This is a genomic window from Ruegeria sp. YTSC230, from assembly GCF_059609665.1.
On the sequence record NZ_JBXWMC010000004.1, the window covers coordinates 226042 to 279890 of the forward strand.

A 53849-nucleotide genomic window follows, 5' to 3' on the forward strand; every position below is an offset into this window, starting at 1 on the left:
AATCCATGCCGTTCTGAACGGCCTCGATTTCAAAATGCTCTTTCGGTGCAAAATCCAACTCACGCGGAGTGCCCCAGCGGTTGACCTCGACATTGTCGTTCTCGTCCGCACCTTCTGGCGCGTCCTCGGCTGGCAGATTCGGGATGCGGATCAGCTGATCAGTCAGCAGCGCATCCAGATCCTTGGCCTCGGTCTGCATCCGGGCGATTTCGGCCTTTTTCTCGGCGACCAACGCGCGCAGGCGTTGGAATTCATCCTCGTCGCCGCGTGCCTTGGCGGCACCGACCTCTTTGCTGGCTTTGTTCTGTTCGGCTTGTGCCGTTTCTGCGGACTGAATCTTGGCCCGGCGGCTTTCGTCCAGTCTCAGCAAATCTGACGACACCGGCGCGTCCCCACGGCGCGCAAGTGCGGCGTCGAAGGCGGCGGGGTTTTCGCGAATGGCGCGGATGTCGTGCATGGTTCAGATCCTTAAATGCGTGAATCACTGAAACCGCTTATGCACCATCTGAAAGGCGGGGTGTAGCGCCGGTTACGACTTATCGGCATCCTCGTGTGTTTCATGCGCCAGATGGCCATCCCAATGTTCGGTTGGGATCTTGGGATCTGGCGGATCAGCCATGTAAGAGGGCGTCATGATCTGCACACTGTTTTCATTGAACACGGCCACGATGTTGCGATGCAGGTCCGATTTTATCTTTGGAATAATACTGCCGCGTGTCGAATACCCGTTGATCTGATAATTGATCGCGTAATCGGCCAATGCTGTCCACAAAACAAACGGTTCCGGCTTGGACTTGATCCCCTTGGTGCGGTTGGCGGCCTCGATCAGCATCGCCTCGACCTTCTCGGGCGGCTCTTCGTAACCGATGCCAACCGTTGTGTGTAGCAGCAGTCCGCTGCCGTCTGTTTTCTTCGAGAAATTCACCACATCCGAATTCATCAGTTGCGCATTGGGGATCGAGATCAGTTCGTTCTTGATGGATTTCAGATGTGTCTCCATCAGTTTGATCTGAACGACATCGCCGATGTGATCCCCGATCTGAATGCGGTCCCCGATCGAGGTCGAGCGACGATAGATCACAAACAGTCCGGCCAGCATGTTTGAGACGACAGAATTTGCACCCAGCGACAGCATGGCACCCACCAGGATCGTCAACCCCTGGAACGCCGCCGAATCCGATCCGGGGATGTAGGGAACGGCAAAGACCAATGCGATCATGATCACCACAACACGGGCAATGTTAAAGGTTGGGCTGACCCAGTGCTTTTCGAAATCGCCCATGTCGAAGGAACCCGCTTCGACCGCGTCGAAGAACACCCGCATCCCCTTGATGATGTACAGCGCCACCCAAGAAATCAGGCCCAGCATGATCAAATTGGGGATGTAACTGATAATGCCTTTGAAGATCAGCAGTACCGGCTCGGTCAGATAGGTCAGCAATAGCTGCGCAAAATAGCGGGTTTCGGCGAAAGCCAGCAGAACAAACGAGAGGTAGTAATAAAAGCCGAGAAAGAAGATGATAAGCAGAACGAAGTTCAGCCCATATCGTACCAGCGCAGCAATCGCTTCGGCCTGAACGCTTTTGGCTGTGGCAGTTTCCACGTCCTTGAGGTGGAGTGAGACAAACTTTAATGTCTTCCGTCGAATCCGACGGTGCACCCACAGGATTGCCACCACAAACGCCACAAAACCAATGGTCCAAGCCACTGCCTCAATTGCACCGGACACGCGCGCCCGATCGGTGCGGTTGGCGCGGTAGTCTTCGATGGATTGTTTGATCGCGTTTCCGTGCAAAACGCTTAGAACGCTAAGCTCCATCTGATCCAACTCGGCATCGGCTTCGGTGACGATCGAGACTCTCTCGCCGTCGGCCAGAGTCCAAATGCCGAACTCGGTCTCTTCGTATGTCAGCTCAACCGTCGACGCGTCCGAGGCTTCGGCGATTTCGATGATCTTGTCCTGAACGTCTTCCGCCCGCTCTGGCGCGGGCAGGGCACTGGATCCCCGGACCTGGAACAATACGTCCCCGTCCACGATAACCGGAGCCACGAAACTGTCCGAATCCGCCCCGTCAGAAGCAGGGGACTCTGTCGGTGTTTCCTGTGCTAGTACGACATCGGAAAACCACAGGCTGGACACCAGGGCTGTCAGAAAATAAACCAGCAAAAGGAAGGGCTTGAATTGCCTTGCCATATGTCCCCCTTAATCCGAACTATACCCGGTTTCAGCGAGGTGCCTAGGACATATCTGCAACGCCTGGCTTGTTCTTTGTGCACTGTGGCCGGGTCAGGGCGGTGTACAGCGTTGCCTTCGCTTGCAAAGGCGCAATTCAGAGCATAGGTTCCCGCCAAATTTGCGGAGCATTTCCGCAGCACCAAAACAAAGGAATATCCCATGGAAGGTGGCGCAATCGCCCAGTTTCTCCCGCTGATCCTGATCTTCGCGATCATGTATTTTCTGCTGATCCGTCCGCAGCAAAAAAAGATGAAGCAACATCAGGCCATGGTCGAAGCCGTGCGTCGCGGCGATCAGGTTGTCACCCAGGGTGGAATGATCGGCAAGGTGTCCAAGGTCAAGGAAGGCGACAACGAGATCGAAGTTGAAATCGCCGAGGGTGTGAAGGTTCGTGTGGTCAAGTCGACCATTGCGCAGGTTCTGAACAAGACTGAGCCCGCGAAGTAACTTCGCGTCACAATTCCTTGAAAAGGCAGGGTAATGCTGCAAATTGATACCTGGAAGCGGGTTCTGATCTGGCTGGTCTGCGTGATCGGTCTGATCCTTGCCCTGCCGAATGCGTTTTATACGCGCGTCGAGCAATCCAACGATGCTAAGGCCGCAATTGAGCTTGGCATCGACACCCCCGAAATGCAGGCCGAGGCGGCGCAATGGCCGAACTGGCTGCCGTCGTCGCTGGTCAATCTGGGCCTCGATCTGCGCGGTGGTGCGCATCTGTTGGCCGAAGTTCAGGTCGGCGATGTGTACGAATCCCGGATGGAGGCCATGTGGCCCGAAATTCGCGATGCGCTGCGGGATGAGCGCGCCACTGTAGGCACCATCCGCAAGCAAGAGTCGGCCCCGGACGAGATTCGGGTGCGCATCAGCCAGCCCGAGGGCACGGCCCGCGCGCTTGAAGTTGTGCGCGGCCTGGCCCGTCAGGTGCAAACCCTGACCGGTGTAGGTGCAACCGATATCGAGGCGCGGGCTGAGGGCGACACAATCGTCGTTCAACTGTCCGAGGCGGAAAAACTTGCCACAGACGACCGCACTGTGCGCCAGTCGCTTGAGATTGTGCGCCGTCGTATTGACGAGGTCGGAACGCGTGAACCCACGATCCAACGGCAGGGTGCGGATCGTATCCTGATACAGGTGCCGGGTATCGGCAGTGCTGGTGAACTGAAAGAGATCATCGGCACCACCGCTCAGCTGACATTCAATCCCGTTGTGGGGCGGGGCACCAACCCGGACGCGGTCCCGGGGATTGGCGAACAGGTCCTCCCCTCCATCGACGAAACCGGTTTGTTTTACACAGTCGAGTCGGCCCCAGTCGTCACCGGCGAAGAGCTGGTGGACGCGCAGCCAGCCTTCGACCAGAACGGTCGCCCTGCGGTCAGCTTCCGGTTCAACACTTCGGGGGCACGCAAGTTCGGCGACTATACGCTGGAAAATATCGGCCAGCCGTTCGCCATCATTCTTGATGATGAGGTCATCTCGGCCCCTGTCATTCAAAGCCACATTCCTGGCGGTTCGGGCATCATCACCGGTAACTTCACCGTTGAGGAAAGCACCAACTTGGCCGTTCTGTTGCGCGCAGGCGCGTTGCCAGCCGGGCTGGAATTCCTCGAAGAGCGTACCATCGGCCCCGAACTGGGGCAGGACAGCATCGACGCCGGTAAGGTCGCAACCATCGTGGCCTTCGTCGCGGTGCTTGCCTTTATGGCGCTCAGCTATGGATTGTTTGGTCTCTTTGCCAACATCGCCCTGATCATCAACGTCGGCCTGCTGTTTGGTCTGTTGTCCCTGATCGGAGCCACCCTGACGCTGCCCGGTATCGCCGGTATCGTGCTGACGGTTGGTATGGCGGTGGATGCCAACGTGCTGATCTTTGAGCGTATCCGCGAAGAACTGAAATCCGCCAGAGGCCCGGCGCGCGCGATCGAACTGGGTTATGAAAAGGCGTTGTCGGCCATTCTGGACGCAAACGTGACCACGTTCATCACCGCTGTTATCCTGTTTGCCATGGGCAGCGGTCCGGTCCGCGGTTTTGCCATCACGCTGGGTCTGGGCATTCTGACCTCGGTCTTCACCGCGATCTTCGTGACGCGCCTGATGATCGTCATCTGGTTTGAACGCCGCCGCCCGAAAACGATCGAGGTTTGACATGAGACTGAAACTCGTACCCCAGAATACCTCGTTCGATTTCTTCAGCCGATGGAAAATCTGGCTGGGTATCTCGGCCTTGATGATGATCGTGGCGTTCACGTCCTTCATGCTTCAGGGGCTGAACTTCGGCATCGATTTCCGCGGTGGCACAACGATCAGGACGCAAAGCACCCAAGAGATTGATGTCGGAGTCTATCGTGACGCCCTTGCCCCGTTGGAATTGGGGGATGTGACAATCACAGAGATCTTCGATCCAAACTTTGGGCCGGATGAGAATGTTGCGATGATCCGCATCCAGGCGCAAGAAGACGCCGAGGCAGTTACATCGGACGTGATCACTCAGGTCGGCGAGGTGCTTGCCGCTGCTGATCCCGGCCTCAAATTGCCATTTGAAAGCGTTGAATCCGTCGGCCCCAAAGTCTCGGGTGAGCTGATCCAAACTGCGGTTATCGCGGTGGTGTTGGCGATCGGAGCGGTGCTGGTATATATTTGGCTGCGTTTCGAATGGCAGTTCGCCTTGGGCGCGGTGGCCGCATTGGTTCACGACGTAATCCTCACGATCGGCATCTTCTCGGAACTGCAAATCCGGTTCGATCTGGCCATCATCGCCGCATTGCTGACCATAGTGGGGTATTCGCTGAACGACACCGTGGTCGTCTTTGACCGCGTCCGCGAGAACCTGCGGAAGTACAAGAAGAAGGACCTCAAAGAGGTTCTGAACATCTCGATCAACGAAACGCTTAGCCGGACGGTGATGACCTCGGTTACCACCCTATTGGCTCTGATCTCGCTTTATGTGCTGGGCGGGGACGTGATCCGCGGCTTTGTTTTCGCGATGATCTGGGGCGTGATCGTAGGGACGTATTCCTCGGTCTTTGTGGCCTCGACCATCCTGCTGTGGCTGGGCGTCAAGCGCGACTGGTCGAAGCCGTCCAACAACGCGGGCAACCAGTTCGCAAATGTGGATGCCTGATATTCTCGGCCAGTCCCCCACGGGGCTGGCCGTTATCTTTTTTGCAGCGACGCTAGGCGGCATCGTACGCGGGTTTTCCGGCTTTGGCACCGCGCTGATTTTTCTGCCTCTGGCCACTCCGTTCCTCGGCCCGTTTGGGGCGCTGATCGGACTGACGATCATGGATATCTTCGGGCCCCTGCCTAACCTGCGACGGGCGTGGCGCGCCGTAGACCGCGGAGACCTGGCACGGCTGCTGCTTGGCTGCGCTTTGATCCTGCCTGTTGGCTTGTGGGTCCTCACGCAGGTCGAGCCCGAGGTGTTCCGATACGCGGTCAGCTTCCTGGCCTTGTTCATGCTCGCTATCCTGATCCTTGGATTACGCTACCAAGGCCGCGTGCGACGCGCGATGGTGACAGCCATCGGTGGCGCTGCGGGTTTTCTCGGCGGCGTCGCTGGGTTGCCTGGACCGGCGGTGATCCTGTTTTACATGTCCCGTCCGCTGCCGGTAGAAGTCATTCGGGCCACGATCCTGCTGTTCCTTTTCGGCTTCGACTTTCTTATTTTCGGCTCTCTGTCTGTCATGGGGCGTGTGACCTTCGACAGTGTTGTTCTGGGGCTGGCTCTGTCGGTCCCGAACCTTTTGGGCAATTGGCTGGGCGGCTGGCTATTCAACCCCGAAAAGGAAAAGCTCTACCGCACCGCCGCCTACGTGGTCATCGCGCTGGCCGCCTTGTCGGGCCTGCCGCTTTGGGGCATAGAAGATATCCATGCGGTTGAATGAGATAACATATAACAACGCAACACCGGTCGATGGCTATGGGCCCGGCTTTTTCCGTATTGGTGGCCAGGTCCACGAAGGGGCGGTTCTGACCGGTCCATCGGGCACCACCGGTTGGGGCGGATACGACGATCAATCCTCTTTGCTTGCACTGGCTGGGCATGTGGATGTCCTGTTGATCGGAACGGGCGCAGATCTGGCCCACATCCCCTCTGACCTTCGAGCGGCGCTCGAGCAGGCCGGTATAGGCGTTGAGATCATGAACTCTCCTGCAGCCTGCCGTACCTACAATGTACTACTCTCCGAAGGTCGCCGCATCGCGCTGGCTTTGCTTCCCACCTGACGGGATCCGTTTCATCTGGCCAAAAATATCCCAGGAGCGCGAGGGGCTGGCCCCTCATTTTCATGCTTACCCGAAAGCGGCTCGGGCATTGCCCTGCGGCAAATCCCGCCTTTTGCCCCTATGCGCAATAAGATAAGCGGGACCGTATGACACTGACCGTAACCGATCTTGCCATCACCCGCGGGGGTATCCCCGTGCTCGAGGGGCTCAACTTCTCGCTTCAATCCGGGCAAGCACTGATCCTGCGTGGGCCAAACGGGATCGGCAAAACAACTTTGTTGCGTACACTTGCGGGGTTGCAGCCGGCGTTGAGCGGAACCATTGTCGGGGCCGAGGATCAAATTGCCTACGCCTCGCATTCCGACGGGTTGAAGCCAACGTTGACGGTTGTGGAAAACCTGACCTTCTGGGCCTCGGTCTTTGGGACAGATGACATCCAACCGGCATTGGATGCCTTTGCTTTGAACGAGCTGTCGGACCGCCATGCGGGAAACCTGTCCGCCGGGCAGAAACGTCGCCTTGGACTGGCCCGGATGCTGGTCACCGGGCGGCCGATCTGGATGCTGGACGAACCGACGGTGTCACTGGACAAAAGCGCCGTCCAGATGTTCGCCGATACCGTTCGTGCCCATCTGGGGCAGGGCGGTTCCGCCCTGATCGCAACCCATATCGACCTTGGTCTGGACGGCGCGGTTCTGGATGTGGGTCCCAACAAAGCCAAACCAAAACCCATCGACGACTTTGACGGAGGCTTCCTGTGATCGCCCTGCTGCTGCGCGACCTGAAACTGGCCTTCCGCGCGGGCGGGGGGTTTGGCCTTGGTCTGGCGTTCTTTTTGATTGTGACCGTTCTGGTGCCGTTCTCAGTCGGCCCGCAATCTTCGCTGCTGTCGACCATTGCCCCGGGTGTGCTTTGGCTGGGCGCGCTTTTGGCCTGCCTGTTATCGCTTGATCGTCTGCTTGCGCTGGATTGGGAAGACGGGTCGCTTGACCTGTTGGCCACCGCGCCCTTGCCGCTTGAGGCGGTTGTGTCGATCAAGGCGCTGGCCCACTGGATAACAACGGGTTTGCCACTGGTTCTAGCCGCGCCGTTTCTGGGTGTGCTACTGAACTTGCCGGTGCCAGGCTTTTTCTGGCTGGTGATCTCACTTTTGGTCGGCACCCCGGCCATGAGTGTGATCGGGACCTTTGGCGCAGCTCTGACTGTCGGCCTGAAACGCGGGGGGCTATTGTTGTCATTGCTTGTCCTGCCGCTGTATGTTCCCACGCTGATCTTCGGGGCCGAAGTCGCACGCCGCGGCGCCACGGGGATGGAAACGCAGACACCGTTGTTGATGCTGGCAGGGATCACGGCGGCCACGATTGCTCTGTTGCCTTTTGCCAGTGCAGCCGTGCTGCGGATCAACCTTCGGTGACACGGTCGCAGTTTGACTGATGTCAATTGAGAACAAACACGAGTCGGACTAAAAAGAGCCCATGTCTATCGCAGCCAAAGCCAATACCCTCTGGGAATACGCCAACCCGCGTAAATTCCTCGCGACCAGCGAGCGGGTCCTGCCGTTCTTCTGGATGACTTCTTTTGTGTGTCTGGTCGTCGGGCTGATCTGGGGCTTTTTCTTCACGCCGGATGACTACAAGCAGGGCTCGACCGTCAAGATCATTTACCTGCATGTGCCTGCGGCGCTGATGGCGATCAATTGCTGGCTGATGATGCTGGCCACATCTTTGGTCTGGCTGGTGCGCCGCCACCATGTCAGTGCACTCGCTGCGCGAGCGGCAGCTCCCATCGGTATCGTGATGACCCTGATCGCGTTGGCAACCGGCGCGATCTGGGGGCAACCGATGTGGGGCACGTGGTGGGCCTGGGATCCACGCCTGACGGCTTTCCTGATCCTGTTTCTGTTTTACCTTGGCTACGTAGCCCTGTGGGAAGCGATCGAGGATTCCGATACAGCCGCTGATCTGACCTCGGTCCTGTGTCTGGTGGGGTCGGTTTTTGCCTTGCTCAGCCGCTATGCGGTGAACTTCTGGAACCAAGGCCTGCATCAGGGGGCATCCGTGATGCGCGCCGCAGCCGTCACCGGCGCGGATACCGAAGAAAAAGTCAGCAACATTTATTTCTATCCGCTGCTGGTATGTATCATCGGATTTGTGCTGCTGTTCATTGCGTTGGTTCTGTATCGCACAGGAACGGAAATCCGGGCGCGACGGATCAAGGCGCTGCTGGCGCGAGAAAGGCTAAACGGATGATCCCTGATCTTGGAAAATATGCCGACGTGGTCCTGTGGTCCTATGCGGCTTCGCTGGGGTTGCTGATTGCACTGGTCGCTCTCAGCGTAATGCGCGGGCGCAAAGTCCGGGCGGAAATGGAAAAGGTCGAACACAGGATGTCGCGCAATGGCTAAAATCTCACCCTTGATGATTGCGCCGCCGTTGATCTTCGGCGCTTTTGCCGTTCTGGCCGGCATTGGCATGTTCCGGGATGACCCCGATGCCTTGCCATCTGCACGCGAAGGGCAGCCCGCCCCACCTGTCGTTCTGACCGAGTTCCCGGGCAAAACGTTGTTCGACGATGACACCCTGCGTGATGGTGAGGTCAAGCTGGTCAACTATTGGGCCAGTTGGTGTGCGCCCTGCCGGGCTGAGCACCCCAACCTTGAGGCGCTGTCCGAAGAGGGCATCCCGGTCTATGGCATCAACTACAAGGATCAGTTGGCCAATGCCGAAGGTTTTCTGACCGAACTGGGCGACCCATATGAGGCCATCGGACGGGATGAACAAGGGCGCATGGCGCTGGACTGGGGTCTTTACGGTGTTCCGGAAACTTATGTAATCGACGGAGAGGGCACAATCATCCTGCGCTTTGCCGGTCCGATTACGCAGCGCGTCATCGAAAGCAGGATCCGCCCGGCATTGGAAAAAGCTGGCGAGTGATCTGATCCGTTGCCATCCGGAGCGTGCCTGCTGCACGCGCTCTATTTCTTATTTCTGCTAGTTGCGCTGGCACCCAAGAAAAAGCCCCGGCGCATTGGCCGGGGCTTTGTTGCTTTAAGCGTCCTTGGCAAGGTTCCGCAGCACATATTGCAGCACGCCGCCGTTTTCGATGTATTCGATCTCGGGCGCGGTATCGATCCGGCATTTCAGCGTGATCGTTTTCTCGGTTCCGTCGCCGAAGATGATGGTGCAGGGCACTTCTTGCAGCGGCTCGACCGAATCCAAGCCATGGATTGATACGGTTTCGTCGCCTGTCAGGCCCAGTGTCTTGCGGGTGTCGCCGTCGGTGAACTCGAACGGGATCACGCCCATGCCAACCAAGTTGGACCTGTGGATACGCTCAAAGCTTTCGGCAATCACGGCTTTGACGCCCAGCAAGGCCGTGCCCTTGGCAGCCCAGTCCCGGGATGAGCCGGCGCCGTATTGCTCGCCACCAAAGACGACCAGCGGAAGGCCTAGTTCCTGGTAGGCCATTGATGCGTCGTAGATCGAAGCCTGTTCGCCGTCAGGACCTTTGGTATAGCCGCCTTCGACGCCGTCCAGCATCTCATTCTTGATGCGGATGTTGGCGAATGTGCCACGCATCATGACCTCGTGGTTGCCGCGGCGGGAACCGTAGGAGTTGAACTCGCGTGGCTGCACCTGACGTTCGATCAGGTACTGACCGGCAGGTGAAGTGCTTGCAAAAGACCCTGCGGGTGAGATGTGGTCGGTCGTGACCATGTCCCCAAGAACCGCCAACACCTTGGCCCCTTCGATATTTGAGATCGTGCCCGGCTCGGCACCCATTCCCTGAAAATAGGGAGGGTTCTGGATATAGGTCGAAGTCGGCGGCCAGTCATAGGTTTCCTGTTGCGGAACCTCGACGCTTTGCCATTTCTCATCGCCCTTGAAGACATCCGCATATTTCGACTGGAACGCTTCGCGTGTGACCGTTTCCTGAACCAATTCGGCAATTTCGCTTTGGGTTGGCCAGATGTCCTTCATGAAGACGTCATTGCCGTCCTTGTCCTGCCCAATCGGCTCGGATGTCAGGTCGATATCCATGGTGCCAGCCAACGCATAGACTACAACCAGCGGTGGCGAGGCCAGGTAGTTGGCCCGCACGTCCGGCGAAATCCGGCCTTCAAAGTTGCGGTTGCCGGACAGAACGGACGTAGCGACCAGATCACCCTCGGCAATTGCTTCACTGATCTCCCTCTGAATCGGGCCGGAGTTGCCGATGCATGTGGTGCAGCCATAACCAACCAGGTTGAACCCGATGGCATCCAGATGTTGCTGCAGGCCAGCCGCCTCAAGGTATTCAGATACAACCTGCGAGCCGGGGGCCAGCGAAGTTTTGACCCAGGGCTGTCGGTTCAGGCCCAGCTCATGCGCCTTTTTTGCAACCAGACCGGCCCCGATCATCACGTAAGGGTTCGAAGTGTTGGTGCAGGATGTGATCGAGGCGATCACGACCTTGCCCGATTCCATGCCGTAGTTTTCGCCCTTGACCACGACCTGCTTGCCCATCGGGCGCTTAAAGGTTTCGGCCATTTCCTTGGTAAATGCCGCCTTGGCGTCGGTCAGCGCAACATAGTCCTGCGGTCGTTTCGGGCCGGAGATAGCGGGAACGATCGTGCCCATGTCCAGCGTCAGAGTGTCGGTGTAGATAGGCGCGTAGTTCTCATCACGCCAAAGGCCGTTTTCCTTGGCATAAGCTTCGACCAGTGCCAGGCGATCCTCATCCCGACCGGTGTTACGCATATAGCGCAGGGTCTCACCATCAATCGGGAAGAAGCCGCAGGTCGCGCCATACTCGGGGGCCATGTTGGCAATCGTTGCGCGGTCAGCCAACGGCAAACGGTCCAGACCGCTCCCGTAGAACTCGACAAATTTGCCCACCACGCCTTTCGCGCGCAGCATCTCGACGACTTTCAGAACAAGGTCAGTGCCAGTGGTGCCTTCCACCATCGCGCCGGTCAGCTCAAAGCCTACTACCTCAGGGATGAGCATCGAGATCGGCTGGCCCAGCATCGCGGCCTCGGCCTCGATCCCGCCGACGCCCCAGCCCAGAACGGCCATGCCGTTGACCATGGTTGTGTGGCTGTCGGTGCCAACCAGCGTGTCAGGGTAGGCGACTTCGTCGCCGTTCTGATCGGTGTCGGTCCAGACTGTTTGCGCCAGGTATTCCAGGTTCACCTGATGGCAGATGCCGGTTCCGGGGGGAACAACGCGGAAGTTGTTGAAGGCTGACTGCCCCCATTTCAGGAACTGGTAACGCTCCATGTTGCGCTCATATTCGCGGTCCACGTTCATCTGGAATGCGCGCGGGTTGCCGAATTCATCAATCATGACCGAGTGGTCGATGACCAGATCAACCGGGTTCAGCGGGTTGATCTTCTGCGCATCGCCGCCCAGCCCTTTGATGCCATCGCGCATCGCGGCCAGATCAACAACAGCCGGAACGCCGGTAAAGTCCTGCATCAACACGCGGGCAGGGCGATACGCAATCTCGCGCGGGTTCTTGCCGCCATTGCGTGCCCATTCGCCAAAGGCTTTGATATCGTCGACCGCGACGGAAAAACCATCGTCCTCGAACCGCAGCATGTTCTCGAGCACCACTTTGAGCGCGGCGGGAAGCTTGGAAAAATCACCCAGACCGGCCTCTTGCGCGGCGGGGATAGAATAATATGAAATGGATTTGCCATTCACGCTAAGGTTGCGGCGTGTTCTGGCGGTATCTTGTCCGACTTTGATGGGCATCTGTGGCCTCCCTCTGAAATGACTTAGATCCCGGGATTCGCTAATCTTTATCTGCATCACCAACGCCTTTGGTTCAAGGACCAAGGTGGTGAGCTCGTTGAGTTATGTATACCATTGCACACAAAATTTAAGGGTAACGATGGTCGCATGTCTCAAGAAACGTTGATTGGAGGTTGAACGGGCTTGCGTTTAAACCGGGCAGTACACCCAGCCAAAGGCCCGAGACCCGTAATGTTCAGATCCATTCGCGCGACAGCGCTAGTTTCCTTGTTTCTCTCTACAGCAGCCCTGGCCGAGGGCGGCCCGGTTGTGGTTGAGTTGTTCACATCTCAGGGCTGTTCGTCCTGTCCGCCTGCCGACCGGATCATGCATGATTTGGCCAAACGCGACGATGTGATCGGCCTGGCACTGCATGTGGATTACTGGGACTACATCGGCTGGAAGGACGAATATGCCGACCCGGATCACACTCTGCGCCAGCGCACTTATGCGCGAGAAGGTGGGCGGTCGATGATCTATACGCCTCAGATGGTGGTGAATGGGCAGCAGGATGTGGTCGGGGCGCAATCGCGGGAACTGGATCGCCTGATCAATGCACATCTCAAGGCCACCCCGCAAGCATCCGTGACGGCCGTGCGCTCGGGTGATGATGTATCGGTGGATGTGACGCCGGTCGAACTGCCGGCCGGAGAAACCTATGACATCCGGGTCATTCAGTATTCACCGATGCGCCATGCCTCGATCCGACGCGGAGAGCTGGCTGGCCACGATCTGGACTATGCCAATGTTGTCGAGGCCTGGCATATGGCAGGTCAATGGGACGGCGTCGCGCCTCAGGCGTATTCGGTAACCGTCGACACAGATTATCCGGCAGTTGTGCTGGTGCAAAGGGCAGGGCACGGCCCGATCGTGGCAGCCGCGCGGGTCAAATAATCAGGGCATGTCCTCGGGCTGCACGCCCAAACCGTTCCAGGCTTTCCAGCGCCGGTGGATCCAAAACCACTGACCCATATGCTGTCTTACCATGGCCTCAAGATCGTCATTGGTGAACTGGGTCATGGTCTTCGGATCTGTATGCGGCACCGGATCGTGTAGCACGATTTCAAAGTCCACGCCGTTTGGTTGCCGCACCGCATAGCATGGGATCAGGACGGCATTGTATTTCATTGCCAGTTCTGCATTCAGGACTGAGGTCACGGCGGGCTTGCCAAAGAATGTCAGCTCTTCACCGCCATGGGCGTGCAGATCGGATACGATCGCGATGATCCCATTTTTCTTGAGCGAACGAACCATCTCGACCATTCCGCGACGGCCCTGTTCGAACATCGGCGAGCCGGTCTTATGGAATGCCTCGACATACATGTCGTTGAAATAAGGGTTCGCCATGCGGCGATAGAGGCACCCAATCGGTTGACCGCTGCGTTCCTGCAGGGCGATGCGTGCCGCAAGATAGTGACCAAAATGCGCGGTGATCATCATGATGGGTCGCCCTTCGGCGACGGCAGTGTCAAATGCGGCAACACCCGAACCGCTTACCTTTGCCGTGCGCTGACGTTTGGTGAAGCCTTCGGGCGAAAAATGCTCCATAATCGCGCGACCGGCATTGTCCGGAACGGCACTGCAAATTCTGTTGACCTCGGCCTCTGACAGGTCAGGGCGGGTCAATTTCAAGTTGCTGCGCACGCGTTTGGTAAAGCCGATAAACGGTGAAAGCCCACGCGCGATTGCGCCCATGGTGGCCAGGCGAGCTTCATAGGGCAGCAACCGCAAGGTCCCGATCACGCCCTTCATGAACAATCCAGTGATGTAGTATTTTCTAAGCTCTGTGCGGCTTAGTTCCGACTTTTCGACGGGCATGAATAGGTCTCACCGGCTGTTGCGATTTGCCGGGCAAGACATACAAGGGGGAAACCGCAACCACAAGCGTTGCAAACCAAAGCCATGCTTTGTCCTGCCGGATCGGACTTGCCCGTCACTCTTCGCTATCCTCTTCGATCAACGCTATTGCGCCTTCGTCGACCAGTGTTCGAATTGAGCCGATGACAAGTGTCATCGCTTCTTCGGCTTCTGCCAGCTTCACCTTGCCGCGTTCGGTGATTTCCTCGCGCAGGTTATCCGCCATACGCGTCGACATGTTGGATAGCAGGAAATCGACCGCGGCTTTGTCATTCTCGACCGTGGCGCCAGCCAAGGCGGTGACGAGATCAGCCTGATCCAATCCACGCAGAATCGCAGGCACGTCCCTGGGCAGGATGCGGGCCGGGATATGGGCGAAGGTGAATATTGATTGGCGCACCAAAGCTGCAAAGTCGGTGTCTTCTTCATCCAGGGCCGTCAAAAGCCCGTCGCGCGTCGCTGCGGCTGATTGGTTCAGAATCGCACCGACCCGCGCTCCGGGGCCATCCGAAAAGGCCGTGGCAGGGCGTCGATCAAGTTGCGCCGCCAGAGACCAGCCAATCCGTTCAACCGCCTCGGGTGTGATGTTGGCCGTTTTAGACACGGCATAGGTGATGCGCCGCGCGACCGGGCCGGGCAGGTGACCCAGAAGTTGCGCGGCATTCGCAGTTTCCAGCTTGGACAACATGACCGCTGCAATTTCAGTGCTTTCGGCCAGAGCGATGGTGGCCAAATCTTCTGTCGGGATTTCGCGCAGCCGTTGCCACGGATCGCCGATCTGGCGCACCCCGGCTTCCTTCCGCAACCTAGCCGCTGTTGCCGGCGTAATCTTGTCGCTGACCGCATCCAGAGCACCGGCCAGCCCATGCGGAAAGGACAGGCCGACACTGTCCAGAGCTTCGGCAAATTCATGTGCGACGGATGCCAGCGTGATGCGATCCACAAGGCCCATCTGACCCAGCTGGTGCGTCAGCTTTTCCTGCAAATCGTCGGGAAGCTCTTCCAGGGGGATATCTGCGCCCTCATTCAACAAAAGGCGCACAACGACGGCGGCTTTTTGTCGGCTGCTCAGCGCCTTGGGAACGACGCGGGGCGCGTCGTTTTGGGCGTCGGCTGTGGGTGTTGATGTCCCCGGTGCCAGTTGAACCAAAGAGTTTGTGTCCTGCATCTGCCTGTGGTGCCAAGTTTCTGTTCCACAGGCAGATTACGGAGAGTCGGGTAAAGAAAAGCTGAAGTCTAATAGTTGTAAGTCAGCCCGGTGCGGATCGCCTCGCGCAAGGATGACTCGGCCCAGGTGCCTTCACCGCCGCGCGCCTTGATCTGGCGCCACTGTGCGATGGCAAGATCGGTTTTGCCTTCGGTGACAAAGCCCTGACCCATATAGCTGCGCGCCAGTATGTTGTCGGGATTCGCCTCAATGGCGTTCGAATAGAAGGCATTCGCCAGATCAAGCTCACCCATTTTGCGGTAGGTGAAACCCCAGTAGGTCAACACGCGATCATCATCCTGATCCATGATGCGCAGGATGTCTTGAGCATTTTCGAACTGTCCGTCATAGGCCAGTTCGCGCACGGCGTCATACAGCTCTTCTTCAGTAAAGTTGGTCTTGTCCGGCTTCACGCACCGTCCGGCGTCTTTGTCATAGACGCGACCGAAGAAACACTTCTTGGTCGTGTTGGTCGGTTTTGGCGGGCTGCTGTCACCGCCAGCGGCGATCGCGACCGGCGCGAATGCAAAGGCCTGAAGGGCGATGGCTGAAGCGAGTACTAGGCGCATTTTCCTACTCCGTTGTCTGGGCTACTTACAGAAAGCATAGTGCGTTTCTCTCAAAAGCTAACAACCGAAGGCTCGCGTTTATTCACGAATAAGGAATTTTTTTCTCAGCTATTCACAATTTTGGCGCAGGTTTGGGCTTCTGAATCCCAATACGTGCCCGGCGCGCAGGACTGGGTTTGCTTGGAATGGCCACTACAAGCTAAGGCAACGGAGGCTGAACAACTAAGGGCCACAGCGCAAATCAAAGTGCGGATCATCGTGTTTCTCCTGTCCGGACATACACTGGCATCATAGCCTGTTTTGGCCTGTCTGGCAAAAGAGCAGGGCCCGGATCGCGTCACGCGAACCGGGCCCTGCGAAGCATTTGATCAATCGCGGGTTATTCGCCGAACACGCGGGCGAAAATCGTATCAACGTGTTTGGTGTGATAGCCGAGATCGAATTTCTCTTCGATTTCTTCCGGACTCAGCGCGGCGGTGACGTCCGCGTCTGCCAGCAGTTCTTCTTTGAAATCGGTGCGGTGTTCCCAGACTTTCAGCGCGTTGCGCTGAACCATGGCATAGGCATCTTCGCGGCTGACACCTGCTTGGGTCAGCGCCAGCAGAACCCGCTGGCTCATTACCAAGCCAGGGAACTTGTTCATGTTTTCGATCATGTTCTCGGGGAAGATCAACATCTTGTCGATCACGCCTGTCAGTCGCGCCAGTGCAAAATCCAAAGTGATCGTGGCATCCGGCCCGATCATGCGTTCAACCGAGGAATGCGAGATATCGCGCTCGTGCCAGAGCGCCACGTTTTCCATCGCCGGGATCACTGCCGCGCGCACCATGCGGGCCAGCCCGGTCAGGTTCTCGGTCAGGACCGGGTTTTTCTTGTGTGGCATGGCCGAGGAGCCTTTCTGACCCATCGAGAAGAATTCGGCCCCCTCCAGCACCTCGGTGCGCTGCATGTGGCGGATTTCGATGGCAACGTTCTCGATGCTGCTGGCGATAACCCCCAGCGTGGCAAAGAACGCAGCATGACGGTCGCGCGGGATGACCTGAGTGCTAATCGGCTCGGGCACCAGACCCAGTTGGTCACAGACATGCTCTTCCACACGTGGGTCAACATTGGCGAAGGTGCCAACCGCGCCGCTGATCGCGCCAGTGGCGATTTCAGCTCGGGCGTCGCGCATGCGGGACAGGTTGCGGTCCATCTCGGCGTAAAAACGCGCGAAAGTCAGGCCCATGGTGGTTGGCTCTGCGTGGATACCGTGGCTGCGACCGATACGGACGGTATCCTTGTGTTCAATCGCGCGGCGTTTCAGGGCAGCCAGCAGACCTTCTAGATCTGCGATCAGCAGGTCGGCGGCGCGGGTCAGTTGCACGTTGAAACATGTGTCGAGTACGTCCGAGCTTGTCATGCCCTGGTGGACAAAACGCGCCTCTTCGCTGCCAACATGTTCGGACAAATGGGTCAGGAAGGCGATGACGTCGTGCTTGGTAACCGCTTCGATTTCGTCGATGCGCGCCACGTCGAATTCCACATCCTTGGCCTTCCAGACGGCCTCAGCATTCTCGCGTGGGATCACACCCAGATCCGCCATGGCGTCGCAGGCATGGGCCTCGATCTCGTACCAGATGCGGAACTTGGATTCGGGCGACCAGATGGCGACCATATCGGGGCGGGAATAGCGTGGAATCATTGGCAGCGGCACCTTATTGTGATTTGGCAGGAGGCGTTGCGGCGGGGTTTAAACCCGCGCAGCCAAAGGAACAAGGCGCGAGTGCGAATATGAGACGGTTTGCCCTGATTTTGGCCCTTTGGCCCGGTTTTCTGGCGGCTGAGGAGTTCAGAACGCTGACGGGGGATGAAATACTGTCGGTATTGACCGAACAGAAGCTCGATTACGGGGAAGGTATCTGGCAGACCTTCGATGATACGATGCTGACGCAATACTTCTCGGGCGGGCCCAGCGCCGGGCGGTGGGCGGTGCGCGAGGATCGTTATTGCTCGGTCTGGCCGCCTTCGGATTTTTGGGCCTGCTATGAGGTCCAACAAAGCGGCAAAGTGATCCGGTTCGTGGATGATAACGGTGCCACGACCGACGGGACACTCGCCGAATGAACCTGCCGCGCAGACTGTCGGATTTCGAAGGCCATTGGAGCCTGACCCGGACCATTCTGGATATGCAGGCGGGGCAGGTGGTGCAGGCCCATGGTCACACGGTCCTGAGCCCGACCGAGGACGGCTTGATATACGACGAAGAAGTCACGCTGCGTGTGCCGGGGCAAGCCGAGATGAAAGGCACGCGCAGGTACCTGTGGCACGCGGCGGGTGAGGCGATTGCCATACATTTTGACGACGGCCGCTATTTTCACCGGCTGGCCTTGGGCCAGGCACATGCGTCTGACCACCACGATTGCCCGCCCGACAGCTACGATGCTGTCTACGATTTTTCGGCCTGGCCAGTCTGGTCAATGCGCTGGATCGTCTCGGGACCCAGAAAATCTTATGAAATGAGCACCGAATATCGGTTAAGATAGCGTAATCATGTTGCAGTCAAAGCTCTAAGCGGGCATTTCTGCAGTTGAAAATAGGTGGAGACATAAGAATGAATGCGAATGTACTGGCCAATGCGATTGGCCCGCGCGAAGGCACCGCGCTGCGCGTCAAGCAAGTTGTGCTGGTGGCACTAGGTATTCTTGCGCTGGCAATTGCTGCCAAGATCAAGGTTCCGATGTGGCCTGTCCCGATCACAATGGGCACCTTTGCCGTGCTGACTATCGGCACCGCCTATGGCACGCGTCTGGGTCTGGTCACCATGCTGGGTTACCTGCTGATCGGCGCGCTGGGCTTCGACGTGTTCGCGGGCTCTTCGGCCGAAAAATTCGGTCTGACCTACATGATGGGCGGCACCGGCGGCTATCTGGTTGGCTACCTTCTGGCAACCGTTCTGCTGGGCGCACTGGCCGCGCGCGGCTGGGACCGTTCGTTCGGCAAGATGGCGTTGGCTCTGGTTCTGGCAAATGTCGTGATCTATGTACCCGGCCTGCTGTGGCTGGGTCAGCTTTTTGGGTGGGATCAGCCGATCCTGCAGTGGGGTCTGACACCCTTCTTGGTGGGCGACGCGATCAAGCTGGTGCTGGCTGCACTGCTGATCCCTGGCCTGTGGAAACTGGTGGGCGACGCTCGTTCGTAATTTCCAACCAATCCAAATCTGACGAAGCCGCGCTCGGAGATATCCCGGCGCGGTTTTTTTGTACCCGCAGATCGGAATGCTGGACAAAAGGGGCCACTGCAGGTCAATCTGCATTCAATGAAATCATCAGGTTATTGAGATATGCGTATTCAATTAGCTTCGGCACTCGCTGTTTGCGCTTCGCTTTTGCTGAGCGTCGGGACGGCATCCGCCGACACTCCTGTCACTTATACGGACAACGGGCGCGCGCTATTCGGCTTTTCTGTACCCGATTTCTGGGCGCTGCGCACCGGTGGCCCGCGCGAAATTGAAGATACCGAGCTGGGCGATGCACGTGCCGTGGCACGGGTCATGGGGATGCGGCCAGTCACGGACGATAATGTTTGGATGGGCTTTGTGTCGCCTGCAGGCGTGGCCTCGATCGATGGCGGTCTGCGGTATCTTGAAGACATAGACAGGTTTCTGGTCAAGGACCCGACTGTGTCCGAAACCACGACGACGCGTATCGGCGGATTGCCCGCACGGGTTATTCGCGGGACCGGCAGTCGCGAAGGGCGCGGTGTGAACTTTACTGTTTCCGTGATTGACTTGCCGAAGGGGCGCGTGGCCATCGCAGTTGCGATCCTGCGCGACGGCGCCGATCCGGCTTATGTGGACGATCTGAACGCCGTGTTCGCGTCGTTCCGGTCCCTGCAGTGAGGAGGCGCACATGACCGGAAAACTGATCAAACGCGCAGCCCTCGCCCTTGGATTGGGGGCAGCAAGCCTGACGCTTTCGGCCTGTGATGGCGTAACCGTCGGGGTAGGTTACGGGTATGACCCGTTCTACGACTCGATGCTGTGGAATGACTATTATCATGACGTAGACGTGGATATTGACATCGACCGGCCGGATCGCCCCCGGCCGCCTGATGGTCGCCCACCTGCACGCCCTGTTCCGCCAATCGCCAAGCCACCGAACAGACCACCGGTGTCGCGACCGCCGAACAGGCCACGGCCACCGGTTGCACGACCCCCGGCGGCACGGCCGCCTATTCACCGCCCCGCAGGCCGGCGCTGAACCGACAGGTCAGTCCAGTAATTCAGTTGTGATCTGGGCTGACCCTTCCAAGGTTCTGTGGACCGGGCATTTGTCCGCGATTTCCAGCAGTCGCGCGCGTTGCTCGGCCGTCAGCGGACCTTCAAGGCGGATCTTGCGGCGGAACTGATCGACTTTTCCTTCGTTGGCCAGCCCCGCGTCCTGCGCATGCACCTTGTTGTGGCACACATCGACTGAAACGGTTTTCAGCGGCCACCGCTTGCGCCGCGCGTACATGCGGATAGTCATCGATGTGCAAGCCCCCAGTCCAGATGACACGAACCCGTAGGGCGACATGCCACGGTCGGTGCCACCGTATGAGGCGGGCTCGTCCGCGACGGCATGGTGCCGGGGACCGGATTGAATGTCTTGAAGGAACCCTTCCGGATCAGCTTCGGTCACGCGAACAACACCTTCGGGTGCGCCAGGTGGTGGGGCCGGCGGGCAGAGCTTGACGTAGCGCGTAACCCATGCGGTGATCACGTCCGCCGCGTATTCCGCGTCAGATGCGCGGGTAATCAGGTGATCGGCATCGTCGAGGGTCACAAAGCTCTTGGGATGTTTGGCGGCCAGGAAGATTGTGCTGGCATTGTCGATGCTTACGGTCTCGTCCCGAGGCGCATGCAAGATCAGCAAAGCGGCCTTCAGGTCTGCGATGGCCGGTATCAGGGCCGCTTCGGAAATATCATCCACAAAGGCCTTGCCAATGCGGAAGGGACGTCCGCCCAACATCACGTCCGCTGATCCAGCCTGCGTGATCTCAGGCAGCGCATCTTCGAAGTGATGCGCTACATGGCCGGGATCTGCGGGTGCACCCAAAGTGACCACGGCCTTGACGCTGGGAATGCCAGCACGGGCGCGCAACACAGCGGCACCACCCAGCGAATGGCCGATGAGCAATGCCGGAGCCATGTTGCGGCCAGCCAGATAATGCGAGGCCGCGATCAGGTCTTCGACATTGGAGGTAAAGGTTGTGTTGGCAAACTCCCCGCCGGAATGACCCAGCCCGGTGAAATCAAATCGCAGAACGGCGATGCCCATCGCCGCTAGTCGGGCCGCAATCCTGCGCGCGGCAGGGATGTCTTTGGAACAGGTGAAACAATGCGCAAATAGCGCCGTGGCCAAGACCGGCCCGTCCGGCAAATCCAGGCGCGCGGCCAATTGGTTGCCGTCGTGACCGGCAAAGGTAATGCGTTCGGTGGGCATGACAGTTCCTTGTTCGTCGGGATGACCAATAGTGTGTGCTTCCTACTGGCCGCTCAACCCCATTGTAAGAAGCGTCACGGGAAGGTGAGTGAAGCGAACAGATTGAGCGCAATCCTTTGTCCGCCCTGTGAACCTAAAGAATCAAATTTTGTGAAGTATATTCTAAAAAATATTCGTTTTACTAATTTACGTCACCTCCCCATCTTACGACCATCGCAAACGTGCAGCCCAGGAGGTTCAAATGGTACATACTGCAATGGATCCAAGGGGCGTGGTTCTACGCCCGGATATACTGGCCGTGATTGCTCTGGCTGGGGTGATCGGATTTGCGCTTGGTCAAACCCTGCCGCCGGTGGCATCTGCTGAGGCGCAGGTTGCTGATCCCGTGTCCGAAGGCTGGCACGGAAATGTCAGGCGGTCACATTGGTCGAACTGAAACGTTAGCTCCGGCCCATGAGCTGTGAATCAAAGGGATAGGTGGTCAGGTTCTCATATCCGTCTTCGGTGATCAGAACCTGATCCTCCAGCTTGATCGAGAAATCTCCGCCAACCTCTCCAACGGCAGCCTCGACACACAGGACCATGCCGGGTTCGAGCGCGTAGTCGTAAGAGCCCGCCACTGCCTTGTCCGGATAAGCAACCAGAGGCCACTCATCGCACAAGCCGACACCATGCATCAGGCATCCATATTTCTGAGCCTGGAATTTGTCGTCCAGCTTGTGTGCGTTGGCCGTCAGTTCGGGGATCATCACGCCGGGTTTCAGCATCTCCATGTTGGTCATAATGTGCTCATGAGCGTGCTGCATAGCGTAGACCATGTCAGGCCGGGGCTTTTCGTCGCCGATCCACCATGTGCGAGAGATATCAATACAGATGCCATATGAACCGATCAGGTCGGTGTCAAAAGCGATGATCTCGTTCTGTTGCGTGATCCGGGGGCCGCATTCCTGAAACCACGGGTTTGTTCGCTGGCCCGAGGCCAGCAGGCGGGTTTCGATCCACTCGCCGCCGCGCCGGATGTTTTCGGCGTGCAGAACCGCCCAAATGTCGTCTTCCGAGGTTTTGCCGTCACCCACATTGGCGCGCGCGAATTTCTCCATTTCCGCCACAGCGGTTTCGCAGGCGTGATTGGCACAGCGCATGGCACGGATTTCGTCCGGGCCTTTGATGGCGCGGGTCTTTTCCGTCGCCTCTTCGCCTTCCATGATTTCGAACCCTTGCGCCTCAAGCGCGCGCAGGCCGTGCAGCATGATCTTGTCCACGCCGAGGCGCTTGTTGCCGCCACCATGTTCGTCGATCAGGACGCGCACCTCGTTTGAAAACACGTCCGCTGCCACATCTACCTTGTCGCCCCGGTCAAAGTAGAACAGGTCGGCGCCGGATCGTTGCTCGCGCACCAGTGGGTTGAACGTGGAAAGGAACGGAGAGTTCTTATAGTCCCAAATCACCATGTAGCCGTCAGCGCACAGCAACACCGCGCGGAACGGATTGTGCGTGTTCCACAGCTGCATGTTGGTGCTGTCGGTGGCATAACGAATGTTCAGCGGGTCGAACATCAGCAGCCCGCCATAACCGCGATCGACAATGGCTTGAGTCAGTCGTTTCCACCTGTGTTCGCGCATCCGGGCCAGATCGGGCAGGGCAAGGCCGGCCTTTTCCCATTCTGAAAACGCAAGCTGCGTAGGGCCAATTTCGATCCGGTCGTTTTCATTCGGGGTACCATCACCAAGAGTCGCACCTTTGGTCGGGTCGATCTTGCGGCTGTCGCGGTAGTGTCGGTTCATGGTGGGTCTCCCTGCCTGTTCTTTGAGCGTGAAGAATCAATCTCCCGACGTCTTGAAGGTTTGCGACGGTGCGTTCGTCGCTTTTTGACCGACAAGTGGAAATTCTGATGATACGTCAAATTCATGACGACCATTCTTCAGACTTCAATTCCGTATGACCCGCTGAACAAGCGCTCTTTGCCAGGCATTCAGCCAGCAAGCATGGACAACTGGTTGCACCGCGATGATGCGTTCGCCGCCCAGATGCAAAGACGCGAGGACCTGTTGGTCGGTCATCGTTCGGATGTTCTGGCGATGGATGCAGGTGCTAAACCCGCTGCGCAGGAGTTGTTGGATCTTGTCCTGAACCAAGTCTATCCCGAGTGCACAGATCACGTCGCTCGCCCGGACGGGACAGATGTTACGATCGATCCGGATCAGCCATTGGACACACTGTGCCGATTGGTGCAGGAAGATTTCTGCATCCTGCAAAAGCAGGGGGATGAACATGTTCTGACCGGTGCCATCCTGTGTTTTCCTGCCAGTTGGCGCTTGTCCGAGAAATTCATGCGGCCTCTGATCGACATCCATCTGCCTGTTGACAGCTACAACGCCGACATCGCTCGGCGGGTTCAGCGGTTGTTTGACGGGATACAACCGGGACGCCCTCTGTGGCGATTCAATGCGCTGTGGTATGAGGACGCCGAGCTGCATCAACCCCGCAGTGCATACGACCGGCGGGCCGCACAGGAGCCAGGGCACGCCCGGTTCCTGCGGAGTGAGCGGCAGACGCTGTTGCGACTGCCTGAGACGCAGGCCGTGGTTTTCTCGATCCATACATATGTTCTGGCGGCAGAGCAGGTGCCAAAAATGGAAAACCCCGCCTGATGGCGGGGCCTCCAAGGAGGGTCATTTCATACCAGGCTACATGCCCAGCGCGCTGGCAGCGCCCGCAAGTGCCCCGCTTGTGCTGAGAGCGGAGATCGCGATCGAATACACCAGCACCTGAGTGTTCAGGCGGAAGTCTTCGCCCCTTATCAGGTTCACAGCGGCCAAAGAGGCCGCAATCGGGACGGACACGCTTGCCACGGCACCCGTCAATCCCCAACTGGTCAGTCGGAGGATATCGCTGGGTTGCTCATGGACGAGGGGGGGCGTGTCGTCCCGATCGGTAGGCTGCTCGATAGGTTCTGTCCGAAAAGCGATGCTGAGCAACTGCTCATCTGACAGCTGGATTGGCCGGGCTACTGGGGTCAGCGCCTTTTTTTCTGGCTCATCCAGGTCTTCTGCGTCAGTAACATTCAGTCCGGCAAACGGGCCTGTCACTGCCTCGAAAATCTGTTTTCTGTCACGCGGCCTGCTTGGGGCCAGCGTGTCAAATGCGCTCATGAATTGTTCGATGGTCAGAACGGTGTTGGGCGACAGCCATTCGACCCGCTGGGTCGCGCAGACGTCAACCATTCTGTAAAGGATCACGACCAGCATCAGCTCGGAAACTTCGCTGTCATCCAATAGGGGGGAAACCGGGGTCACAGTGATCGTCAGCCGGTTATTCGGCAGGGTGACGATGGGTCTCTGGATTGTCTTCAGACCTGCGGCGCGGTTGAGGCGCTCGAATCGGTCTTCGGTTTCGGCAACCTTAGTATCCAGCGTCAGGCGCACCAGATACTGACTGGACACAATGCTGGCTTCGGTGCTGTTCTGCAGAGACTTGCGCTCGACCAGGTGACCATAGTCCGCAAGGGTCTTGGCAACGATGTCGCTGAACCGCTCGATCGCGTCCTCGGTCTTACCGTCGAATTGCAGACCACCGTGATAGCTGTGCTTCGGAGTCACTGCGCTGTCCTTTGTCGCATCCTTTGTTTGGAAACAATCTAGCAAGCGATCTGGGGCAGATTTGGGCAAAAATGGAAAAAAATGAGAAATCGGGCTGATTGATTACGCTATGGAAACCTAGGCATTTTAAGGGCCTTTTGGCGTCTGTGGCGACAATGTGGCCGAAATCGGGTGTAACTGCCGGAATCCCAAGCCAGCTTCAACCGTCGATTCGGGCAGCCATTATTGCAATGGATTGTTGGTAAACCGAGGCGGCATTCCACTGTTGAATGACTGCAAAGTTTGGCTGACCCTGTTGATAGCCCCGACCGGGTTTCCAGCCCTTATTACGCAGAAAATTGGCAGTTGAGGCCAATGCATCGGTCATATTGTAAAAGTCGACCTGACCGTCGCCGGTGGCATCAACCCCGTATTGCATGGCATTGCCCGGTAGGAACTGGGTGTGCCCAAGTTCGCCATGTTTTGCCCCTTTTGTCGCTGTCGTAATGCTGCCTTGATCGACCAGCTTCAGCGCCCCGATCGCGTGAGGAATGAAAAATTCGGACCTGCGGCAGTCATAGGCCAGTGTTGTGATTGCGGAAACAACCTGACTGTCCCCCATGAAGTTTCCGAACCCGGTTTCCATGCCGTGAATGGCGATCAGCACCCCGGCCGGTACGCCGTATTGACGTTCGAGTGCCGCATAGAATTGTGGGTTGCGCGCTTTGCGTTTGCGCCCTTGCGCCACGATGGTGTCTGCCCCTCGGACGCGCATGAACTTGTCTAACGAGTATTTAAAGCTCTTTTGATTGCGGTCCGCGGCTATGGTTCGCGTGGCGTATTGGGATTGGGCCAGTGCCTGCAATCCTTTCTTTTTGACGCCCGCGCGTTTCGCCTGTTTGGCAAAGTCCTTCTTCCATGTCTCAAAGCCGCTGCTGGTGTTGCCGCAAGGTGCCGCGGAAGCAAGGGCGGGAAGGGATAGGGCGAACAAGAGAGCGAAGCGAAGCATCAGGGAAACCCGGAAAATTGCATTGTCAGGAAAAGAGTACGCTGCATTTCTCTGTCCGAAAAGACGTTAGTACAGGTCCAGCTCTCCGGTACCTTTCAGACTTTCAAACCACTCATCTGGTGTTTTGTCGATTTTGGCGTGTTTGACCATCATCGCGTTCATATTGGGTAGGTCCGAGGAATCCGGCCATTCCTCCGGTCGCCACAGGTTCGCGCGGATCACACATTTGGGGCAGTGTGCGAACACTGTTTCGACGTGAATGACCAAGGCCAGTTTCGGCGAGCGGTTGTTTATTGCCATGCTATCCAGCAAGTCGCGGTCTTTGCATAAACGGGCAGTGCCACGAAGGCGCAGAGTTTCCATCTTACCCGGCACGAAAAAAATCAGGCTGACACGTGGGTCCAGCAAAATATTGTGGAACGTATCCACGCGCTTGTTTCCGGGTCGATCAGGGATTGCGATCAGTGTGTCGGATAACACATTTACGAACCCTTCTGGATCACCTCGGGGCGAGATGTCCAGATGACCACCTGGATTGGCTGATGCGATCAGGCAGAATGTGGATTTAGCAATAAAGTCGCGGCACATCTGGTCCAGCCCGAACAGCTCTTTGGCGATGATCTGGGGCAGGGGCGCTCCGGTTATGCGCTCCAGTTCATCGCTCGAAGTCACGAAGTCTGTGAATTGAGAAAAGGGGGCGTCAGATGACATGCGATCTCTCCTAACCGAGTGGGTCGAGTGTGAGAGATCGTACCAAACGAAACAAGGGCGCCCGAGTGGACGCCCTTGAATTTTAAACCGCAAATCGGATCAGCAGCTGTAGTACATGCCGTATTCAACCGGGTGCGGGGTGTGCTCGTAGGTTTCGACTTCTTCCATCTTCAGTGCGATGTAGCCGTCGATCTGGTCCTTGGTGAACACGTCACCCTGCAGCAGGAAGTCGTGATCCGATGCCAGAGCTTCCAGAGCTTCGCGCAAGCTGCCGCAGACGGTCGGGATATCGGCCAGTTCTTCGGCAGGCAGATCGTACAGGTTCTTGTCCATGGCTTCGCCCGGATCGATCTTGTTCTTGATGCCGTCCAGACCGGCCATCAGCAGAGCGGCAAATGCCAGGTAGGGGTTTGCCGCTGGATCGGGGAAACGAGCCTCAACGCGCTTGGCTTTCGGGCTTTCGGTCCACGGAATACGGACGCAACCCGAACGGTTACGGGCCGAATAGGCGCGCAGAACGGGGGCCTCAAAGCCCGGGATCAGACGCTTGTAGCTGTTGGTCGCCGGGTTGGTGAAGGCGTTCAGCGTTTTGGCGTGTTTCAGGATGCCGCCGATGAAGTACAGTGCCTCATCCGACAGATCGGCGTATTTGTCGCCTGCGAACAGTGGCTTGCCGTCTTTCCAGATCGACATGTTCACGTGCATGCCGGTACCGTTGTCACCTGCGATCGGTTTCGGCATGAACGTGGCCGATTTACCGTAGGCGTGCGCAACATTGTGGATGATGTACTTGTACTTCTGCAGCTCGTCGGCCTGTTTGGTCAGGCTGTCAAAGATCAGACCCAACTCGTGCTGACACGATGCCACTTCGTGGTGGTGCTTGTCGACCTTCATGCCCAGACGCTTCATGGTCGACAGCATTTCTGAACGCAGGTCCTGCGCTTCGTCGATCGGGTTGACCGGGAAGTAACCGCCCTTGACGCCCGGACGATGGCCCATGTTGCCCATCTCGTATTCGGTGTCAGTGTTCCACGACGCGTCGGTCGCATCAACTTCGTAAGATACCTTGTTGATGCTGTTGGAGAAACGGACGTCGTCGAACAGGAAGAATTCCGCTTCAGGGCCCATATAGGCCACATCACCGATACCCGATGCTTTCAGATAGGCTTCGGCTTTCTGAGCGGTGCCGCGAGGGTCACGCTCATAGGCTTCGCCGGTGTCGGGCTCAACAACCGAGCAGTGCACACAGATGGTTTTTTCCGCGTAGAACGGATCGACATATGCGCTGTTGGTGTCGACCATCAGTTTCATGTCGGATGCTTCGATCGACTTCCAGCCCGCGATGGACGAACCGTCGAACATGAAGCCTTCTTCCAGGAAGTCCTCGTCAACCTGGTCTGCCATCAGCGTGACGTGCTGAAGCTTGCCGCGGGGATCAGTGAAGCGAACGTCGACGTACTCGGCGTCCTCGTCTTTGATCAGCTGAAGAACTGCGTCCTTGCTCATAACTTAATATTCCTCTGCTTTGAGTTTGTTCTGTTACAGCGCTTCCGGGCCGGTTTCCCCGGTCCGGATGCGAATGGCTTGTTCAACGGGCGAGACAAAGATCTTGCCGTCGCCGATTTTGTCAGTTTTGGCTGCCGCAACGATGGCGTCGATGGCTGCGTCAACCTGATCGTCGTCCAGCACAACCTCGACCTTCACCTTGGGCAGGAAATCGACGACGTATTCCGCGCCGCGATACAGTTCGGTGTGGCCCTTTTGACGGCCAAAGCCCTTAACCTCGATCACGCTGAGACCCTGGACGCCGACATCCTGCAGCGCCTCTTTAACCTCATCGAGTTTGAACGGCTTGATGATCGCTTCGATCTTCTTCATTCCGGGCTCCTGTTAACTCTTGTCAGTTTGGCACTGACCACGTCTAAATTCGGGCGGCAATGTGATTGCGTTACCGGCTCGAGCCGAGCGCTGAGAAAATGGGCGTCGGTTCAATTTTTGATCAACTTGCACAAAAAGTAAGCGAAACTGAATCGCCAGAGGATTTGAGATGACGGAATTGCTGACAGCGGCGCAGATGCGAGCAATTGAAACAGCGGCGATTGAGTCCGGTCAGGTGACCGGTCTGGAACTGATGGAGCACGCCGGTCGCGGGGTTGTCGAGGCGATTTTTGAGGAATGGCCGGAGTTGGCGAAAACTTCGGGGCGTGCTGTGGTTTTGTGTGGCCCCGGCAACAATGGCGGTGATGGGTTTGTCGTCGCGCGCCTGTTGAAAGAGTGGGGCTGGGAAGTCGAGGTTTTTCTGTATGGGGACGCCGACAAGCTGCCAGCAGATGCGCAAATGAACTATGATCGGTGGCAGGAGTTGGGGGAGGTTGTTCCGCTGACTGAAAAGGACATGCGCAAGGGTGGTTTTGCCGATCTTTACGTTGACGCTCTGTTTGGGACGGGACTGAAACGCGGCTTGGACGGTGAACTGTTCAAGGTCGTTCGGCATCTTTCTGGTATGGATGGGGACGATTACACCGACCGCCTGGTCAGCATAGATGCCCCATCCGGCTTGTGTTTGGACAGCGGGCGGGTGTTGCATCAAGAGCCATTGAACCTATGGCCTCGCGAATTTCTGGACGGTGTGCCCGCAGAGATGCGAAACAAGGTCGCTAATGCGGGCGGCGCGCGCGCTTTGCATGACCGTTTTGCTTGGTTGACAGTGTGTTTCGACAGCCCAAAGCCTGGGCATTTTCTTGCGCAAGGGCCGGATTTGTGTGGCAAGCTTGCTGTGAAAGACATCGGAATTTCCAAGCAGCGTTGCCGCTTTAACGGTGAACCATATGACGATGCGTTCACGTTAGGACCAAAACCTTTTCGCGGGGCGAACCGACCTGCTTTTCTAACCCTTGCCGAGGCACCTGGCCGCGTGAAGGACGAGCGAACATGGGGTGGTTTGCCGCTCTATCGAATGCCCAAATTCAAACAGCAACACAAGTTTTCCCATGGCCACGCCTTCATCCTATCGGGCGGTTCTGGCAAGACCGGCGCGGCGCGATTGGCGGCGCGCGGCGCTTTGCGGATTGGGGCCGGGTTGGTAACATTGGGGGTTCCCCCGGCGGCGCAGATGGAGGTTGCGGCACAGGTTACGGCCATTATGTTGCAGCGGGTTGAGGGTGGCGACGAGTTGTCCGATGTTCTCGACGATGAACGGTTGAATGCCCTTTGTCTTGGCCCTGGTCTGGGATTGGAGCGTGCGCGGGATCTGGTTCCGGTTGCTCTGGCGGCAAATCGGGCAACGGTTTTGGATGCCGACGCTTTGACCGCGTTTGCGGGCGACCCTGCGGCTCTGTTTGACCAATTGCACGATAATTGCGTTCTCACACCGCATGGTGGAGAGTTCGCACGGCTGTTCCCTGACATATCTGAAAAGCTCAATGCGGTTCCAACCAAAGGCCCGGCCTATTCCAAGGTCGACGCAACGCGTGAGGCGGCCAAGCGGGCAGGGTGCGTCGTTCTGTTCAAGGGGTCGGACACGGTGATTGCCGCGCCGGATGGGCGCTGCGCGATCAATTCGGCCCATTATGAGCGTTCGGCACCGTGGTTGGCGACGGCTGGCTCTGGCGATGTGCTTGCCGGGTTTATCACCGGGTTGCTGGCGCGTGGGTTCGCTCCGATGCAGGCTGCGGAAACGGCGGCCTGGCTGCATGTGGAATGTGCGCGCCATTTCGGCCCCGGGTTGATTGCCGAGGACCTGCCCGAGCAACTTCCTGCAGTCTTTCAACATCTGGCCAAATGACGCATGGGCGGAAATTAGCCACTTTTTTCAGCGTTCGGCAAGAAATAGCCGCACGTATACGCATCAGTGCATGTCATTCCTTTTGAAAGACATCAGACAGAGTGGCAGACTTGTACCCAGATTTTCCTGCCTACGAAGCCTTGGTAGCCAAATCTTTGATATGATTAAAATTTACTTTCTGCCGATTTGAGCCGTAAGGCAGAAATCCTAAACGCGACTAAATCGGTTCCTTGCGGAGTGGTCCGTCACATCGGTTTTTCTTTTGGCGGTTCCCACAAACGAAACGTTCAAGGTGAATAAAATGACAGTGAATTTGAAACTTCCCTCGGTTGCCGCTGTTCTGGCGATGACCACGGCGATCCCTGCCGCTGCTGAACTAAAGTACGAGAATAACAGCGGCGGTTATGTGGTGCTGTACGGTCAACTCGATCCGGTGATCGTATCGGTTGATGACGGCCAGGAGACCGAGACCCGGTTGCTGGACAATGACCTGTCCAACAGCCGCGTAGGTTTGCGCGTCATGCAGCCCTATGGCAGCAATGAGTTCATGTTCCGGTTCGAAACCGGTCTGGGTCTGCCAAGTACCGGGACAGCCAACCAGGATGGTACCAACACCAACGGTTGGAGCCGTGAAGATATCCGCCACGTCGATTTCTCGCTCAAGGGTGGATACGGCAAGTTCTCTGCCGGTCAGGGCAGTATGGCCTCGGACGGGGCCGCCGAGACTGATTTGTCCTACGTCGGGACGGCTTTGTATTCTTTTACGAACGATGAAAACGGCGCGTTTTTCTACCGGGGAGCAGACGGTGTCTTGAGTGGCATCACCGTTGGCGACTCGGCCAGCAACTTTGATGGCGCGCGTCGGGGCAGGGTCCGGTATGACACGCCCGATTTCAACGGCTTCTCAGCGGCGATTGCTTATGGTCAGAACATCTTGTCCAGCAGCGACGACGACGATTATTACGATCTCGCAGTCAAGTACCGGAACACCTTCACCAACGGTGTAGAGTTCGCAGCGAGCATTGCCTACGCAGTAAGGGATTTCGACGGCCAACCCGGCGAACGCAAGGATACCATCGGGTCCGCGTCCGTCCTGTTGCCCAGCGGGTTCAGCTTTACTGCAGCCCTCGGCACGCGGGACGATACCTCTACCGGCGCGAGCGATCCGGATTACTGGTACACCAAGCTTGCTTATGAAGGGGATTGGGTGTCCTGGGGTAAAACCGGCGTTGGTATCGACTATTTCGACGGTTCTGATTTCGAAAATCAGGGGTCCAGCACCAAGTCCTGGGGTATTGCGGTTGTTCAGCGGATCGACGCGATCAACACGGATGCCTACCTGAAATACCGCAACCATGATTTTGACGACACGGTCGACTTTGACAAGAACGAAGCATGGGTACTGGGTGCGCTCTGGAAGTTCTGACGACGTTTCCCCGTAAACTAACGGCGCCCCAGTTTGGCTGGGGCGTTTTTTTGTTCAAATCGGCGGCAAAACAAGGCTGATCTGGCCATTGCCTCTTGCACGTAAGCGGCTGGGCAAATAGAAGGCGTCAAATTTGCCCGGCGCGCCGTTTTGCGCGCCCCGAATCCTATGGGGACTACCATAATGCAGGTTACCGAGACGCTGAACGAAGGTCTGAAACGCGGCTACAATATCATCGTATCCGCAGCCGAGCTGGACGACAAAGTTAACGAGAAACTGGTCGAAGCGCAGCCGGAAGTCGAAATGAAGGGTTTCCGCAAAGGCAAAGTGCCGATGGCATTGCTGAAAAAGCAGTTCGGTCAGCGCCTGTTGGGCGAAGCGATGCAGGAAAGCATCGATGGTGCGATGAACCAGCATTTTGAAGACAGCGGCGAGCGTCCTGCGCTTCAGCCAGAGGTCAAAATGACCAACGAAGACTGGAAAGAAGGCGACGACGTCGAGGTCGCAATGTCCTATGAGGCACTGCCTGCGATCCCCGAAGTTGACCTGAAATCGGTCGAGCTGGAAAAGCTGGTTGTCAAAGCGGACGATGCAGCCATCGAAGAAGCGCTGAACAGCCTGGCCGAAACCGCGCAGGACTTCAAAGCGCGCCGCAAGGGTTCGAAAGCCAAGGACGGCGATCAGGTTGTGATCGACTTTGTTGGCAAAGTTGACGGCGAAGAGTTCGAAGGCGGTTCGGCTGAAGACTATCCGCTGGTTCTGGGTTCCAACAGCTTCATCCCCGGCTTCGAAGAGCAGCTGGTTGGAGTGAAGGCCGAAGAAGTCAAAGACGTCAACGTTTCCTTCCCCGAGGAATACGGCGCAGAGCATCTGGCCGGCAAAGACGCCGTATTCACTTGCACCATCAAAGAGGTGAAGGAACCCGTTGCTGCGGAAGTAAACGATGAGCTGGCAACCAAGTTTGGCGCGGAAGATCTGGCCGCGCTGAAAGGTCAAATCGCCGAGCGTTTGGAAGCGGAATACTCCGGTGCATCGCGCGCGGTCATGAAGCGTGGCCTGCTGGACGCGCTGGACGAGAAGGTATCCTTCGACCTGCCGCCGTCGCTGGTTGAAGCCGAAGCCAAGCAGATCGCACATCAGTTGTGGCACGAGGAAAACCCGGAAGTGGAAGGTCACGACCACGCTGAGATCGAGCCCACAGACGAGCACAACAAGCTGGCCGAACGCCGCGTGCGTCTGGGCCTGCTGTTGGCTGAACTGGGCCAGAAGGCCGAGGTTGAGGTCACCGACTCTGAGATGACCCAGGCGATCATGAACCAGGCACGTCAGTACCCGGGTCAGGAACGTCAGTTCTTTGAGTTCGTGCAGCAGAACGCTCAGATGCAGCAACAGCTGCGCGCGCCGATCTTCGAAGACAAAGTCATCGACTACGTCTTTGAACTGGCTCAGGTCGCGGACAAAGAAGTCAGCAAAGACGATCTTCAGAAAGCCGTTGAGGCACTGGACGAGGAGTAATCCTCGTTCAACCATCCCCATGGGCATAAAAAAATACGGAGCCGTCTGAAAAATGACGGCTCCGCTTGGGTGGCTTTAACCTATGAGGTGAGGGGGTCAGGCCTCATGAGCAAAAGCACGGGGGGTTCTTAACAGAGCGGTCTTCTGCTCTGGCGTAAAGCGGTCTGAAAGCGCCTCGATCAGCTTCAGTACAGACTCGACTTCGGTTTTCGATGTTGCCGAACTCATCTGTTCGACAAAGTACTTTTCCAACTGAGTCAGCGGCTGGTGGTCGTAGTTTGCGGCACTTGGATTGGCCTTTGCGCCCTCAAACAACTCCAGCGCCTGTTCTTCGGTCAGGAAGACATCGTGTTCAATGTCGGCGTAATCCCGAATTCCAGCGATCCGTTCATCCGAACAGTCCATAAGGGCGGCCATGGCCACAACCTTGCCCATTGGCTTGGCGGTCCCAAGATAGTCATAAGGCGCATTGCCGGACCGTTGCAGGACGCGGTTCATCACCGGATCGATCACGGCGATAGAGTCCAGAACACCGGCCATCTTGGCATATTCGAACGAGCCAATCATGATCTCGCTGGTGACATAGGATACCGAGTTTTCCCCACGTCCTCGCCCAAGCTTTTTGGTGTCGACGCAAAACCGGGTTGCTTCCCAGACCTGCGCGCTGCGGATCGGCGGTTCGCCGTCTAGGATTGAATGAAAAACATCGGACAGCATGTGTGGCCCGGTCGTTTGCAGTAGTCTCATGCACCCAACAACGTCCCCCTCGTCGTCGATGCTAACTACATGTGCTGGATGAAGGTCGTCAAAATGGTCGCGTTCGCGCCCATCAACGATATTTACATCCCAACCAAGGCGGTCGCCAAAAACGCGCGCGCGCAGTTTGTACATCTCGTCCAAGACATGCTTAAACTTATTCTGGTTGATACCATCAATTACGATGATCATTTCCATCCCCCTACAGTCTGGTTACCGTAAGGATGACGTTAACTAAGATTTGAGCTAAGACTATTGGGGGTTTCCCGTATTTTTTGATCTTTTTTGATTATCCTGGGGCAATTAGGCCCAATCCAATAGCTCTTCCAATGGCTTGCGGTGTTGTCAACGCGCCCATTTTTTCACGCCCGGATCGCATATGAACTTCGACGGTTCGGTGGGAAATCGACAGGATATCACCGATGTCTTGCTGTGATTTTCCGTCCGCAACCCACTGCAGGATCTCTTTCTCTCGCGTCGAAAGGGCTGGTAAATACAGTGCTTTGGCCAGCAGGCCAGACTGCATCACGGTATCATGCGCTGTAACTGCGGCCATCTGCAGGTCCCCCATCACATGTTTCTTCAGCTTTGCCCACTCGGAATCCGAGCAATTTCGGGTCACATTCAGCAAGCCACATTCCCCGTATGGGCCACGTACCGGAACGGTTAAGCCACGGGAAGTAATGCCAAAATCATGCGCGTCCCGAAAAACCGAATGGAACTTTTCGTCGTGATTAAATCTGCCCCAGTCCACCGGAGCGATGCTGAGCGCAGATTGATACAAGGTCGGATCGAAATGGTGGAAGCCTTGGCTGCCATAGTGAATCTTCCATTCGTCCGGGTAGTTGGCATACCCCTGAACGTCACCCTTTACAGGGTTAAAAGTGGCATAAGACGCGTAATCGAAACCCAATTCATCGCAGACAGCATTAATTATGTCGGCTGCCGACTTTTCCTCGTGGTCGATCGCGGCCAAGTCTATAAGTTTCACCTGTCCAACCCTTGCGGCGGCAAATCTTTCCCCAAAGACATGCCAAATCTGTCCATTTCACCGAATACGTTGCGTCAACTGTGGTGCCTGACGCAAGCTAATTATGTATATCGCTTAGGCATAATGCGTGGTTATGGCAACAGAATACCTTAGCGATTACATAAGTCATTATTGCAACCTTTACGCTAATGACAAGCTATATCCTTACCCAGCGTCACTCTGACCTTAGGCCAGTTTCAACCAGCATCCCGGCGGCCTTCGCCTCGGGGTAGTAACCTTTGGCATAAAGGAAGATAGCCCGCTTCTGGTCGCCATCTGACAAGAGCCACGCCCCACGCAGGTATTTTCCGGCAAACTCCAGATTGGTGTCTGCATCCAACAAACCCTGAGCGTTGCCTTTGTACCCCATGGATCGCGCTGTCGCGGGCAGGATCTGCAGCAACCCGTAATATGGCCTGTTGACGGCCCATGGCCGGTGCGTGCTTTCCCTTATGGCGAGCTTGTGCAACAGTTCGCGCGGCAGTTCATAATGGTCAGCCCACGTGTTGATTGATGCACGCAATTCAGGGGTCTCATTGGGGTATAGCGGCGGATCAAAAGGGGCATTGCGAGAGCTCTGCTTGCCATCCAGGCCGCCGCAGGCAGCCAGGGCAGGTGCGCCGAGTAATGCAACAAGTAAAGCGCGGCGCGTGTAGTGGGGCATGTGTAGTCTCCGGATGGGGTTTGGCCGCATGATAGTCCCGTCGAATGCAACCGCAAGCAGACACACAGTCCGCGCGCTGATTTATGCCGGGTCTCGTTGCGTCATAACCTGGTGCCAGAGTGTTCCGTAATTGTCAGGTCGGATAGGCGGGTCGTTAAATTTCGACCTGGAACCACAGAATGATATCGGCAAACCAGATCTTGTTCTCTGTCGCGCGAAACTGAACAGTGTTGTTGATCCCCGGATTCAGGACGGTTCCGGGAAAGGCCTCCCATAATCCGCGAATGTCGCCGCCCGATATGGACGGGCCATAAATGAAGGTGTCGTTAATTTCGATCTGAAAAGCCCCTCCGGACGGCGTTGCCCAGGCTTTGAAGGCAAGGATCGGCTTCGCGCGGTTGGTTCCGATGATCAGGTTGGAAGGGATCGGGTCGCTGAAGGTCTGGCTTTCACCGGGGTTTAAAGAAAAAGAGCCGTCATTCACGACGATGTAGTTGCACAAGGATGCCATAGTGATTTCTCCTGTCGGATCGCGATCCGCCCAGATGTGCGATCACGCAAATTGCTAATAAAATGAACTTCAAAAAAAATGCGGCTGGGGCGGCAGGGGCCGCGTGACCGTAGGATAGCATAATTTCAATCCAAATTCCTGGTCGTGCCTGACGTCACTCTTTGTCACGGCCTGGGGTTCGAACACAAAAAAAGGCCGCGCCCTTCGGCGCGGCCAATCAATCTTTCAAAGGCAGCCGGATCAGGCTTTGGCTTCGTCTTCCTCAGCCGGGGCCTCTTCCGTAACCAGATCGTCGTCGTCGGAAGCTGCGGAACCGATATCGTCGAACAGTTCGGCGATTTCGAATTCTGCGGCGGCCTCTTCTTCGGCAGCCAGTTCCTGGATCGACTTGCCCGAAGCCTGCAGTTCGGCTTCTTCTTGCGAACGGGCAACGTTCATTTGGATCTTGACTTCGACCTCGGGGTGCAGCTTGACCGCCAGCGAGTGCAGGCCCAGCTCTTTGATCGGAGCGATCAGAGCAATCTGCTTTTTGTCGACGGTGAAACCAGCCTCGGTTGCGGCATCTGCGGCGTCACGCGGGGTGACCGAACCGTACAGAGCACCAGCATCCGATGCCGAGCGGATCACGATGAACTGCTGACCGTCCAGCTTTTCAGCCAGAGATTCAGCTTCTTTCTTGGTTTCCAGGTTGCGCGCCTCAAGCTGCGCTTTTTGGGATTCGAACGACGCAATGTTGGCGTTCGAAGCGCTCAGTGCTTTGCCTTGGGGCAGCAGAAAGTTGCGGGCGTAGCCAGACTTGACGTCAACGACGTCGCCCATTTGGCCCAGTTTCGCAACGCGTTCCAGAAGAATAACTTGCATATCAGTCTCTCCTTACTTCACAGCGTAGGGCAGCAGGGCGAGGAAGCGGGCGCGCTTGATAGCACGGGCCAATTCACGCTGCTTTTTTGCCGAAACGGCGGTGATGCGCGAGGGAACGATCTTGCCACGCTCAGAGATGTAGCGCTGCAGCAGACGTGTGTCTTTGTAATCGATCTTCGGCGCGTTGTCGCCCGAGAACGGGCAGACCTTGCGGCGGCGGAAAAATGGTTTTGCGGCCATGGTATATGTCCTTTCGTCAGGCGTTGATCAGCGGCGCTCGCGGCGGCCTTCGCGCTCGTCGCGCTTCTGCATCTGGACCGAAGGGCCCTCGTTGTGCTCGTCGACCTTGATGGTCAGAACGCGCATAACGTCGTCATGCAGGCGCATCAGGCGCTCCATTTCCTGAACGGCGCCAGCTGGGGCGTCGGTCTTCAGGAAGGAATAGTGACCCTTGCGGTTCTTGTTGATCTTGTAGGCCATCGTCTTGACGCCCCAGTACTCGCTTTCGACGACGTTGCCGCCGTTGTCAGCCAGAACGGTGCCGAAATGTTCGACGAGGCTTTCTGCCTGCGCGTTGGACAGGTCCTGACGCGCGATCATTACATGCTCATACAGTGGCATGTGCACTCCTGTTTCTATCAAGGCGCATTTCAAAGGCAGGGCCGGTTCGTCCTTCGCGACCCTGCCACGAGAGGCTGCGCGATTCATAACTCTTGCGAAGGATGGCCCCATATACACCATTCGCGTCGGGGGGCAAGGGCCGTCACACATGCCTTGGTGAAGTCGCGCTATTTCCTTTGCGCTGCCCAATTCCTGACGCTTTTCGGCTCAAAGTTGTTTTGCATACCGGGAACTAACCGGACAGACCGAACCAAAGACGGCAACGTGAACTAGGGTACAGAGAAATGACCGCGATGAACACGAATACCTTCGAGAAGTCTGCGACCAGCACGACTTATGATCAATCGGTTCCAGTTCTTATCGCATTTGCGCCGAACTGGAGGGCACGCACCGTTCTGGCACGCATCGCGGGGGCGTTGTTGATCGTTGTCGCGTTTTCCATGTGGCTGATGTCTGGCGCGGTGATGGCAACCGAAGTTTGGCCGATCAAACTGGCTGCGTCGCTGACATTCTTACTAATCGGCGTCAGCCTGCTGACCATTCAGGTGCTTGATGCGCGCCCCGATGCCTATTTTGATCCGATCCGCCGAGAAGTACGCGTGCTGCAAAAGAATGAAAACGGGCGTCCTCAGACAGTACTGCGCCGCAGCTATGACACCTTGGGTGGTGCACGGTTCGATGATGATCAGGTCGAACTCTATGATGTGGACGGCAGCCTGCTGATGAAGTTGCCGCTACAATCGGCGGATGTTGGCCGAGCGCTGAAGGGCCAATTGAGCGGAAGTGTAACGATCTTCGCCTGATTTTCACTTCTGTTCATTTAGGAACAGAAATTGTTAGAGAATAGGTCTTGTGTGCCGCCCAAGGGCGGCACATTTTTGTTGTTGAGCAATCCAACTGGTTTGCACTCACAACATTTTTGGAGATAGTCATGAAATCCACCCTTCTTGCTGCTGCACTGGCCGTATCGGCGACCTCGGCGTTTGCAAGCGCCGAGAAATACGTTTTGGACCCCAGCCACAGCCAGGTTGTCTTCAACTATAACCACCTTGGTTTTTCCACCACGACTGGCATGTTCTCGGGCTTTGAAGGCGAGATCATGTTCGATCAGGAAAACCCGGCAGATTCCAGCGTGAGCGTGTCGATGCCTGTGGTCGAAATGATCACCGGCTGGAAGCCGCGCGAAGATCACTTCATGACCGAAGACTTCTTTGGTGTCGCCGAGGGTGACCTGATTTCGTTCACCTCGACCGGTATCGAAGTCACCGGTGAAAACACTGCGAACATCACCGGCGATCTGACCATGAACGGTGTGACCAAGTCGGTCGTTCTGGACGCCAAGCTGAACCAGGTTGGCGAGCATCCGATGGCGGGCAAGCCCTGGGCAGGATTTGATGCCACCACCACACTGGTCCGCAGCGAGTTCGATCTGGGCCAGTTCGCACCATTTGTAAGCGACGAGGTTGAGGTTCGTATTTCGGTAGAGGCGCAAAAGGCCGAGTAAGTCTGCCTTGCATGCGAAAAGAAACCGCCGGGGCCCGTCAGGCCACGGCGGTTTTTTCTTTACTCGGCTTGGGTGGCTGTCAGTTCAACGGCTACCTTGACGGCAAAGGCCAGCGAGTCCTCGGTTGGTTGCGTCGTACCGACGTCGTAATCCATACGGTTCAGATCCAACTCTCCCTGCATCTTGGCGGTGCCGTCCTGCAGGTCCAACTCGAACGGCAGGACGACGTCCATGGTTTTGTCGCGAATGGTCAAAGTGCCGCGTGCCTCATAGGCCAGATCGGTCTTGAACAGATCTGCGGTAAAATTCGCGGTCGGGAACTGAGCGCTGTCAAAAAAGTCCGCGCCAAGGGCCTGTTGTGTCACGGTGCCAATGGTCAACGAGCCGATGGCGATTGTCACATCAACAGCTCCGGCCGGTCCGGGTTCCGCGGGGTCGTCGAATGTGATTGCCGCAGTCCAGTCGGAAAACGCGCCACTGACGGGGCTGCCCAACTGGGTGATAGTGATCGCCAGCGAACCTTCCTGCAACTGCCAGTCGGATTGCACCGCCTCCAGTTCGGCAGAAGCATGATCACCGGTCGGATGTGCCGAGTAGGCTCCGTCGAACCACCCGATACTAATAGCAACGGCCCAGACGGCGATTGCTGCGATGACGGGCGCAGGTGAGTGCCATTGCGTTGGCGGTTCCGGCAAATCAACCCGTCCGGGCAGCATGCGGCGCAATGTGCTGTCTTTGTCGATCACGTGGTGCTTGAGCGCGCCAACGATATGCAAAACCAGAGCACCCACCAGCACCAGCATCAGGACGAAGTGTAACCCGGCGCTTGTTTCGGCCAATGCGGGGGATTTGGGCACAAACGGCAGGTTCTGCCCGAACGGCCAGAGGATCGGTGCAAACCCTTCGGTGGCCGCATGGTGAATCCAGCCTGTCAGAGGAACCAGAACCAGCGAGCCATACAACAGCCAGTGGACGGTTTCCGCAGCAAATGCCTCGGGCTTGTTTTCAGCATTGAGCAACCCAGGCTTGGGTTGGCTGATCGCCCACAAGATACGGGCAAGCGCCACGAAAAAGACCGTGACACCGATAGTTTTGTGCAGCGAGAACAGCCGGGCCGCCTGTTGCAGGTCTTCCGGTGTCGTTGGAATGGCCGGGTCTTCAATTGCGTGGGCCAGTTCGTTCGCAAACCATCCAATCGGAAGCGCCGTCAGAATGAGCAAGGCCGTCAGCCAGTGGAAGGTTTTTGAAACGCCCCCGTAGCTTTGGGTGGTGTTGGCAATGGGCATTGGTTCACGACTCCGATCTGTTTGCTGCGACCACCCTAAATGCAGCGGAGGCCGACACAATAGCCTCTGACGCACAGAATGCGTGTCAGGATGCAGAGCTTGTGCCGCTCGTTCACTCGGTTTACACCCCATCGCAACCTAACGTCATCCAAGAGGTTGCAATGACACGCGCGTTCGTTTTTCCGGGGCAGGGCGCCCAAACCATCGGTATGGGCAAAGCACTGGCCGAGGCCTATCCGGCTGCAAAGGCAGTTTTCGACGAGGTCGATGAAGCGCTTGGTGAAAAGCTGAGCAACCTGATCTGGGAAGGTGATATTGCCGACCTGACGCTGACGCAGAACGCACAGCCGGCGCTGATGGCAACCTCGATGGCCGCGATGCGCGCGTTGGAGGCCGAAAGTGTTGCGGTCACGGACGCTGCATTTGTAGCTGGGCATTCGCTGGGGGAATACTCAGCGCTTGCGGCAGCTGGTGCGCTGTCGATTGCGGATACGGCGCGTTTGTTGCGGACACGTGGTCAGGCGATGCAAAGCGCCGTTCCGGTTGGTGAAGGCGCAATGGCCGCCATTCTGGGACTGGACCTTAAGGCCGTGCGCGCAGTCGCAGAAGAGGCCGCACAAGGCGAGGTTTGTCAGGCCGCGAACGACAACGATCCTACACAGGTTGTTGTTTCGGGAGCGAAGGCGGCCGTGGAACGTGCTGCCGAGATTGCCAAGGAAAAAGGTGCCAAGCGCGCTGTGATGTTGCCTGTGAGCGCCCCGTTCCATTGTGCGTTGATGCAACCCGCTGCAGATGTGATGGCCGAGGCGCTGGCTGCAGTTGAAATCAAGGCCCCGGCAGTTCCGCTAATTGCGAACGTGCGCGCCGAGGCTGTCAGCGACCCGGACCTGATCCGTCAGTTGCTGGTCGAGCAGATAACCGGTTCTGTGCGCTGGCGTGAAAGCGTGTTGTGTATGGCGGCGCAGGGCGTCACCGAGACATGGGAGATCGGTGCAGGCAAAGCGCTTTCGGGGATGATCCGCAAGATCGACCGCGCGATTGCTGGCAAGGCTGTAGGCACGCCGGATGACGTGCAGAATATGGTTAAGAGCGAATCATAAGAACAACGTGCGACGCAAGTTGCGCTGCAAAGGGAAGATCGAATGTTTGATTTGACAGGTAAGAATGCGTTGATCACCGGTGCGTCCGGTGGGATTGGCGGCGAGATTGCGCGCGTCCTACACGGTGCGGGGGCCACGGTTGCATTGTCCGGCACGCGCGTGGAACCGCTCGAGGCATTGGCCGCCGAACTGGGTGAGCGGGCGCATGTCTTGCCATGTAACCTGAGCGACGGCGAAGCTGTTTCCGCGCTGCCGAAGCAAGCTGCCGAGGCGATGGGGTCGGTTGATATCTTGGTCAACAACGCTGGGATTACTCGGGACAACCTGTTCATGCGTATGTCGGATGACGAATGGCAGAGCGTGATCGACGTGAACATGACCTCGACCGCCAAGCTGTGCAAAGGCGTGCTGCGGGGTATGATGAAGGCGCGCTGGGGACGGATCATCAACATCTCGTCCGTCGTCGGTGCCACCGGGAACCCCGGTCAGGCAAACTATGCAGCGTCCAAGGCCGGTATGGTCGGCATGACCAAATCCCTGGCCTATGAGGTTGCCAGCCGCGGTATCACGGCAAACGCGGTTGCGCCGGGCTTTATCACCACAGCCATGACCGACAAGCTGACCGACGATCAGAAATCGGGCATTTTGGGGCAGGTTCCCGCCGGTCGTATGGGCGATGCGTCGGAAATTGCGGCGGCTGTTCTGTATCTTGCCAGCCCCGAAGCTGGATATGTTACCGGAACCACCTTGCATGTTAACGGCGGTATGGCCATGTTGTGAGCGCGGACAGGGGCAGGTGCGAAAGCGTTTGCCTCGCGCGTTGTCTATGCTATAGGCGGCGCATAAATGCTGGGGTCGACCAAATGGTCGGCCTTCTACTTTCCCGGTCATCCGGGACCCAACCGCCCGCACCGGGCAAATCAAAGCCAGCCTGAGCGGGCAAGGGCAGAACCGGGCACTAGGCCCTGAAAACGGAATGAGGAATAGACATGAGCGACGTCGCAGATCGCGTTAAAAAGATCGTTGTTGAGCACCTGGGTGTTGAAGAAGACAAAGTGACCGAAAACGCGTCCTTCATCGACGATCTGGGCGCAGACAGCCTGGACACTGTTGAGTTGGTTATGGCCTTCGAAGAAGAGTTCGGCATCGAAATCCCCGATGACGCAGCCGAAACCATCCAGACATTTGGCGACGCCGTCAAATTCATCTCGGAAGCTTCCTAAAGCTTCGAAATAATTAAAAAGCGGCGCTTCCGGGCAACGGAGGCGCCGTTTTTTTGTGCCTTGTTCAATTCTGCCTTGCAAGGTGCCGTATTCGTTCGCAACCTTTTGCCCGAGGCACATAATTCAAAGCGGGCAGGGCATGATACGATCCACCCCTATGATCAATACGGCCCGTTTGACGCTGTGCGCCATGCGGCCAGAAGATTTCAACCGGTTCGCCGAGATTTGGCGCAACCCGTGCATCGTGCGACATATCGGCGGCAAGCCGCGGTCGCGCGGAGAGGCGTGGGATTCATTCCTTCGAAATGCCGGGCACTGGCAAATGGCCGGTTTTGGGCAATGGGCCGTGGTCCAGCAGTCGAATCGCCAGATGGTCGGTCAGGCGGGGTTCTTTTACGGTAACCGTTCGATTGGCGAGGATTTCGACAGTTTTCCCGAGGCCGGATGGATTCTGGTCCCCGAGGCGCAGGGACAGGGATTGGGGCTGGAGGCGGCACAAGCCGCACATGATTGGTTTGACCGGATCATGCCCGGTCCGTTGGTCGCGATGGTGAATTCGGCGAACTTGGCCTCGCGCAATCTGGCGGGCAAGCTGGGCTATACCCCGATGCGCGAATGCGCGTTCAACGGCAGCGACGTCACGCTTATGCGCCGCAACGGACCGCCGCCGCGCCACTGACAATTTGAGACTTCGCGAATGCCGCAAACCGGCCGTAGTTTGCCGATCCTGGTAATAACGGACCGATCTTTGGCGTGTATGGTACTCTGGAATTGCAGAGCGATTGAGCGGAGGAGAATGCTCATGAGGATTTACCCCACGATGGAATTGCAGAACGGCCGGTGTGTCACACTGGACAAAGGCCGTCTGGACGACGCGATGATCTGGCATGTGAATCCGGCGGACACGGCACGCAGCTGGTCTGCAGCCGGTGCCATGTGGATGCACCTGACGGATTTCGATGCGATCGAAGGCCGCGATACCAACGCCGAATTGGTCGAGGAAATTATCCGCACGTCCGAGATGTCTGTGCAACTGGCCGGCGGTATGCGGACGCGGGAACAGGTCGAATACTGGATCGACAAAGGCGCGGGACGGGTGGTGATTGGTACGCTTGCCGCCTGGGATCCGAATCTGGTCAAGGAACTGGCCAAGCTTTATCCGGACCAGATCGTTCTGGCTGTGGATGTCTGGCAAGGTCAGGTCATGACTGAAGGCTGGCGCAGTCAGAGTGCGTTTACGCCCGAAGCGTTTATTCAAGCGTTCGAAGGCACGCCCTTTGCGGCGATTCTGGTGACCGATATCGACAGCGACATCGAAGACGTCGATGCGCAGCTGGGTCTGATCTCGGGTCTTGCACAGCTGTCACGCACGCCGGTTATTGCCAGCGGTGTCGTTCGGACATCAGATGACATCTCGCGTCTGGCCTATGTGCACAACATCTCGGGCGCATTGGTTGGGCGGGCTTTGTTCCGCAAAACGATTGACTTGGCAGACGCGCTTAACGTGGCCGAGCAAGCCCACGAGCCGGTCGCTGAATTCCAGTAATCCTGTCTTGCACGTCGTTGCCCCGGCCTTTCAATTCCGTGAAAGGGCCGGGGCAATTTGTTTTGGTACAAGCCGCACAGACGGACCGTCCGGCGAAATGGTGCCGGGTGGGAATGTGCCGTTGCTCTTGCCCCCGGACCCCGGGCCGGGGTATGAGCGTTTCTCAAATAGGAAGCAGGCAAGAGGCATTTCATGCGCAGAGTCGTTGTAACCGGTCTGGGATTGGTCACTCCTTTGGCCAGCGGGGTCGAGAAATCTTGGTCACGGCTGCTGGATGGGGAATCCGGCGCGGGCCCGATCACGAAATTTGATGCCGAAGCAAGCGGTGTCACCACGACCTATGCCTGCGAAGTTCCGCGCGGCGATGGAACTGACGGGACATTCAATCCCAACGATTGGTTGCCGCCAAAAGAGCAACGCAAGATCGAAGACTTTATCCTTTATTCGATCGCTGCCGCTGACATGGCTTGTCAGGATGCAAACTGGCTGCCCGAGGACGAAGAGGACCGCCTGCGTACGGGTGTCCTGATCGGGTCGGGTATCGGCGGACTGGGCTCTATTGCTGAAACAGCGAACCTGATCCGAGATAAAGGCCCGCGCCGTGTATCGCCCTTCTTTATTCCCGGTGCGCTGATCAACCTGGCATCCGGCCAGGTATCTATCCGCCACGGGTTCAAGGGGCCCAACCACTCGGTCGTGACGGCTTGCTCGACAGGTGCGCATGCAATCGGTGATGCCAGCCGCATCATTCGCGCAGGCGACGCGGAAGTTATGATTGCTGGTGGCGGCGAAGGCTGCATCTGCGAGATCGGTATCGCTGGTTTTAACGCTTGCAAGGCGCTGTCGACCAAATATGCCGATGATCCGAAGAAAGCCAGCCGCCCGTATGACGTGGACCGTGACGGCTTTGTCATGGGCGAGGGCGCAGGCATCGTGGTTCTGGAAGAATACGAGCACGCCAAGGCGCGCGGTGCGAAGATCTATGCCGAAGTTTTGGGCTATGGCATGTCTGGCGACGCTTATCACATCACCGCGCCGTCAGAGGATGGCGATGGCGCTGAGCGTTCAATGAAAGCCGCCTTGCGCAGCGCTGGGTTGGAGCCTTCGGATCTCGACTACATCAACGCACATGGCACTTCGACCATGGCGGATACGATTGAACTGGGCGCAGTTGAACGACTGCTGGGCGATCATGCCAGCAAGGCAACAATGACATCGACCAAATCGGCCACCGGGCACCTGCTGGGTGCGGCAGGCGCGATTGAGGCAATTTTTTCGATTCTTGCGATCCGGGATCAGGTGGCCCCGCCGACGATCAATCTGGACAACCCTGCCGTTGAAACTCCGATTGATCTGGCACCCAACGCCAAGCGTGAGCGTGAGATCAATGTGGCGCTGTCGAATTCGTTCGGCTTTGGCGGCACCAATGCCAGCGTGATCTTCGGAAAGGTCAGCTAAATGTTGCGGGCTCTTGCTTCGAACGCGCTGACTCTGCTGATTGTAGGCTTGTTCCTGATGGGCGGGCTGGTTGTGTGGGGGCAGTCGCAATACAAGGCCGAGGGTCCGCTGGAATCCGCCATGTGCCTGCAAGTCAGAAGCGGGTCGAATATGACCCGTGTCAGCCAAGAGCTTGAAGATGACGGAGCCATCAGCAGCGCCATGATCTTTCGCATGGCTGCGGACTACACAGATAAATCGCAGCAGCTGAAGGCCGGTAGCTTTCTGGTGCGCGAAGGCGCGTCGATGGAGCAGATCATCGACGAGATCACCAGCAGTGGTGCCAGCACCTGCGGGTCTGAGATTGAATACCGTATCGGTGTCACGCGCATCCAGACCCGGGTTCGCGAGTTGGACCCGGCAACGCTGGAGTTTGTCGAAATCGCTTCGTTTGATGTGACCGACGAAGAAATCCCTGCCGAATATGGTCAAAAGCGTGAAGAAGCCGACACCCGGTACCGTGTGTCTGTTGCCGAAGGCGTGACCTCTTGGCAGGTGGCGCAAGGCTTGCAGGCGATTGAACCGCTGACAGGTGAGATTGCCGAGATCCCGGCCGAAGGGATGTTGGCGCCTGACAGCTATGACTTGGCACCGGGCGATGACCGGACGACTGTTCTGCAGGCGATGCAAGACAAGCAACAATTGCGCATCAATGCAGTGTGGGAGAGCCGCCAAGGCGACCTTCCCATCAGCAGCCCAGAGGAAATGCTGATCCTCGCGTCGATCATCGAAAAGGAAACCGGTGTTCCCAATGAACGCGGGCAGGTTGCAAGCGTCTTTGTGAACCGGCTTGAGCAGGGCATGAAGCTGCAGACAGACCCGACGGTCATCTATGGCGTCACCAAGGGTCAAGGCACGCTGGGGCGCGGGCTGCGTCGCAGTGAACTGCGCCGTGCAACACCTTGGAATACTTATGTGATAGACGGTTTGCCGCCGACACCCATTGCCAACCCAGGGTTGGCCAGCCTTGAGGCTGCTGTCGCACCGGAAGAGACCAACTTTGTCTTCTTTGTTGCGGATGGCACCGGGGGGCACGCGTTTGCGGAAACCTTGCAGGAACACAATCGGAACGTCGCCAAGTGGCGAGAGATTGAGGCAGAGAGAAACAGCTCGAGCAACTAAGAAAAAGGCCGCGTCGAAAAACGCGGCCTTTTTTTTTGTTATGCGGCGGGACGTCCGCGTGGACGACGACGCTTCGAGGACGTGGGCTTCGATGTCGAATTTGCCCCCTGCGGTTTACGCCCCCGGAAGCCTCCGCGATTGCGGGTTTTCTTAGGCTCGGAAAATTCTGGCATGGTGCCGCTGGCGACCGGAATTTCGATCTTCATCAGCTTCTGAATCTGGCGCAGCTGGTCCACCTCGTCAGGTGAGCAGAAGGCGATAGCTTCACCTTCGCGACCAGCACGGGCTGTGCGCCCGATGCGGTGGACATAGTTGTCGGGCACTTCGGGCAGGTCATAGTTGATCACATAGGCAACACCGGGAATGTCGATACCACGCGCGGCCACGTCGGTCGCGACCAATACGTTGATCTCTCCGGCCCGGAACGCCTTGATCGCGCGGTCGCGCTGCCCCTGGCTTTTGTTACCGTGAATCGAGGCCGCGTTGAAACCATCGGCCACAAGGCCTTTCATCAGTTTCTCGGCACCGTGTTTGGTACGGGAGAATACCAAGGTCAGAGCTTCCATGTCAGCGGACAGAATTTCGCGGAGTTTCCGCGGTTTGCCGGCCCTATCGACGAAATGCACAGACTGCGTGATCTTGTCAGCCGCTTTACCTGGAGGCGAGACCTGCACCCGCTGCGGGTTCGTCAGATAGGATTGGCTGAGTTCCTCCATCTGCTTCGGCATCGTGGCCGAAAACAGCATGGTTTGACGCGGCGTGCCCAGCTTGGGTGCGATTTTGCGCAGGGCGTGGATAAAGCCCATGTCCAGCATCTGGTCGGCCTCGTCCAATACAAGATGTCGCACCGAGCCGAGGTCAACGGCACCGCGTTCCATCAGGTCAATCAAACGCCCGGGCGTGGCGACCAGAATGTCGGTGCCGCGCGACAGGAACGAAATCTGTCTGCCGATTGACTGGCCACCGACCACGGTGGCTACGCGCAGCTTGGTCTTGTCGGTCAGGTTGCGCAGGCTATCCGCGATCTGGTTGACCAGCTCGCGGGTGGGGGCAAGGATCAGCGCCTTGGCGGTTTTGGGCGCGGGTTTGCCGGACTGCGCCAGCAAGTGGTCGATCAGCGGCAGGCCGAAGGCCAGCGTCTTACCAGTGCCGGTCTGCGCCAGGCCCAGGATGTCGTGACCGTTCAGCGCCAGCGGGATGGCCTGGTTCTGAATAGGGGTCGGTTGTGAGAAACTGGCACGTTTCAGTGCATCGTTGAGGGCTGGTGCAAGACCCAGCATGTCGAAGTCGAACAAATAACTATCCTTTGTAATCCGCAAGGCGATAGCCGTACGGACAAGACGTGTCTGGCCACGCAGCGCGTGACCGGCAGGGTTTCCGCTAAACCTCGGGACGTGCAGGCGAACCCTGCGCCATCTGGCGTCGCGTCAAGAACCCTGCGTGAATGGGAACTAGGAGAAGTAGTGATGCGCTGTGGGGTCTGCTACGACCGTCAATGCTCACGCGTCAGCGCTGTCTTAAGGTGGCACATGCTAGTTTTGCTAACAATTGTCAAGGCATGAACTGCGAAGTGGGAACATGTACCTGCCGCGGCCGTCAGGGAACGGATTGTTCAAATAGAAGAACCTTGTCCGGCTGGGCTTTGAAAATCCCGAAGTGCTTCTTGGCTTTCATAACATCGGTAAATATCCGATCCTTAGGGGAGATGACTTTTTGTGTATTACCAAAAAAGGAATCCAGAAATGTGCGTGAAAATACTTGTAGCTTCTACTTTGACCGTGGTTCTAGCCGCGTCTTCAGCAATCGCATGCTCTCGGATCGTCTATGAAACGGCAGACGGATCCTTCCTCACGGGGAGGACGCTTGACTGGTTCGAAGATACTTCAACAGACATTTGGGCCTTCCCGCGAGGCATGGACCGTGATGGTGGTGCCGGAGAGAATTCGGTCAAATGGACGTCCAAATACGGCTCTGTCGTGGCAACGATCTATGACGGAGCAACTGTTGACGGCATGAATGATGGCGGGCTGGTCGGCAACGCTCTCTATCTTGCCGAAGCGGACTACGGGACGGAAAAGGCCGAAGACAAACCTCTCCTTTCTGTCGGAGGGTGGTTGCAGTATTTTCTAGACAACTTTGCAACAGTTGAAGAAGCCGTTGCAGCTATGGAGCAAGAGCCATTCGTGATTATAGCGCCGATGTTGCCTAGCGGACATGAGGCAGGGGGGCATATTGCGCTATCCGATGCGTCTGGTGACAGTGCAATATTCGAGTATCTCGATGGCGAGTTGGTTATCCACCATGGTCGCGAATTTACTGTCATGACAAACTCTCCTACTTTTGACGAACAACTCGCTATCACTACTTATTGGGGTGAAGTTAATGGTCTTTCATTTTTGCCCGGCACCCATCGGTCCTCCGACCGGTTTGCGCGGTTGAGCTGGAATCTGAATGCCGTTCCCTCGTTCGAAGACAAAAACGATGCGACGGCAGCGGTGTTCTCTCTTGTGCGATCAATTTCCGTACCATTTGGTGTGACGGACCCGGAGCGCCCAAACATCGCATCGACAACCTGGCGTACGGTCGCTGATCATGAGCTGGGTCGGTACTACTATGAGAGCGTGTTCAGCCCAACATTGTTTTGGGTGGATATCGAAAATCTTGATCTCTCCGAAGGGGCTTCTACCCTGAAACTGGAACTTGGCGAAAAGCCCATCCTTGCGGGCGAGGTTTCGGCCAGCTTTGAACCCTCCGAGCCATTTCTTTTTCTCGGCGATACGTAACGTTGTAATCACGGAGCTCAACCACTGACGCCCGTCTGCCACATGGCCCTATCAGTAAAGGTCTCTTAACTACCAGCGCACGTTACCCGTTGCGCCGTTGTTGCGCAAAACATTGACTTTGCGGGCTTTCTCGCGTATAAGTTGTGTCATGCTAGAAGAAGTGGGCGACGGCCCCGGGGCGACCCGGTGGCCGTTTTTCGTTTCTCTCGTGCGGAGATCACTCACGCATGAGGTCACAGGCACACATGACTTTGATTACCCCCGAAGAGCGGATGTCCCAGACGGCTGATTTGTTGCAGTCGCTTGAGAGATCCATTCGCGATCTGCGCCAAGCAGCGGAAGAACTGCGCAAACAGATCGGTGCCGGGGAGGATGCAGATCTTGCTGGTTCAGCCAAGCAACTCGGGCAGTTAGAGGGGCTGATCCGAAGTTGTCAGAAAGTGGAGACAAGCTTTGTCGAACAACATCACAGACAAGCCGGAATTGCCCAAGGGGGGTATGCGCTCGACCTTGAGCGCGCTCGATTTGAGATTGGGTGCAGGCTGGCTCGCCTCCGCGCCTGCTGCGGTTCGGGACAGATTTCTGAGTGAGATCGGGGAGGGGGGGCTGTGCGCCCTCCCTTTCCTGTTCGAGTTCTGGGCACTGCCGCATCAGTTGCCCCCCGAAGGCAATTGGCGGTCCTGGGTGATCATGGGGGGGCGTGGGGCTGGTAAGACGCGGGCCGGGGCCGAATGGGTGCGACAGGTAGTCGATGGGTCTTTGCCGCTGGATCGCGGCGAGGCGCGTCGTGTGGCGTTGGTGGGTGAGACATTCGATCAGGTACGCGATGTGATGATCTTTGGCGATAGCGGTATTTTACAGTGTTCGCCGCCGGATCGGCGACCTGTCTGGAAGGCGTCCGAACGGAAACTGATCTGGCCAAACGGGGCTGAGGCGCAGGCGTTTTCAGCGCATGATCCCGAAGGGTTGCGCGGGCCTCAGTTCGATGCAGCCTGGGTGGATGAGTTGGCCAAGTGGAAGAAGGCTGGCCAGACCTGGGATATGCTGCAATTTGCGCTGCGCTTGGGGGAGCGGCCTCGGGTCTGTGTGACGACCACGCCTAGAAATGTGAAGGTATTGAAGGAATTGCTGGCATCTCCGTCGACCGTGCAGACCCATGCGCCGACCGAGGCGAACAGGGCCAATCTGGCGGACTCGTTTCTGGCCGAGGTGCGTGCGCGTTATGCGGGTACACGGCTGGGGCGGCAGGAGTTGGACGGGGTGCTGCTGTCGGATGCCGAGGGGGCGCTGTGGACCGGGGCGATGCTGGATGCGGCGCAAGTTGAAAATGTACCAGAGTTGGACCGTATAGTGGTGGCGCTGGACCCGGCGGTGACGGCGGGGTCGAATGCGGATGCTTGTGGGATCGTGTTGGTCGGCGCACAAGTGCAAGGGCCGCCCGAGGAGTGGCGCGCCTATGTGCTGGCCGACCGGACAGTGCAGGGCGTTGGCCCGGCGGGCTGGGCGCAGGCGGCGATTGACGCGATGGATGAGTTCGGAGCTGAACGGCTGGTGGCCGAGGTCAACCAGGGCGGGCAGTTGGTGGAAGAGGTTGTCCGACAGGTGGACCCTCTGGTGCCTTATCGTGCGGTGCGGGCGTCGCGCGGCAAGGTGGCACGGGCCGAGCCCGTGGCGGCGTTGTACGAGCAGGGGCGGGTCAGCCATGTGGCCGGGCTGGACGCGCTGGAGGAGCAGATGTGCCAGATGACCGCGCGCGGGTTCGAGGGGCAGGGCTCGCCCGACCGGGTCGACGCGCTGGTCTGGGCGCTGCATGAGTTGGTTGTGGGGCCTGCGGGGGCGTATCGGCGGCCGAGGGTGCGGAGCTTGTGAGGGCAAAGCTAGATTTGCCTTCTAGATAATGAATAACGTTCGCCGAGAATCTGCAGCTGCCAAAACCGACAACTTTCTCCAAGAACATACTTTACTTCGTCGATTTTAGGTTGCTTGGCACGATGCCCGAAAATCACTGATTTTAGCCTGAAATGTGGAATTTCGTAGTAGCCCGGTTGGAGAAAGCCGCTGACCATTCGAAATTCTTGTTCATAGACCCATTCGAAACTCTGAGACGTCATCCCAAGTAGAACAGGCTCGAGTGCGTGCACCCGTAGATGGGCCGCTGTCCTGTTCAGAGATGCGTCTTCAGATTGCCTAGCTTGTTCGTAATACATAGAGCGGAAGTACTCAAAGGTAGTTATTTTTGGTGGTGTTTCTCGCCAATAGATCACTTGATGCATCGGAATGTCCTCTACGCTCATCACACCCGCATCGTATTCGTACTCTAAGCAAAAACCTTCGAAGGAACTCGCATAGTGTCCCCACATAAGCGGACTATTCCAAGATTGAGAAAAGCACGCAGCAACAACTTTTGTGAGCAGTTGGGCTGCGAATTTATCGGCTCCCCGCAGGTATTCTTCATAGTTTTCTTTGGTAACCTGAGTAACTTGTGGCCAGTGTTTGGCAACTTGGTTTATCTGCGACGAAAACTCATCAAATGACTGTGGCTCGTGCACTAAAGCCCCTTCAAATGGATCATTCATTCGATTTATGTGATTTAGCCAAACTTTACCCATGCTGAGGTTGTGTAACTCATCTTCAAAGTGCTCATGCTCGGGTTTGCAAAAGCGATAAAGTCGGTTTGGTACCCAGCGCTGATCCATTTGTTTTTAAACTCATATTTGTGAATTATCCTCCGTAGTTATGCCGTCTTTCTTGAGCGATGCAATGTCTCTGATTTAATGGGAAGGCCTGCAGAATTTTTGGTATCCCGTTGCCCAACCCCCGTACGCCCCATTCCCGAGGCTTAAACTTCTTTCCGTCATAACTCCTTTCAACAAGCCGGGCAGAGCGGCGGCAGAAAGGAGCACAGATGGTATTCGATTTCTTGCGTCGTGGAACGGCTGGGGAAGCGCCCGAAGCGAAGGCGAGCGCGGCGGGGCCTGTGGTGGCGTGGCAGGCCGGTGGGCGCGTGGCATGGAGCCCCAGGGACGCGGTTTCGCTGACGCGGACGGGGTTTTCGGGGAACCCGGTGGGGTTCCGCTCGGTCAAGCTGATTGCCGAGGCGGCGGCGGCACTGCCTCTGGTGCTGCAGGATCAGGCGCAGCGCTATGACGTGCATCCAATCATATCCCTAATGCGCCGTCCGAATGCGGCGCAGGGGCGGGCGGAGTTGATGGAGGCTTTGTTCGGGCAGTTGTTGCTGTCGGGGAACGCCTATGTTGAGGCGGCCCAGGCCGAGGATGGATTGCCCGTTGAACTGCACGTCTTGCGCTCGGACCGGATGAGTGTTGTGCCGGGGGCGGATGGGTGGCCCAAGGCGTATGACTATACGGCGGGCGGCAAGACGCATCGTTTCCCGGCTGATGCGATCTGTCATATCAAGTCATTCCACCCCCAAGACGACCACTACGGGTTCTCGCCGATGCAGGCGGCAGCGATGGCGATTGATGTGCATAACAGCGCGTCGCGGTGGTCGAAATCTCTGCTGGACAATGCTGCGCGGCCTTCGGGCGCGCTGGTGTGGAAGGGCGGCGATGGCCATGGGGTGATGGCCGAGGATCAGTTCCGCCGCTTGTCCGATGAGATTGAGCAGAACTATCGCGGGGCGCGCAATGCAGGCCGTCCGATGGTTCTGGAAGGGGGGCTCGATTGGAAGCCGATGGGTTTCTCACCCTCTGACATGGAGTTTCAAAAGACCAAGGAAGCCGCCGCCCGCGAGATCGCGCTGGCCTTCGGTGTCCCGCCGATGCTGCTGGGGATACAAGGCGACGCGACCTATTCGAACTATCAGGAGGCCAACCGGGCATTCTATCGCCTGACCGTTCTGCCCCTGGTGACGCGGGTGGCGGCGGCGGTGTCGGAATGGCTGGTGGGCTTCACTGGCGAAGAGTTGGTGTTGAAACCCGATCTGGATCAGGTGCCAGCGCTGTCGGCGGAGCGGGATGCGCAATGGGC

The 53849-nt window shown here is 57.4% G+C and carries 58 protein-coding genes (2 of these 58 only partly in view); 34 read left to right on the forward strand and 24 right to left on the reverse strand.

From position 1 onward, the window contains the following. Positions 1–457, reverse strand: the beginning of a protein-coding gene (serS, locus tag AC2FD9_RS10255) for a serine--tRNA ligase (protein ID WP_496836689.1). The gene continues 836 nt to the left of window position 1, outside the view; 457 of the gene's 1293 nt are visible here — the first part of the coding sequence; the start codon lies at positions 455–457; its stop codon lies off the left edge, out of view. A 72-nt stretch (positions 458–529) separates the two neighbouring features. Further along, entirely contained in the window at positions 530–2194 is a 1665-nt protein-coding gene (locus tag AC2FD9_RS10260; RefSeq protein ID WP_282120419.1) for a mechanosensitive ion channel family protein, read from the reverse strand. Between the two features lie 201 nt (positions 2195–2395). On the opposite strand from AC2FD9_RS10260, the gene yajC reads away from it, so the two are divergent. The 10 genes from yajC (at position 2396) to AC2FD9_RS10310 (ending at position 9390) form a co-directional block, all read left to right on the forward strand. Next, positions 2396–2683, forward strand: a complete 288-nt coding sequence (yajC, locus tag AC2FD9_RS10265) for a preprotein translocase subunit YajC (RefSeq protein WP_058274044.1) — start codon at positions 2396–2398, stop codon at positions 2681–2683. Positions 2684–2716: 33 nt separating this feature from the next. Beyond that, positions 2717–4378 carry a protein translocase subunit SecD gene (gene secD, locus AC2FD9_RS10270; protein WP_496836692.1) on the forward strand — a complete coding sequence of 554 codons (1662 nt, stop codon included), beginning with the start codon at positions 2717–2719 and terminating at the stop codon, positions 4376–4378. 1 nt (position 4379) lies between these two features. Then, positions 4380–5354, forward strand: coding sequence for a protein translocase subunit SecF (gene secF, locus AC2FD9_RS10275; protein WP_058277475.1), 975 nt, complete (start codon positions 4380–4382; stop codon positions 5352–5354). Next, the gene (locus AC2FD9_RS10280; RefSeq protein ID WP_496696854.1) at positions 5347–6117 is read left to right on the forward strand and encodes a sulfite exporter TauE/SafE family protein; all 771 of its coding nucleotides are present in this window, start codon (positions 5347–5349) and stop codon (positions 6115–6117) included. The genes secF and AC2FD9_RS10280 overlap by 8 nt, the downstream gene beginning before the upstream one ends. Beyond that, positions 6104–6457, forward strand: coding sequence for an Mth938-like domain-containing protein (locus AC2FD9_RS10285; protein WP_496836694.1), 354 nt, complete (start codon positions 6104–6106; stop codon positions 6455–6457). Before AC2FD9_RS10280 ends, AC2FD9_RS10285 begins: the two co-directional genes overlap by 14 nt. Before the next feature lie 146 nt (positions 6458–6603). Next, the gene (gene ccmA, locus AC2FD9_RS10290; RefSeq protein WP_282169318.1) at positions 6604–7218 is read left to right on the forward strand and encodes a heme ABC exporter ATP-binding protein CcmA; all 615 of its coding nucleotides are present in this window, start codon (positions 6604–6606) and stop codon (positions 7216–7218) included. Further along, entirely contained in the window at positions 7215–7871 is a 657-nt protein-coding gene (gene ccmB / locus AC2FD9_RS10295) for a heme exporter protein CcmB (protein WP_058274038.1), read from the forward strand. The genes ccmA and ccmB overlap by 4 nt, the downstream gene beginning before the upstream one ends. 61 nt (positions 7872–7932) lie before the next feature. Next, positions 7933–8706 carry a heme ABC transporter permease gene (locus tag AC2FD9_RS10300; protein ID WP_058274037.1) on the forward strand — a complete coding sequence of 258 codons (774 nt, stop codon included), beginning with the start codon at positions 7933–7935 and terminating at the stop codon, positions 8704–8706. Beyond that, on the forward strand, positions 8703–8861 hold the full coding sequence (ccmD, locus tag AC2FD9_RS10305; protein WP_496836697.1) for a heme exporter protein CcmD: 159 nt from the start codon (positions 8703–8705) through the stop codon (positions 8859–8861). The genes AC2FD9_RS10300 and ccmD overlap by 4 nt, the downstream gene beginning before the upstream one ends. Further along, positions 8854–9390 (forward strand): DsbE family thiol:disulfide interchange protein, encoded by a 537-nt coding sequence (locus tag AC2FD9_RS10310; protein WP_496836699.1) that lies wholly within the window; start codon positions 8854–8856, stop codon positions 9388–9390. Before ccmD ends, AC2FD9_RS10310 begins: the two co-directional genes overlap by 8 nt. 114 nt (positions 9391–9504) lie before the next feature. Here AC2FD9_RS10310 and acnA read toward each other — a convergent pair whose 3' ends face one another. Next, the gene (acnA, locus tag AC2FD9_RS10315) at positions 9505–12195 is read right to left on the reverse strand and encodes an aconitate hydratase AcnA (protein WP_496836701.1); all 2691 of its coding nucleotides are present in this window, start codon (positions 12193–12195) and stop codon (positions 9505–9507) included. 231 nt (positions 12196–12426) lie between these two features. Here acnA and AC2FD9_RS10320 point away from each other — a divergent pair, with 231 nt between their 5' ends. Continuing rightward, a complete protein-coding gene (locus tag AC2FD9_RS10320; protein WP_496836703.1) occupies positions 12427–13128 on the forward strand; it encodes a DUF1223 domain-containing protein in 702 nt (233 codons plus the stop codon). Here AC2FD9_RS10320 and AC2FD9_RS10325 read toward each other — a convergent pair whose 3' ends face one another. The 4 genes from AC2FD9_RS10325 to purB form a co-directional block, all read right to left on the reverse strand. Continuing rightward, a complete protein-coding gene (locus AC2FD9_RS10325) occupies positions 13129–14052 on the reverse strand; it encodes a lysophospholipid acyltransferase family protein (protein WP_496836704.1) in 924 nt (307 codons plus the stop codon). Between the two features lie 115 nt (positions 14053–14167). Then, positions 14168–15259 carry a flagellar motor switch protein FliG gene (locus AC2FD9_RS10330; protein WP_496836706.1) on the reverse strand — a complete coding sequence of 364 codons (1092 nt, stop codon included), beginning with the start codon at positions 15257–15259 and terminating at the stop codon, positions 14168–14170. A gap of 68 nt (positions 15260–15327) precedes the next feature. After that, a complete protein-coding gene (locus AC2FD9_RS10335; protein ID WP_496836707.1) occupies positions 15328–15867 on the reverse strand; it encodes a tetratricopeptide repeat protein in 540 nt (179 codons plus the stop codon). A 379-nt stretch (positions 15868–16246) separates the two neighbouring features. Beyond that, complete coding sequence (gene purB / locus AC2FD9_RS10340; protein WP_058277485.1) at positions 16247–17551, reverse strand: adenylosuccinate lyase; 1305 nt, start codon at positions 17549–17551, stop codon at positions 16247–16249. 89 nt (positions 17552–17640) lie between these two features. On the opposite strand from purB, the gene AC2FD9_RS10345 reads away from it, so the two are divergent. The 5 genes from AC2FD9_RS10345 to AC2FD9_RS10365 all read left to right on the forward strand — a co-directional run bounded on the left by AC2FD9_RS10345 (position 17641) and on the right by AC2FD9_RS10365 (position 20108). After that, positions 17641–17973, forward strand: a complete 333-nt coding sequence (locus AC2FD9_RS10345) for a hypothetical protein (RefSeq protein WP_496836709.1) — start codon at positions 17641–17643, stop codon at positions 17971–17973. Then, complete coding sequence (locus AC2FD9_RS10350) at positions 17970–18392, forward strand: DUF6314 family protein (RefSeq protein WP_496836711.1); 423 nt, start codon at positions 17970–17972, stop codon at positions 18390–18392. The genes AC2FD9_RS10345 and AC2FD9_RS10350 overlap by 4 nt, the downstream gene beginning before the upstream one ends. A 68-nt stretch (positions 18393–18460) precedes the next feature. Then, positions 18461–19048 (forward strand): biotin transporter BioY, encoded by a 588-nt coding sequence (locus AC2FD9_RS10355; RefSeq protein ID WP_282120434.1) that lies wholly within the window; start codon positions 18461–18463, stop codon positions 19046–19048. 141 nt (positions 19049–19189) lie between these two features. Continuing rightward, positions 19190–19747 (forward strand): hypothetical protein, encoded by a 558-nt coding sequence (locus AC2FD9_RS10360; protein ID WP_496836713.1) that lies wholly within the window; start codon positions 19190–19192, stop codon positions 19745–19747. Positions 19748–19757: 10 nt separating this feature from the next. Then, positions 19758–20108: a hypothetical protein gene (locus AC2FD9_RS10365; protein ID WP_472724020.1), complete on the forward strand. Its 351-nt coding sequence runs from the start codon at positions 19758–19760 to the stop codon at positions 20106–20108. Positions 20109–20117: 9 nt separating this feature from the next. On the opposite strand, the gene AC2FD9_RS10370 is transcribed toward AC2FD9_RS10365, so the two are convergent. Beyond that, positions 20118–21332, reverse strand: a complete 1215-nt coding sequence (locus AC2FD9_RS10370; protein WP_108860328.1) for a bifunctional alpha/beta hydrolase/OsmC family protein — start codon at positions 21330–21332, stop codon at positions 20118–20120. A 241-nt stretch (positions 21333–21573) separates the two neighbouring features. Here AC2FD9_RS10370 and AC2FD9_RS10375 point away from each other — a divergent pair, with 241 nt between their 5' ends. Then, positions 21574–21768 carry a hypothetical protein gene (locus AC2FD9_RS10375; protein WP_496836715.1) on the forward strand — a complete coding sequence of 65 codons (195 nt, stop codon included), beginning with the start codon at positions 21574–21576 and terminating at the stop codon, positions 21766–21768. A 4-nt stretch (positions 21769–21772) separates the two neighbouring features. Here the strand turns inward: AC2FD9_RS10375 and dddP are convergent, their stop codons facing one another. Beyond that, complete coding sequence (gene dddP / locus AC2FD9_RS10380) at positions 21773–23116, reverse strand: dimethylsulfonioproprionate lyase DddP (protein WP_496836717.1); 1344 nt, start codon at positions 23114–23116, stop codon at positions 21773–21775. Positions 23117–23239: 123 nt separating this feature from the next. Here dddP and AC2FD9_RS10385 point away from each other — a divergent pair, with 123 nt between their 5' ends. Then, complete coding sequence (locus AC2FD9_RS10385; protein ID WP_496696833.1) at positions 23240–23983, forward strand: heme-dependent oxidative N-demethylase family protein; 744 nt, start codon at positions 23240–23242, stop codon at positions 23981–23983. A gap of 36 nt (positions 23984–24019) precedes the next feature. Here AC2FD9_RS10385 and AC2FD9_RS10390 read toward each other — a convergent pair whose 3' ends face one another. From AC2FD9_RS10390 to AC2FD9_RS10410, 5 genes are all read right to left on the reverse strand, one after another. Further along, a complete protein-coding gene (locus AC2FD9_RS10390; RefSeq protein WP_282169331.1) occupies positions 24020–24931 on the reverse strand; it encodes a hypothetical protein in 912 nt (303 codons plus the stop codon). A gap of 199 nt (positions 24932–25130) precedes the next feature. Beyond that, positions 25131–25919, reverse strand: coding sequence for a lytic murein transglycosylase (locus tag AC2FD9_RS10395; protein WP_496836720.1), 789 nt, complete (start codon positions 25917–25919; stop codon positions 25131–25133). 66 nt (positions 25920–25985) lie between these two features. Continuing rightward, complete coding sequence (locus AC2FD9_RS10400; RefSeq protein WP_496836722.1) at positions 25986–26630, reverse strand: MSMEG_1061 family FMN-dependent PPOX-type flavoprotein; 645 nt, start codon at positions 26628–26630, stop codon at positions 25986–25988. Positions 26631–26729: 99 nt separating this feature from the next. After that, positions 26730–28136, reverse strand: a complete 1407-nt coding sequence (gene glnA, locus AC2FD9_RS10405; RefSeq protein ID WP_058277498.1) for a type I glutamate--ammonia ligase — start codon at positions 28134–28136, stop codon at positions 26730–26732. Positions 28137–28169: 33 nt separating this feature from the next. Then, positions 28170–28508 carry a P-II family nitrogen regulator gene (locus tag AC2FD9_RS10410; protein WP_058274017.1) on the reverse strand — a complete coding sequence of 113 codons (339 nt, stop codon included), beginning with the start codon at positions 28506–28508 and terminating at the stop codon, positions 28170–28172. Between the two features lie 169 nt (positions 28509–28677). Here AC2FD9_RS10410 and AC2FD9_RS10415 point away from each other — a divergent pair, with 169 nt between their 5' ends. The 3 genes from AC2FD9_RS10415 to tig all read left to right on the forward strand — a co-directional run bounded on the left by AC2FD9_RS10415 (position 28678) and on the right by tig (position 33355). Next, on the forward strand, positions 28678–30414 hold the full coding sequence (locus tag AC2FD9_RS10415; protein ID WP_496836724.1) for an NAD(P)H-hydrate dehydratase: 1737 nt from the start codon (positions 28678–28680) through the stop codon (positions 30412–30414). A gap of 301 nt (positions 30415–30715) precedes the next feature. Next, on the forward strand, positions 30716–31840 hold the full coding sequence (locus tag AC2FD9_RS10420; protein ID WP_496696825.1) for a porin: 1125 nt from the start codon (positions 30716–30718) through the stop codon (positions 31838–31840). 183 nt (positions 31841–32023) lie between these two features. After that, complete coding sequence (gene tig / locus AC2FD9_RS10425) at positions 32024–33355, forward strand: trigger factor (RefSeq protein ID WP_282151585.1); 1332 nt, start codon at positions 32024–32026, stop codon at positions 33353–33355. 96 nt (positions 33356–33451) lie between these two features. Here the strand turns inward: tig and AC2FD9_RS10430 are convergent, their stop codons facing one another. The 7 genes from AC2FD9_RS10430 to rpsF all read right to left on the reverse strand — a co-directional run bounded on the left by AC2FD9_RS10430 (position 33452) and on the right by rpsF (position 37798). Beyond that, positions 33452–34303, reverse strand: a complete 852-nt coding sequence (locus AC2FD9_RS10430; RefSeq protein ID WP_496836726.1) for an acyl-homoserine-lactone synthase — start codon at positions 34301–34303, stop codon at positions 33452–33454. Positions 34304–34400: 97 nt separating this feature from the next. Continuing rightward, the gene (locus tag AC2FD9_RS10435) at positions 34401–35102 is read right to left on the reverse strand and encodes a LuxR family transcriptional regulator (protein WP_058274014.1); all 702 of its coding nucleotides are present in this window, start codon (positions 35100–35102) and stop codon (positions 34401–34403) included. A 214-nt stretch (positions 35103–35316) separates the two neighbouring features. Further along, positions 35317–35805 carry a lytic transglycosylase domain-containing protein gene (locus AC2FD9_RS10440; protein ID WP_109311415.1) on the reverse strand — a complete coding sequence of 163 codons (489 nt, stop codon included), beginning with the start codon at positions 35803–35805 and terminating at the stop codon, positions 35317–35319. A gap of 154 nt (positions 35806–35959) precedes the next feature. Then, complete coding sequence (locus tag AC2FD9_RS10445) at positions 35960–36316, reverse strand: hypothetical protein (protein WP_496705190.1); 357 nt, start codon at positions 36314–36316, stop codon at positions 35960–35962. A gap of 240 nt (positions 36317–36556) precedes the next feature. Beyond that, positions 36557–37177: a 50S ribosomal protein L9 gene (gene rplI / locus AC2FD9_RS10450; protein WP_109311413.1), complete on the reverse strand. Its 621-nt coding sequence runs from the start codon at positions 37175–37177 to the stop codon at positions 36557–36559. A gap of 12 nt (positions 37178–37189) precedes the next feature. Continuing rightward, on the reverse strand, positions 37190–37417 hold the full coding sequence (gene rpsR / locus AC2FD9_RS10455) for a 30S ribosomal protein S18 (protein WP_005982441.1): 228 nt from the start codon (positions 37415–37417) through the stop codon (positions 37190–37192). Between the two features lie 27 nt (positions 37418–37444). Continuing rightward, positions 37445–37798 (reverse strand): 30S ribosomal protein S6, encoded by a 354-nt coding sequence (gene rpsF, locus AC2FD9_RS10460; protein ID WP_082637099.1) that lies wholly within the window; start codon positions 37796–37798, stop codon positions 37445–37447. Between the two features lie 284 nt (positions 37799–38082). Between rpsF and AC2FD9_RS10465 the strand changes: the two genes are divergently transcribed. Further along, positions 38083–38601: a hypothetical protein gene (locus tag AC2FD9_RS10465; protein WP_108860342.1), complete on the forward strand. Its 519-nt coding sequence runs from the start codon at positions 38083–38085 to the stop codon at positions 38599–38601. Positions 38602–38729: 128 nt separating this feature from the next. Beyond that, the gene (locus AC2FD9_RS10470; RefSeq protein WP_109311412.1) at positions 38730–39302 is read left to right on the forward strand and encodes a YceI family protein; all 573 of its coding nucleotides are present in this window, start codon (positions 38730–38732) and stop codon (positions 39300–39302) included. 59 nt (positions 39303–39361) lie between these two features. Here the strand turns inward: AC2FD9_RS10470 and AC2FD9_RS10475 are convergent, their stop codons facing one another. Continuing rightward, positions 39362–40588: a cytochrome b/b6 domain-containing protein gene (locus AC2FD9_RS10475; protein ID WP_496836729.1), complete on the reverse strand. Its 1227-nt coding sequence runs from the start codon at positions 40586–40588 to the stop codon at positions 39362–39364. A 161-nt stretch (positions 40589–40749) separates the two neighbouring features. On the opposite strand from AC2FD9_RS10475, the gene fabD reads away from it, so the two are divergent. The 7 genes from fabD to mltG all read left to right on the forward strand — a co-directional run bounded on the left by fabD (position 40750) and on the right by mltG (position 47076). Further along, positions 40750–41688 carry an ACP S-malonyltransferase gene (fabD, locus tag AC2FD9_RS10480; RefSeq protein WP_496836731.1) on the forward strand — a complete coding sequence of 313 codons (939 nt, stop codon included), beginning with the start codon at positions 40750–40752 and terminating at the stop codon, positions 41686–41688. Between the two features lie 42 nt (positions 41689–41730). Next, the gene (fabG, locus tag AC2FD9_RS10485; protein WP_058274008.1) at positions 41731–42468 is read left to right on the forward strand and encodes a 3-oxoacyl-[acyl-carrier-protein] reductase; all 738 of its coding nucleotides are present in this window, start codon (positions 41731–41733) and stop codon (positions 42466–42468) included. A gap of 209 nt (positions 42469–42677) precedes the next feature. Further along, positions 42678–42911, forward strand: coding sequence for an acyl carrier protein (locus AC2FD9_RS10490; RefSeq protein ID WP_005982462.1), 234 nt, complete (start codon positions 42678–42680; stop codon positions 42909–42911). 139 nt (positions 42912–43050) lie between these two features. Next, entirely contained in the window at positions 43051–43590 is a 540-nt protein-coding gene (locus tag AC2FD9_RS10495; protein WP_282120449.1) for a GNAT family N-acetyltransferase, read from the forward strand. Between the two features lie 123 nt (positions 43591–43713). Next, positions 43714–44457 carry a 1-(5-phosphoribosyl)-5-[(5-phosphoribosylamino)methylideneamino]imidazole-4-carboxamide isomerase gene (locus tag AC2FD9_RS10500; protein WP_058274006.1) on the forward strand — a complete coding sequence of 248 codons (744 nt, stop codon included), beginning with the start codon at positions 43714–43716 and terminating at the stop codon, positions 44455–44457. A gap of 192 nt (positions 44458–44649) precedes the next feature. Next, positions 44650–45915: a beta-ketoacyl-ACP synthase II gene (gene fabF, locus AC2FD9_RS10505; protein WP_496836734.1), complete on the forward strand. Its 1266-nt coding sequence runs from the start codon at positions 44650–44652 to the stop codon at positions 45913–45915. Further along, positions 45916–47076: an endolytic transglycosylase MltG gene (mltG, locus tag AC2FD9_RS10510; RefSeq protein WP_496836736.1), complete on the forward strand. Its 1161-nt coding sequence runs from the start codon at positions 45916–45918 to the stop codon at positions 47074–47076. Positions 47077–47114: 38 nt separating this feature from the next. On the opposite strand, the gene AC2FD9_RS10515 is transcribed toward mltG, so the two are convergent. After that, positions 47115–48371 carry a DEAD/DEAH box helicase gene (locus AC2FD9_RS10515; protein ID WP_496836738.1) on the reverse strand — a complete coding sequence of 419 codons (1257 nt, stop codon included), beginning with the start codon at positions 48369–48371 and terminating at the stop codon, positions 47115–47117. 420 nt (positions 48372–48791) lie between these two features. On the opposite strand from AC2FD9_RS10515, the gene AC2FD9_RS10520 reads away from it, so the two are divergent. The 3 genes from AC2FD9_RS10520 to AC2FD9_RS10530 all read left to right on the forward strand — a co-directional run bounded on the left by AC2FD9_RS10520 (position 48792) and on the right by AC2FD9_RS10530 (position 51728). Then, complete coding sequence (locus tag AC2FD9_RS10520) at positions 48792–49859, forward strand: linear amide C-N hydrolase (protein ID WP_496836739.1); 1068 nt, start codon at positions 48792–48794, stop codon at positions 49857–49859. A gap of 245 nt (positions 49860–50104) precedes the next feature. Then, on the forward strand, positions 50105–50449 hold the full coding sequence (locus AC2FD9_RS10525; protein WP_496836741.1) for a hypothetical protein: 345 nt from the start codon (positions 50105–50107) through the stop codon (positions 50447–50449). After that, the gene (locus tag AC2FD9_RS10530) at positions 50358–51728 is read left to right on the forward strand and encodes a DNA-packaging protein (RefSeq protein WP_496836743.1); all 1371 of its coding nucleotides are present in this window, start codon (positions 50358–50360) and stop codon (positions 51726–51728) included. The genes AC2FD9_RS10525 and AC2FD9_RS10530 overlap by 92 nt, the downstream gene beginning before the upstream one ends. An 8-nt stretch (positions 51729–51736) precedes the next feature. Here the strand turns inward: AC2FD9_RS10530 and AC2FD9_RS10535 are convergent, their stop codons facing one another. Continuing rightward, complete coding sequence (locus AC2FD9_RS10535) at positions 51737–52555, reverse strand: DUF2971 domain-containing protein (protein ID WP_496836744.1); 819 nt, start codon at positions 52553–52555, stop codon at positions 51737–51739. Positions 52556–52764: 209 nt separating this feature from the next. On the opposite strand from AC2FD9_RS10535, the gene AC2FD9_RS10540 reads away from it, so the two are divergent. Continuing rightward, positions 52765–53849, forward strand: the 5' portion of a protein-coding gene (locus tag AC2FD9_RS10540; RefSeq protein WP_496836746.1) for a phage portal protein. It continues 79 nt past the right edge of the window; only the first 1085 of its 1164 coding nucleotides appear in the window; its start codon is at positions 52765–52767; the stop codon falls past the right edge of the window.

What these genes read in the sequence shown, in the direction of transcription:
- AC2FD9_RS10260 (WP_282120419.1), bottom strand. Translation starts at nt 2,194, where the DNA reads ATGGCAAGGCAATTCAAGCCCTTCCTTTTGCTGGTTTATTTTCTGACA.
- yajC (WP_058274044.1), top strand. Translation starts at nt 2,396, where the DNA reads ATGGAAGGTGGCGCAATCGCCCAGTTTCTCCCGCTGATCCTGATCTTC.
- secD (WP_496836692.1), top strand. Translation starts at nt 2,717, where the DNA reads ATGCTGCAAATTGATACCTGGAAGCGGGTTCTGATCTGGCTGGTCTGC.
- secF (WP_058277475.1), top strand. Translation starts at nt 4,380, where the DNA reads ATGAGACTGAAACTCGTACCCCAGAATACCTCGTTCGATTTCTTCAGC.
- AC2FD9_RS10280 (WP_496696854.1), top strand. Translation starts at nt 5,347, where the DNA reads ATGCCTGATATTCTCGGCCAGTCCCCCACGGGGCTGGCCGTTATCTTT.
- AC2FD9_RS10285 (WP_496836694.1), top strand. Translation starts at nt 6,104, where the DNA reads ATGCGGTTGAATGAGATAACATATAACAACGCAACACCGGTCGATGGC.
- ccmA (WP_282169318.1), top strand. Translation starts at nt 6,604, where the DNA reads ATGACACTGACCGTAACCGATCTTGCCATCACCCGCGGGGGTATCCCC.
- AC2FD9_RS10300 (WP_058274037.1), top strand. Translation starts at nt 7,933, where the DNA reads ATGTCTATCGCAGCCAAAGCCAATACCCTCTGGGAATACGCCAACCCG.
- ccmD (WP_496836697.1), top strand. Translation starts at nt 8,703, where the DNA reads ATGATCCCTGATCTTGGAAAATATGCCGACGTGGTCCTGTGGTCCTAT.
- AC2FD9_RS10310 (WP_496836699.1), top strand. Translation starts at nt 8,854, where the DNA reads ATGGCTAAAATCTCACCCTTGATGATTGCGCCGCCGTTGATCTTCGGC.
- acnA (WP_496836701.1), bottom strand. Translation starts at nt 12,195, where the DNA reads ATGCCCATCAAAGTCGGACAAGATACCGCCAGAACACGCCGCAACCTT.
- AC2FD9_RS10320 (WP_496836703.1), top strand. Translation starts at nt 12,427, where the DNA reads ATGTTCAGATCCATTCGCGCGACAGCGCTAGTTTCCTTGTTTCTCTCT.
- AC2FD9_RS10325 (WP_496836704.1), bottom strand. Translation starts at nt 14,052, where the DNA reads ATGCCCGTCGAAAAGTCGGAACTAAGCCGCACAGAGCTTAGAAAATAC.
- AC2FD9_RS10330 (WP_496836706.1), bottom strand. Translation starts at nt 15,259, where the DNA reads ATGCAGGACACAAACTCTTTGGTTCAACTGGCACCGGGGACATCAACA.
- AC2FD9_RS10335 (WP_496836707.1), bottom strand. Translation starts at nt 15,867, where the DNA reads ATGCGCCTAGTACTCGCTTCAGCCATCGCCCTTCAGGCCTTTGCATTC.
- purB (WP_058277485.1), bottom strand. Translation starts at nt 17,551, where the DNA reads ATGATTCCACGCTATTCCCGCCCCGATATGGTCGCCATCTGGTCGCCC.
- AC2FD9_RS10345 (WP_496836709.1), top strand. Translation starts at nt 17,641, where the DNA reads ATGAGACGGTTTGCCCTGATTTTGGCCCTTTGGCCCGGTTTTCTGGCG.
- AC2FD9_RS10350 (WP_496836711.1), top strand. Translation starts at nt 17,970, where the DNA reads ATGAACCTGCCGCGCAGACTGTCGGATTTCGAAGGCCATTGGAGCCTG.
- AC2FD9_RS10355 (WP_282120434.1), top strand. Translation starts at nt 18,461, where the DNA reads ATGAATGCGAATGTACTGGCCAATGCGATTGGCCCGCGCGAAGGCACC.
- AC2FD9_RS10360 (WP_496836713.1), top strand. Translation starts at nt 19,190, where the DNA reads ATGCGTATTCAATTAGCTTCGGCACTCGCTGTTTGCGCTTCGCTTTTG.
- AC2FD9_RS10365 (WP_472724020.1), top strand. Translation starts at nt 19,758, where the DNA reads ATGACCGGAAAACTGATCAAACGCGCAGCCCTCGCCCTTGGATTGGGG.
- AC2FD9_RS10370 (WP_108860328.1), bottom strand. Translation starts at nt 21,332, where the DNA reads ATGCCCACCGAACGCATTACCTTTGCCGGTCACGACGGCAACCAATTG.
- AC2FD9_RS10375 (WP_496836715.1), top strand. Translation starts at nt 21,574, where the DNA reads ATGGTACATACTGCAATGGATCCAAGGGGCGTGGTTCTACGCCCGGAT.
- dddP (WP_496836717.1), bottom strand. Translation starts at nt 23,116, where the DNA reads ATGAACCGACACTACCGCGACAGCCGCAAGATCGACCCGACCAAAGGT.
- AC2FD9_RS10385 (WP_496696833.1), top strand. Translation starts at nt 23,240, where the DNA reads ATGACGACCATTCTTCAGACTTCAATTCCGTATGACCCGCTGAACAAG.
- AC2FD9_RS10395 (WP_496836720.1), bottom strand. Translation starts at nt 25,919, where the DNA reads ATGCTTCGCTTCGCTCTCTTGTTCGCCCTATCCCTTCCCGCCCTTGCT.
- AC2FD9_RS10400 (WP_496836722.1), bottom strand. Translation starts at nt 26,630, where the DNA reads ATGTCATCTGACGCCCCCTTTTCTCAATTCACAGACTTCGTGACTTCG.
- glnA (WP_058277498.1), bottom strand. Translation starts at nt 28,136, where the DNA reads ATGAGCAAGGACGCAGTTCTTCAGCTGATCAAAGACGAGGACGCCGAG.
- AC2FD9_RS10410 (WP_058274017.1), bottom strand. Translation starts at nt 28,508, where the DNA reads ATGAAGAAGATCGAAGCGATCATCAAGCCGTTCAAACTCGATGAGGTT.
- AC2FD9_RS10415 (WP_496836724.1), top strand. Translation starts at nt 28,678, where the DNA reads ATGACGGAATTGCTGACAGCGGCGCAGATGCGAGCAATTGAAACAGCG.
- AC2FD9_RS10420 (WP_496696825.1), top strand. Translation starts at nt 30,716, where the DNA reads ATGACAGTGAATTTGAAACTTCCCTCGGTTGCCGCTGTTCTGGCGATG.
- tig (WP_282151585.1), top strand. Translation starts at nt 32,024, where the DNA reads ATGCAGGTTACCGAGACGCTGAACGAAGGTCTGAAACGCGGCTACAAT.
- AC2FD9_RS10430 (WP_496836726.1), bottom strand. Translation starts at nt 34,303, where the DNA reads ATGATCATCGTAATTGATGGTATCAACCAGAATAAGTTTAAGCATGTC.
- AC2FD9_RS10440 (WP_109311415.1), bottom strand. Translation starts at nt 35,805, where the DNA reads ATGCCCCACTACACGCGCCGCGCTTTACTTGTTGCATTACTCGGCGCA.
- AC2FD9_RS10445 (WP_496705190.1), bottom strand. Translation starts at nt 36,316, where the DNA reads ATGGCATCCTTGTGCAACTACATCGTCGTGAATGACGGCTCTTTTTCT.
- rplI (WP_109311413.1), bottom strand. Translation starts at nt 37,177, where the DNA reads ATGCAAGTTATTCTTCTGGAACGCGTTGCGAAACTGGGCCAAATGGGC.
- rpsR (WP_005982441.1), bottom strand. Translation starts at nt 37,417, where the DNA reads ATGGCCGCAAAACCATTTTTCCGCCGCCGCAAGGTCTGCCCGTTCTCG.
- rpsF (WP_082637099.1), bottom strand. Translation starts at nt 37,798, where the DNA reads ATGCCACTGTATGAGCATGTAATGATCGCGCGTCAGGACCTGTCCAAC.
- AC2FD9_RS10465 (WP_108860342.1), top strand. Translation starts at nt 38,083, where the DNA reads ATGACCGCGATGAACACGAATACCTTCGAGAAGTCTGCGACCAGCACG.
- AC2FD9_RS10470 (WP_109311412.1), top strand. Translation starts at nt 38,730, where the DNA reads ATGAAATCCACCCTTCTTGCTGCTGCACTGGCCGTATCGGCGACCTCG.
- AC2FD9_RS10475 (WP_496836729.1), bottom strand. Translation starts at nt 40,588, where the DNA reads ATGCCCATTGCCAACACCACCCAAAGCTACGGGGGCGTTTCAAAAACC.
- fabD (WP_496836731.1), top strand. Translation starts at nt 40,750, where the DNA reads ATGACACGCGCGTTCGTTTTTCCGGGGCAGGGCGCCCAAACCATCGGT.
- fabG (WP_058274008.1), top strand. Translation starts at nt 41,731, where the DNA reads ATGTTTGATTTGACAGGTAAGAATGCGTTGATCACCGGTGCGTCCGGT.
- AC2FD9_RS10490 (WP_005982462.1), top strand. Translation starts at nt 42,678, where the DNA reads ATGAGCGACGTCGCAGATCGCGTTAAAAAGATCGTTGTTGAGCACCTG.
- AC2FD9_RS10495 (WP_282120449.1), top strand. Translation starts at nt 43,051, where the DNA reads ATGATACGATCCACCCCTATGATCAATACGGCCCGTTTGACGCTGTGC.
- AC2FD9_RS10500 (WP_058274006.1), top strand. Translation starts at nt 43,714, where the DNA reads ATGAGGATTTACCCCACGATGGAATTGCAGAACGGCCGGTGTGTCACA.
- fabF (WP_496836734.1), top strand. Translation starts at nt 44,650, where the DNA reads ATGCGCAGAGTCGTTGTAACCGGTCTGGGATTGGTCACTCCTTTGGCC.
- mltG (WP_496836736.1), top strand. Translation starts at nt 45,916, where the DNA reads ATGTTGCGGGCTCTTGCTTCGAACGCGCTGACTCTGCTGATTGTAGGC.
- AC2FD9_RS10525 (WP_496836741.1), top strand. Translation starts at nt 50,105, where the DNA reads ATGACTTTGATTACCCCCGAAGAGCGGATGTCCCAGACGGCTGATTTG.
- AC2FD9_RS10530 (WP_496836743.1), top strand. Translation starts at nt 50,358, where the DNA reads ATGCGCTCGACCTTGAGCGCGCTCGATTTGAGATTGGGTGCAGGCTGG.
- AC2FD9_RS10535 (WP_496836744.1), bottom strand. Translation starts at nt 52,555, where the DNA reads ATGGATCAGCGCTGGGTACCAAACCGACTTTATCGCTTTTGCAAACCC.